The following is a 57671-nucleotide window of genomic DNA, read 5'->3' on the forward strand; positions in this document are numbered from 1 at the left end:
CTCCGACGGGGGAAGGCCGATCGCCCGGCTGCGTCCGGTCGGTGCCGGAGCCCATCTGATCGGTGTTGATGTCGGTGAACACGGCGTGACTGCCGAACTGTTCGACCTTTCGCTGCGGCGGATGGACCGGGTTTTCCACCGACTCCCCACCCGGGTCACCAGCCCCGGTCAGGTCGCTGACACGTTGGGTGCGGCTTTCCATCAGCTCCGTACAGCCAATCCTGAATCGGATGAAACGTTGATTGGGATTGGTCTAGGGCTGCCGGGCATTGTCGGCACAGCCGAGGACGGCACGAATATCATCCATGCCCAGAGTCTCGGGTGGGAGCCGACCGCACTGGGCGAGGTGGTTGGCTCCACCGATGTGCCGATCTTCGCCGACAACGGTGCCAAGACCCTGGCCATGGCCGAGACCTGGTTCGGTGCGGCCGCCGGTCAGAGCCACAGCATTGTCGTGCTCATGGGACGTGGTCTCGGAATCGGGGTCATTGCCGGCGGGCAACTGCTGCGCGGGTCATCGAGTAGTGCTGGTGAATGGGGCCACATCAAGGTCTCGCTCGGCGGCCCGACCTGCCAGTGTGGTGCCCGCGGCTGTCTCGAGGCGTACGTGGGCGGAAGTGCGGTCGTCGGTCGTTGGCGCAGGGCCGGCACCGACGTGACCGGATCAGACGAGGAGGCGTTGGCCGGTCTCCTCGACGCCGCCGACAGCGGAAATGCGACAGCTGCCCGACTGCTCGACGAGACGCTGGAAATTCTGGGGCTGGGGCTGGCAAATCTGGTCAACCTCTTCAATCCCGATCAGTTGGTGATAGGTGGATGGGCCGGCCTGCGCTTGGTGGAGCGTCGGCACGCCCAGCTCGATCAGTACATCGCTGAATTTGCGCTGATGCGACCGGCGGACAACGTGACGACTGTGCTCAGCAAGGTTGGCGACGACGCGGTGGCCCTCGGTGCCGCACTACTGCCGCTGGAGCAGTTTATCGATGGAAACCTGCCGGCGAGGAGCGCGCCGCTGTCGAACGGAACCAGATCACTCCTGGCGCATTCTGTGCGAGCTGCTGGCCAACGTCGCCCCATCCGCCTGCCACTATCGCCGGGACATCATCAACGCCCTGCTGCGCCGGTCACCGCTACGGCTGCCGGCGACCGATTTCTCGTTTCGGGGTCCGGGCCGCTCCTATCGGACCAGTGGAGCCACCCCACTGACCGAGTTCCGCTCCGATGACCAGGTCACCATCGTCCGATCGCCGCAGGCCCGCGGCAGGCCGCTGGACTTCGCGCACACTGATGGTGCCCCCCGCGCCGGCGACGACCAGTTGCTCGTACGGCTTTGTCCCGGCGACTGGGGCAGCTACGACGTTTACCTCGCCACCCCCAGCCGACTACAGATCACCGTACTGGCCACTGGCGACCTGACCCTGCAGCTCGACGATGAGCCCCTGGCGCCAACTGCGGGCACCGTCACCACACCGGATCCCGGTGCCAACGGGCCGGCACACCCTCCAGCTCATCGCCACCACCGCCGTCGTTCTCGACGGGCTGCAGGTCACGCCCGCCGCCTGACCGGTCAACGGAGGTAGCTCCGTTGTCGCGTTCTGTCGGCGGACCGCCACAGCCCGGCCACTCAGGTCGAGCGCACCCCTCGGTGGGGTCACCGGAAGCGCTCGGCGCACCACCGCTGTCCGTCGAAGGACTCACCCCCGGGAGCCCACATGCGTATCCGTCCCGACGCACATACCGTCCGCCCACGACGGTTCCCCCTGCTGCTCACCCTCGTACTCGTGCTGATCGCTCCGGCGGTCGCGGTCGTCCCCGCGGCGCCACCCGCGCAGGCCGACCTGGGCGCCAGCGACTTCCTCAAGGCCGACGGCCCGGTCCTACGTCGTGCCAGCGGTACCGGCGATGTCGTCACCCTGCGCGGCACCAATCTCGGCGGCTGGCTCACCTACGAGGACTGGATGTCACCGCTGGGGGAGTTCGCCCTGGACCGAACCGACTGGGCTGCCTCCGCCTCAGTCAGCAGCACCACCGCCGCCGCTGCACTTGACGGTAGCGGCGCGACTCGCTGGACCCCCGGCACCGGCCAGACCAGCGGAGAGTGGTTCCAGGTCGACCTCGGCACGCCGACCCTGTTCAACCGGGTTTACCTCGACGCTGCCGGGTTCACTGGCACGGCCCCCGTCTCCTACCGCATCCAGGCATCGAGTGACGCCAGTGCCTGGAAAGATGTCGCCAGCGGACTCGGTGGCGAGCAACTGCTGGCCGTCCCGTTCAGCCCTCAGATTGCCCGGTACGTGCGGGTCACCCAGACCAGCGCGGGGGCGGCCCCCTGGTCAATTGCCGAGTTCAACCTCTTCTCCGATTCAGTGCTGCACAACGGTCCGGCCTCCGCCAGCGCCTTCGCCACCGCCGCCGGGCACAGTCCGGCCAAGGCGATCGACGGCGACGTCAACACCAGGTGGACCAGCGGCGTCGCACAGACGCCCGGCCAGAGCTTCACGATCGACCTCGGCGGTAGCAAGCCGGTCAACAAGGTGCTCGTCGACTCCGGTCCCGCCGCCACTGGCGACTACCCCCGCGGCTATGAGCTGCTCTCCTCCGCCGACGGGGTCAGCTGGAGCAAGGTCGCCAGCGACTACGCCCGTACCCGGATTGTGGTCATCGAACTGTTTACCACCACCCACGCCCGCTACCTGCGCCTGGTGCAAACCGGTAGTTCCGCGAACTGGTGGTCGATCGCCGAGGTCGCGATCACCTCGGAGGGTACGTTCGACCGGACCGGATGGAGCGTCACGGCCTCCTCCACCGAACCGGGCGGGTCAACCGCCAACCTCGTGGACGGCAACCCCGGGACCCGGTGGAGTAGCGGTGCCGGGCAGACCGGCGGCGAATGGCTTCAGGTTGACCTCGGTGCTACCCAAACCCTTAACCAGATTGTCCTGAGTACCGCGAAGAATTCCGTGGACGAGTACGACTACCCCCGTGGCTATCGAGTCCAGGTGTCCGCCGACGCCAGCAACTGGACCACCGTCGCCACCGGCGTCGGTAACGAGAAGGCCACACCGATCAACTTTCCGGCGGCCCGCGGCCGGTATTTCCGAATCACCCAGACCGGCAGCTCGGGCAGTTGGTGGTCGGTCGGTGAACTGACCGCGGCACTCAACAACGACGACTACTCGATGAACCTGGCCTACCAGCGGCGGTTCGGCCCGACCACCACGGAGAGCATCATCAGCCGACACCAGCAGACCTGGATCACCGAGTCAGATCTGAACAATCTGCAGGCAATGGGGATGAACCTGATCCGGGTACCGATCGGCTGGACCGAGCTACTCAACCTTGACGGGACGTGGAAGTCGGACCCTTGGTCAATGATTGACTGGTTGGTTGTCGAGGCGGACAAGCGCGACATGTACGTCCTGTTCGACTTACACACTGTCCCCGGTGGTGGCTGTCCGTGGGGTAGCTGCGGGCGGATCGGACCCAACCCCAATGGATTCTGGACCACCCCGACCTATCAGGACTGGGTCGTCAATATCTGGGAGGCCATCGCCAGCCGGTACGTGGGCAACGCGGCCGTCGCCGGCTATGACCTGATCAACGAGCCACTGCTCGACTACGGCGAGGACGCCGACGACATCGGCCAGAAGAGCGCCTACTACGACCGGCTCTACGACGCCATCCGCGCCATCGACCCCGACCACCTCATCGTGATGGCGGCCTTCTTTGGCTGGGACGCCATCGCCCCGCCCGCCCAGTACGGCTGGACGAACGTCATGTACGAGGTGCACCCGTACGACTTCCCGGGCGGCAAGGACCACGGCGCACAGGAGTCCCTGGTCAATACCCAGCTCGCGGAGGTAGCGGCGAGGATCAACGACCCGACCTGGGGGGCGCCGGTCCTCTACGGCGAATACTCGCTTTATCACAATGACGACCTCTGGGCCAAGTTCATGGGCGGCCTCAATGCACTTAATGTGTCCTGGGCCAATTGGAATTACAAGGTTCGCGGCGACCACTACAACGGTGGCGGGGGCTACTGGGGCTTCTACAACAGCAACTCGAATCCAGTGCCGATCATCAATAGTGATACTCCGGCAACCATCATGGCTAAGACTGACAAATTCGCCACTACATATTTCCAGCCCAACACTACCTTCATGGACGTGGTGAGCCGGTTCACCCGCGGCCAGCCGTGGCTGGCCACCATTCCGCTGGACCAGGCTGGCTGGACCGCCACCGCCTCGTCAACCGAGGCCGGCGGCGAGCCGGCGAACGCCCTGGACTGGAATCCCAACACCCGGTGGAGCACCGGTCTCCCGCAGGTCGGTGGCCAGTGGTTCCAGGTCGACCTTGGCGCAAAGCGGGTCTTCGACCAGGTCTCCTTCGAGACCCGCAGCGACCAGCGGTGGGACTATCCGCGCGGCTACCAGATCCAGGTCTCCGACGACGGCATCACCTGGACCACAGTACGTAGCGGGCAGGGCTGGGGCTGGAAACAGGCGCTGCCTTTCGCCCCGCAGTACGCCCAGTTCGTGCGGGTCACCCAGACCGCTGTCGGACCCGACTGGTGGTCCATCGCTGAGTTCCACGTCTACGGCACGCCGGCGTTGGACCGCAGCGGCTGGACCGTCTCGGCATCGGCCGCCGGAATCGGCAGCCCGGCGAGGAACGCTGTCGATTCGAGCCAGATCACCCGGTGGAGCGCGGGGGCAGGACAAGCCCCCGGGCAGTACTTTCAGGTCGACCTGGGCGTGGCACAACCTTTTCACCGGCTGCTGCTCGACAGCAGCGGCTCCCCGGGGGATGGTCCGCGCGGGTACCAGGTCCAGGTATCGCCCAACGGCAGCAGCTGGACCACCGTGCACACCGGCTCCGGAAGCGGGTCCATGGTGCTGGCGGAGTTCCCGGCCCAGTTCGCCCGCTACGTCCGGGTAGTGCTCACGGCCACCTCAAACAGCTGGTGGTCTATCCATGACCTGCAGGTGTACGGCGAGCGGGAACGCGATCGAAGTGGCTGGTCAGTCACCGCGTCGGCGACCGGGGCGGGAGTTTCGGCCGGCCACGCGGTGGACGGCGATCCCGGCACCCGGTGGACCACCGGCGCGGCGCAGGCCGCCGGCGAGTGGTACCGGGTTGACCTCGGCGCGGGTAGCTGGTTCAACCATGTCGTGATCGACGCGGGGGCCGGCAGCCCTGGGGACCAACCACGCCGGTTCAACGTGGAGACCTCGAACGATGGCTCGAACTGGACGACCATCGCGACCGGATTCGGAACGGACCAGGTCACCACCGTCAACGTCCCCATCACCCAAGCCCGGTACCTGCAGCTCCGGCTGACGGGTGGGACGGCAAACTGGTGGTCCATCGCCGACCTGCGGGTCTTCGAGTAGGTCACACTCCTCGGTGCGGACCTGCCGGCGGGAAGCGCCGGCAGGTCCGCACCGAGCCCCTGGTTCAGGTGCGGCAGTCGACCAGGTCGGCTACTCCTCGTCGAGGAGGGCGCGCAGCTCACGCAACGCCTCGCGGAGCCGTTCGGCGAACGTGTGCATCATCTCGGCGACCGGGCGGGGAGTGCTGAGGTACAGCTGGAACCGGTCCGGCAGGAGCACGTACGCGATTCCGATGCAACGGCTGCTGGTGGCCCCGAATCCGAAGTAGCGGATATTGGTGGACGGCGCCGAGCTGGTGCTCAGGTAGTCGTCGCGCATCGTGCGCCACCCCGGCGTGTCGTAGAGCCGGGGCGACTCCGGCACGCCGAGTGCGGCCCCTCGCCGCTGCTGGATGAGTTGTAGCTCCCAGAGGTGCTGCTCCGGTGCGGCACCGGCCTGGCACTGCTTCGCCCGTGCGACATGTTTGTCGGCCGCCGCCCGGAACGCTGCCCGGCGCTCATCCCTAGCAGTGGCGGGATCGTCCATTACCGCGACGAACCGCAGCACTTCCGGCGTGACGACGCGCATCGCCTCAGTTCGTCCCCGCGAGTACTGGCGGGTGGCGATGGACTCGTACGTGGCACCGGTGAACCCCTTGGCGCGCTTGTGCGCGAGCTGGTACCCCAGCTGCACGAAGGCGTCGGGTGACATCCGTAGCCGCTTGACCTCGTCCACCCCGAACTCGTCGAGGGACAGCGTGACAGTGGCGGTGTCCGCGCCGAACTGGGCGAAGGCTTGTGCCGCGGTAGCGATCTCGGCTTGCAGCCCGTCGTCGAGCACGAAGGTAACTGGCTCGATCGCCGGCACGCCCTGTGCCACCGCGCCGGACTGCGCGGCGTGCTCCTCCGGCGTTCCGGCGAGAATTGTGTCGACGAAGCTGAGGATCGTGGTGCCGTCCAGCTCGCAGTGTTCGACGTTGATGCCGGCTGTGCCGTCTGCGAAGACGATGAACGACACCGCCTTGTCGAACCACCGGTTGCCGCTGTCGCCGTGCAGCAGTTGGTCGCAGGCCGCCAGGTCGTCGGCCGGGGTCAAGTCCTCCAGGCAGACGCAGAACAGTGCCGTCTCGATGGTCTCCAGCGCCGCGGCGTTGCTGGGGTCGAGCGCGACCAGTCGCAGTCGGGCAGCCGCCCACTCGGCCCGGGCCATGGTGGTGAGATGGCCGGTCGCGGTGGTCATCGCCGCCGGCACGAGGCCGGCCTTCTGCAGCTCCCGCAAGCCCACGGTCAGGTCATCGAGGGAGTACGGGTGCCCGTCCGGACCGAGTACGTCCATCCGAAAGGCGTTGCCGCGGTAGAACACCACGACGTGCCGTGCGGTTGCGGGGCCCGGCGTCTCGGCGCTGTACGGTGCTCGGACGCTGTCCTGCACCGGCCCCGGGATGCGAGTAGTGGAGAAGAGAAACTTGTGTTGCTCCATCGACAGCGGCTGCCCACGGGTCAGGGCAGGTGGGATGCGCTCCGCGTCGAGCTGGACCTTGTAGTTGACGGTGGCGGCGATGAGCCGCACCGCGCGCTCCACCTGCGGGTCGGCGAACCCGCGTAGCGGCGGGTCGCGGAACAGGAAGAAGAAGTTGGCGTTCAACGCTATGCGGTCGCGCCGGCCGAGGTAGCGGGCCGGCCAGAAGGCATCCAGCCAGCTGTGGGTAGTAGCGTCCTCGTTGTACCGCACCAGGTCGGCGTGGAGCTTTGGCCCCGGACCGTCGGCCCGCCCGAACTCCCGCACCGCGGCCTCGGTGTCGGCGAGTTCCTGCTCCGTCAGCAGCGGGCTGGACCACTCGAGGAACCGGGCGCAGGTCTCCTCCAGCGTGGGTAGTGGTACCGAGGGCAGCTTGTCCTCGTTCTCGAACGTACTCACTCGGCCTCCTGGAATGCGCTGCTCGTCGGGCCTTCTGGGTCAGTGGTTGAGGTCAAAGGGTATGCCGTCGGAAGTCTTCCGAGCGGGTTGAAACGCACTGGGCTACGTTCGCGAACGCTAGTCCAGCAGCTGGTCGACGCGAATGGCGTGACGTTCGGCATCGCGGTGCGTGGGCAGGACCCGGCCGAAGAGCTGCTGTGTACGGGTGACACTGCCCATCACGCCGGGGCGCTGGGAGTAGGCGAAGATCGCTGTATGTCGGGCGGTGTCCCCATGCACGGCGCTCACCCGGTGCAGCGCGTACCGTCCCTTGAACAGTTGGAGGTCACCGGGGCGCAGGGTCTGGGCTCGTACTGGTGCCCGATCGGCGCCGGTGAGCACCGAACGGACGGCGTCGAAGTTCTCCGCACCCGCCGAACGGATGTTCGGGCAGTACTCGAAGATGCCCCCGTCCTCCGGCTCCTGGGTCAGCAGGCTGACGGTGAACTCGTTGAGGTCAAAGTGCCACGGATGGTCCATGCCGGGCTGCACGACGTTGAGTACCAGGCCGGAGAGGGGGTCGGCGAGCTCATGGAGCGCCGGGAGTTCGAAGCAGGCGGCGAGGAAGCGTACGAACGACGGGTCGCGGTAGAGCCGGTGGATGACACTGTCGGCGGGGATCAGATCGCGCGGGACGAACGCGTTGCCACGCCGCATGATGATGCGGCCTGGGTGCTCCACCGGCAGATCCGCATCAATTTTCGTATTGTAGACGTTGGTTTCCGTAACATCGTAGTACGCCGACGGGGCAACGGTAGCGCCTTCCCGTCGTAGCGTCTCCCAGCTCGCCGGCCGAATGAACTCCGGCAGCACACTGCAACCGTGGTCGCGCAGGTCGGCGCGGGTTTGTGTGACGACGCGTTCCCATGCGTCGCTTCCTGGAGCGGCCAGTGGATAACGCACGGTGTCCACGTCATGCATTCAGAAGGTTCCCTTCTTCAATGGCGGCGACATGAAGAATTGCGGAATCCTAACAGGACTTACCGGCGCCCAGCCTCATGTTGGTTACCTTTTTCACAGCCGTACGTGCGGAGTTCGGGTTGGCGGGGCTGGATCAGGTTCACCGCTGCCGCCCCGCCATGGGCCTGGTGGTGTTGTGCTGGCTGCCGAGCTGCCCCACCGGTGTTGACCGACGCACTGGTCCGCCTTCGCGTCAAGTGGTGCCTGGTGCGCGGTGTTGGTGCGCCGGTGTCGCCGGCGGTGTCGGCGGCGGCCTTACCGGATCCCGGCATACCGGTGGTCGAGCCGCCGAGGAGGTGACGTTCGCCGGTCGACTCAGGCCGACCACGCTGACCGTCGCGACGGGACAACGCCTGCTGATCTGCGGGCCGAACGGCGCCGGGAAGAGCACGCTGCTGCGGATCCTCGCCGGTGACCTCACTCCAGACGGTGGTCAGGTGACCCGTTCTGGCCGGATCGGGTACCTTCCGCAGGAGGTCTCCACCGCTACGTCGGAGCGGACCCTCCTGGCCGCCTTCGCGCACGGACGGCCTGGTCAAACTGAGGAACACAGCGCCAGCGGCTGGCCGTGGCCCAGCTGTTCAGCGAGCCCGTTGACCTACTGCTGCTGGACGAGCCCACCAACCATCTTTCGCTCGGCCTGGTTGAGGAGCTGGAGGCCGCACTCGAGGAATACCCGGGAGCTGTGGTGGTGGTCAGTCACGACCGCCGGCTGCGTCGGCGATGGTCCGGGGAGACTCGGGAGGTGGCCTGATGGAATCTGCGGATGGTAGGGCGAACGCCACGATGGCGACGAGGGCCAAGATGAGGGCGGTGAACGCGAACGCCTGCGCGTAGCCGCTGACGAGATCGGCCTTGGTGGACGAATGCCGGCTGGTCAACGCGATAAGCGCGGCCAGGCCAAGGGCGCCACCAAACTGTTTGGCGGCGTTCGCCAGCCCGGAGACCGCCCCGGCGTCGGGGCCAGAGACACCGGAGGTCACCACGGCGGTCAGCGGCACGATGAGCAGCCCACCGCCGATCGACATCACGACGGCCGGGCCGAGTACGCCGGACAGGTAGGTGCTGTGGACGGTGATCTGACCCTGCCACCAGAATCCGGCCGCGGCGATGGCGGTGCCGATGATGACCAGGCTCCGCGCGGCAACGTGTCGCATCAACCATGGGGTCACCCGCATTCCGACCAGCATCATCAGCAGGGTGTGTGGTAGGAATCCGGCCCCGGCCTGCAGCGGGGTGAGTTCGAGGACCTGCTGCAGGTACAGGGTCAGGAAATACCACAGCGGAATCTGGAAGCCCGCCCCGACCAACAGCATCAGCAGGTTGCCCAGCCAGATTGCCCTGGTTCGCAGCAGCCCCAGCGGCAGGAGTCGTGGTTCGGCGCTGCGTGCCTCGACCACGACGAAGGCGGCCAGGCAGATCAGGCTGACGACCAGTGCTGCTGCGGCGGTCGACGCTCGCTGGCTGTGCGGGTGGCTGGCCGTGACGGCGTAGGTCACCGTGATCAGGGTGGCGGTGATCAGGGCAGCACCCCTGACGTCGAGCTGGACCAACTGGTCACGTGGCCGCCCGCCGGCGAGCGTGACCGCTGCCAGGGCGATGCAGAACATGCCGATCGGGACGTTGACCAGCAAGGTTGACCGCCAGGTCAGGTACTCGGTGAGGGCACCGCTGAGGAGGTTGCCGGCCGCGCCGCCAGCCAGGCTGACCGCGGTCCAGACCGCCAATGCGCGGTTGCGCGCGGGCCCAGGTGGAAATGTCGTGGTGAGGAGCGTCAAGGTGGCGGGTGCCAGCGCGGCGGCACCCAGGCCCTGGAACGCGCGGGCGCCGACCAGCGCACCGGCGGTGGTGGCGAGCCCGCCGACGAGACTCGCGGCCGTGAACAGTCCCAGCCCGGAGATCAAGGCCAGCTTGCGGCCATATACATCGGCCAGTCGGCCACCCAGCAGGAGGAAGCCTCCGAACACCAGCGCGTAGACGTTGGCCACCCAGAGTAGGCCGGACGGGGAAAGGGAGAGGGCCTGTTGGATGGACGGAAGTGCGACGTTGACCACGGACACGTCGAGCACCACCAGGAACTGTGCGGTGCAGGCAAGCAGGATCACAGCCTGGCCGGAGGTGCGGCGCCGGACGCGCTGCGTGCCCGGCTCGTCCCCGTCCCACCACCTCACGAAGCCCCCGATCAAATCAGTGTACCCACATTGCTATACTACAGAACGTAGCCATGAAGTAGCGTCTGAGCAACCTGGAAGGGGAAGGGTTGGCGACCGGTCGAACTCGAGGGGTGGGATCCGAGCATGAGCATCGGCGCAACGAGATAGCCGATGCGGTACTGGCTGTTGTTGCCGAGCGTGGCCTGGCGGCCGTGTCCCTGATTACGGTGGCCGCTCAGGCTGGCGTGTCGCCCGGCCGGGTCCAGCACTATTTCCCCACCAAGCGAGAACTGGTCGAGGCCGCCTTCGAGCGGGGCAACGCCCTGTCCAGCGGTCGGATATCCGCCAAGGCCAGGCCCGATGACCAGGACGTCAGCCGACGGCGCCTACTCACCGTGGTGCTCACCGAGCTGATTCCGTACGACGCGGTCACCCGTGCCCACCTGCGGGTGCGCCAGTCATTCACCGCGGTGGCGTTGGCCGATGAGGCTATCGCCGCCCGCCTCCGCGTCGACTATGCCAAACTCCACGGCCAACTCGCCGATCTGCTCCGCTACGACCAAGCCGCTGGCCACATTCGTGCCGGGACCGACCCCGCAGTGGCGGCCGTAACCCTGGTGGCGCTCGCTGAAGGGCTGGCCTACTACGTGCTTATCGGCGTCTGTCCGGCCGAGGCGGCTCGGGATCAGGTGCTCGCTGCGATCTTCGAGGTCTACGCCGTGGCGTGAGGCGCGGGCGCCAGGTCAGTCCGACTCGGGGCGAATAGAACGCGCGACGCGGAAGCCCACGTCGTCTACGCGAAACGTCGGATGACTCCGGCGCCGTACGGAGGCCCGGCAACTCCAGTGCTCGTCGAACCAGCCGCCGCCGCGGAGGACTCGGTAGCTGCCGTAGACCTCCGTGTCGTAGTGATCCCAGCACCAGTCCCAGACGTTGCCCAGCATGTCGTGGAGGCCCCAGGCGTTCGGCTGTCGGCCGCCCACCTCGTGGATTTGTTCCCGCGAGTTGTCGCGGTACCAGGCGATCTCGTCCAACGGTCCGTAGCGGGGGCCGGTCGTACCGGCGCGGCACGCGTGCTCCCACTCGGCTTCGGTCGGCAGCCGATACCCATCGGCGGAGGGGTCCCACTCGATCGCCTCGTCGCCGGAGATTCGATAGGCCGGCACCAACCCCTCCCGTCGCGACCAGGCATTGCAGCATCGGACCGCATCCCACCAGGACACCCCCTCGACCGGCAGCTCTGCTCCGCGTGCCGTGCTTGGGTGCGCGCCGGTGATCGCGGCATACTGGGCCTGGGTGACCGGGAAGCGGGCGAGCTCGTACGGCGTCAACTCGACCGACCATCGGCGCTGTGTCCGACGGTCGGAGAGCGTCACCTGCCCCGGCGGGACAGCGATCATCAAATTCAGCTGGTTCCCGTCCACAAGGAGCCGATCGTACCCGTGCCCAGCGCTTCTGGTCGGCGGCTCCGGTGCTGCCGGCGCCCACCCTGCCGACGTCCGGTCCCCGCTCGGTGGCAGGGTCGCTAGGCTGGCAGCGCGTGGGACTCGTCCGCGGGTTGCCCGCTTCGGGTGTTGTTGGTTGGTATTTGTTGGGGGATTGTGGTGGAAAAAGGAACGATTGTTCGGTTTGATGATGTTCGCGGCTACGGGTTTATCGCACCGTTCGGGGGTGGCGATGACGTCTTTGTGCATGCGAATGACTTCGGTGATCAGCGGCATGCAGTCGCCGCCGGCATGCGGGTGAGCTATGAGGTGGTGCAGTCCGAACGGGGCCTGAAGGTCGCCAGCGTGGTGCTGGAGACGCCCCCGGCTGCACCCCGTAGTCTGCCGAATCGCCCACAGCCGCTGTCCGACGAGGACGGTGAGTGTGATGTGCTGGCGGTTGAGCAGTTTGACAGCGCCGTGACCGAGCTGCTGCTGGCGAACGTACCCACGATGACCGGTGCGCAAATCGTCGAGGCTCGCCGGGCCTTGGTCGCCATGGCGCGCCAGTACGGCTGGGTCGAGGACTGACCGCCGCGGGTAGCGGCCCGCTGCCGGGCCCGCTGGGGCGGCAACGGGCCCCCGCGACTGGCGGGGTAGCACGGGTCGCCGCGCCCGCCGGGGGTAGCAACGGCTCGCCGCGCGCGGCGAGGGTAGTCGTCTGGTCACGGATCGGCTGCGACAATCCGGGGATGGATGACAGCGATCAGGGCATCGATCGTGCCGTTGCGGGCGCTGACTTCGTGGAGTGGAACTTTTCGATCATGGCGAATGGTTCGCCGTGGCGCATTGAGGAGGGGATGACACAGCTCCTTGCCCATCAGGGGGCGGAGGGGTTTGGGCCATCCCTGGCCGTCGCGGCGCGTGAGGATGCCCGGGTCATCCAGGAGTTGGGTCGGCGAGAGACACCGACGGCGGTGGCGGCGCTGCGGGCATTCCAGGCGATGAGTCCGGTCGACACGCAGCGGGAACTGGCCGGGTTGCACGCCGACCGGCTCGTCCGACAGGGCGTTCCAGACGCCTCCTGGGCCTCCACGATCGGCCGGGTGCGGGTGGAGGGCTGCTGGTGGGCGCACGACTCCTTCGACGAGACCGCCTTCGTGTTGTGCGTCTTCTCCTACGACGGCGACGATGAACACGGCATTCTGGCCATGATCGACCTTGCCGTGGACGGTGGCTTGTTTCGGGAGCTGACCCTCGGCCTGGACGTTGAGGTGCTGCAGGATGTCCTGCGCCGCGCCGACGGAGTCGATGGTCTGGTCACTGAGCCGGTTGACCCAGCCTATGCCCGGCGGTTGTTCGAGGATGCGGTCGTCACCTCGGACGAGGTGCTGGAAGATCGGGACTACCAGCCGAATCCGGCGCCAGCTGCGTACCGGAAGATGCGCGCGCTGACCTTGGCTCGGGCCCGGGCGTTGAGTGTCACCGCCGCTCCGCCGGACCCGCTGCCCGACAGCGTGGATGTCGAACTCATGAAGCGGGCGTTCCTCGCCTCCAGCATCGGCTCCAAACTGCCCGGGGACGACGCGACGAGCCAGGCGGTAGACCTCTTCGTCGAGCAGCTCACCGATCGGGCTTGCTGCCATCCAATGCGGCTCGGCCCGCGTCGGGTCATGGCCGCTCTGGGCCTGCCAGGTCTGACTCGAGATGCCATCGGTGATTCGGGCGTGAGTGACATCCTTCCGGACGTTGTCCAGGCATGGGCTTCCTGGACCGCAGCCGAACGTGGTCTGTCCCGAGAGGCCACGGAACGGCTGCAACGGGCGTGTGAGCAGGCGTGTGCGCGCCTGCGCGCTACCGATCTGGGGGGCCCGCCGCGCACCTGACCTGTTCGGGCCGGCCGCGACCTTCGTTCATCGTTGTCGTACGCCGAGGCCGCGCGCTGCCGTCGTGCAGATCGCGAGGGCGAGCAGGACCGAGGAGTACAGCAGTACGGCCGCGACCGCACCGAACCCCTGGACCAATACCCCGGCGAGCGCGGGGGCTATCGGTAGCAGGATGCCGCCGAGGAGGTGTACGGCGGCACTCACCCGTCCGTGAAGGGCGGGCTCGGCATGCGTGAGTATGTAGCCACCAGCCCACCCGTGCTGGTAATCGAGAACAGCAGTCCCGTGGCGGCGGGACCCGCGCCGTGGCGCTCCGCCAGGAGGACGCAGACCAGCCCGATCGACTGAAAGACGAAGGTAACACCGGCGAACCAGAGCACCGCGCCGCGGACGAACTGCTCCTGCCACAGCCACCGCAGACCCGCGCTGACGTAACCGTGGCTTCGGTGCGGCGCGCGATCCCCCCTGCTGTTGTTAAGGGGGCGTCGGATCAGGATCAGGCTTACCGCGGAGACGAGGTAGGAGACGGCATCCACCAGGAACGGCACGATCCGGCCGGCGCTGAGGAGTATGCCGCCGAGGGCGGGCCCGACCAGCGTCGCGAGCTGTGTGCGGGATTCGTTTCGGGCCGTGGCCTGGGTCACCTGCTCGCTCGCCACGACGAACCGTAGGGCTGCTGTCTCCGCGGGTTGAAAGCAACTACTCAGGGCCGCTTCGGTGGCCGCCACAGCAACTATGTGAACGAATGTGACCTGTCCGAAGACGCCAGCGATGACTACGCTGCTCAGGGCCAGCGCGCGCCCCAGATCGGCCACGATCATGACACGTCGCCGGTCGTGTCTGTCCGCCAGGAATCCTGCTGGGAGCCGACACGCCACAGTGGTGATGGCGGCGATTGATGCGACGGCTCCCGCGTGTGCTGCTGATCTGGTGATGGCCAGAGTCAGCAGGACGAAGCTTACGGAGGAGATGGCGCTACCCAGTGCGGAAATTGACTGGCTCACCCAGAGAATGACGAAGTCACGATTCTGGGAGAGTGGGCGCACCGATGGCCCGAAGGTCGATGGTTCTTGATTTTCGATCGTCGGATCAATCACGTCACCCGACGCTAGGCACAGGCCTGATTGGGCGCATGCGTGATCTGCGTCACCGAACCCGCAGTATCGTCCGATGTGGAGCTGCCCTAGACTGCGCGCGATGATCAAGACGAGACGATTGGCGGCAGCTCTCGTCGGGCTGCTGGCGACGAGCGTGATGATTGGTCCGGCACCAGCCCTCGCGGACTGGGAGGATCCGGTTGAGCCGCCGAAGGTCGAGCTGGTCCTCGACGTCAGCGGGTCGATGCGGGCCACCGACATCGATGGGCGGAGCCGGATCTCGGTTGCTCAGCAGGCGTTCAATGAGGTAGTAGACGCGCTGCCGGATGAGACCGAACTGGGCATCCGGGTCCTCGGTGCCACCTACCCGGGGGATGACAAGGAGCGGGGCTGCCAGGACACCCAGCAGATCGTGCCGGTCGGGCCGGTCGACCGAGTGCAGGCGAAGGCAGCAGTGGCGACGCTTCGTCCGACTGGGTACACCCCGGTCGGGCTGGCGCTGCGCTCGGCCGCCGAGGATCTCGGTACCGGTAGCACCGCCCGGCGGATCGTGCTGATTACCGACGGCGAGGACACCTGCGCCCCACCGGACCCCTGCGAGGTGGCCCGAGAGCTGGCTGCGCAGGGGACGAAGCTGGTGGTGGACACCCTCGGCCTGGCCCCGGACGAGAAGGTACGCCAGCAGCTGCTCTGTATCGCCGCGGCCACTGGTGGCACGTACACCGCGGCGCAGAGCGCGGACGAGCTGACTGGCCGGATCAAGCAATTGGTCGACCGGGCCGGGGATACACACACGGTTACGCCGGCCGTGGTCGCCGGCACCTCGGTCTGCGACGACGCCCCGCTACTCGGCGCTGGCGTCTACAGCGACCGGGAGAAGTTCTCGGAGCACCGGTGGTACCGGGTGCCGGTGTACCCCGGGCAGGAGCTGCGTGCCTCTGTCAGCGTGGCGTTGGACCGGCCGGTCAACCCCGACCATGCGGTGCTGCTGCGGGCGGTGGCCACCGACGGTCGGGAGTTGGTGCGGGGCGTGGACGCCGGTAGCGGCCGGACTGATGTCGTCTCCGCCGGTCTGCGTTGGTCGGCGGGGGAGGAGCCGGATGATGGGCCCTCCCCAACCCCGTCCACCACGACCGACGCCGAGGCCACCATCGTTTGTCTCGTGGTGAGTAACGCCTTCGCGCCTCAGCCGGGAACTCAGACGTCACCGGGGATGCCGGTTGAGCTGACCGTGGATATGGTCGCGTCCTCGCCTGCCCCGGCTGCGCCGGATCTCGGTCGTGGCTGGGTGCTGCTCGTCCTGCTGACGGTGGTTGGTCTGCTGGCCGGACTGGCGTCCGGGGTGCTCACCCGGTGGTGGGTAGCGACCTGGAGGGAGAAGTGATGCGGGTCCGGTCATTGCAGGGTGGAGCCGTCCTGGCCGCTGTCGGCCTGGCTCTGCTGGTCTCGCCCGGAGCGGCCTGGGCCACCCCGACACCCTCACCGGGGGCGACCCCGGTCACCCGGGCGGGGACCTCCTTTTTGACTGCCACCGATATCACCGCCGGGCAGCCGGTGCAGGTGGACGCCGCTACTGGCGACTACCTGTACTGGTCGTTCCCGGCCGTGGCCGGCGAGCGCCACGAGATCACCGCGACCGTGTCGTTCCCCAAGCAGCGTAGTGGCGAGTCGACGTGGACCGTGGAGGTCTTTGACGGGCTGCGGCGGCGTCAGGCCTGCACCGCCGGTGCCCAGACGCCGACGGCTACGGCCGAGGCCGAGAGCGTTTCGCTCGGGTGCACCCTGCGGCAGGTGCGTTCCTGGGCGGAGCCGTGGTCGGCCGATCCGCTGCCGGGGACGTACTACCTCCGGCTCTCGGTGGCCGAGCTGCCGGAGGAGGATCTTGGCCTGCCGATCGAGGTGGAGCTGCTGGTCGGCGCGGTGGGCGAGGGTTCCCGCGACGACGGCGTGCTGGCAGAGCCGTTGGTGCTGCCCACCGCGGCCGGCACCCTACTCGATGCCGCTCCAACGGAGCCGGCTGAGGGCGACGACGGCGGCTTCTTCGGTTGGCTGCCCGAGCTCGGCTCGCGCTGGGCCTGGAGCACGATCGGCGGCATCCTCGCTGCGGTGGCGGGAGTCGTCGGCTTCGGTCTGACCCGGCGTCCCCGTCGTCGATGACGATGACGGTACGGGTGTAGGCCGGGAGGGCGCCCGCGGATGCGGGCGCCCTCCCGGCCGGTTGGTCACGATGTCCCGGAGGAACGGGTGGACCAGGACCCGTACGGACGCGGGTGGCGGGCGAGTTGGTAGCGGGACTCGGTGCCGGTCAGTCCTGCGACAGCAGCTCGTTGACCGGCCCGCGGGGTGGGAAGGCCAGGGCCAGGGTCAGGTCAAGCACGGTGGCGGGGTCGGTGAGCCGGTCCCCGTACAGCTCGCGCAGCTGGCCCATCCGATAGCGCACGGTCTGCGGATGTACGAAGAGGTCGCCGGCGACGTCGTCGCGTCGGCCGTGGTGCAGCAGCCAGGAGCGCAGCGTCTCGGTCAATCGATCGGCCGTGGTGGGTGGCAGCGCCGCCAGCGGCGCCAGCACCCGTGCGCGCAGGTCCGCCAGACCTTCCGGGTCGTGGCTGAGTAGTAGCTCGGCCAGGTGCGCCTCGGTGTCCAGGGGTGTCCCGGCATCGTCCGGACGCAGCCCCAGGGCGAGCGCCCGCATGCTCCGCTGCCAGGAGTAGGCGACCTGGGTCCACGGCCGGGCTGGGCCGAGCACCGCCCGCCGGCCGCGCAGCAGCCGGGCAAGCTGCCGCCGCCGGTCGCCGTGGGCATCCGGGACGAGGAGTCCGGCGGTCTCGTCGCCGGGCCCGCCACCGGGCAAGTCGTCGGCGCTCTCCAGCGTCTGGGTGGGCAGCAGCTTGAGTACCGGGCGCAGGTTGGACCGGGGTAGCAGCACGGCGGTGAGGGTCTGCGGCGGTGGCCAGTCGGCCCGTTCCGCACTGCGCAGCAGGATGTCCTCGGCAGCTCCGGTGACCAGCTGCTGGGTGAGCCGTTCCAGGTTTCGGCGGCGGATGAGGCCGGTACTGGCCAATTCGTCGGCGTGCCCGGCGACGCTGGCGGCGGAGAGCTCGTCGATGTAGGCGAACATCAGCTCGGCGAACTCGGCCACCGTGGCGGCCGGCAGCTGTCCGCGGACGGCGATGGCGGACATCTCCCGCCAGGAAACCCGGGCACCCACCCGGTACGCGGCGAGTAGCGCGTCCACGCTGCGGCCGGAGCGGGCCTCTCCGCTGCCGAGCGCGTACGCGGCCTCGACGGCGGGGACGAGTGGGGTGCTGGGGTCGGCCCCGTGGGAGCGTTCAACGAGTTGAAGGAAGGTGCCGAGGGCGATCCGTACAGCATTTTCGATCTTGTCCCGCATCTGCCCGGTCAGGGTGCCGGAGTAGCTGGGTACCTCGGCGGTGATTGCGGTGACGGTGTGCTCGGCGAGCAGGGCAAGCCGGTTGCGGAGCTCCGCGGCAACCCGATCATCGAGGTCTAGCCGGGCCGCACGCCGGGTTGCCTCGGACCGTTCGGCCACAATCTTGTTCCTTTCATATAAATCCGCGCATTGGGTTCACCTTCCCAGGTCAAGATTTTATGCCAGTGTGCCGCGACGATCGGGGTATGACCACCACCGCCCAGCCCCCGTCCGCGCCGGCGTCCCTGCGTCGCGGGCTGCTGCGGCTCGCCGCGGCGGTCACCACCCCGCTGCTACCCGACGACTACCTTGACCTGGTCGCCCCGCTGCGTTCCGGCGCCGACCTACGGGGCCGGATCGTCGAGGTACGCCCGGAGACCCCGGACGCCGCTACCATCGTGATCCAGCCGGGGCGGGACTGGCAGGGGCACCGCCCAGGGCAGTACGTCCGGCTCGGTGTGGATGTCGACGGCGTGCGGCAGTGGCGGTCCTACTCGGTGACCTCGGCTCCGGCGGGCCGCCACGGCCCGATCACGATCACCGTCAAGGCGATCCCGGACGGCCTGGTCAGCAACCATCTGGTGCGGCACGCTCAGCCCGGCACGATTGTGCAGCTTGACCAGGCGCAGGGCGACTTCGTGCTACCGGCCACCCCGCCGGCGCGGGTGCTGCTGGTGACCGCGGGCAGCGGAATCACTCCCGTCATGGGGATGCTGCGCAGTGGGGCCCTCGCCGGGGTGGACGTCACGCTGGTGCACTCGGCGCCCACCGCAGCGGACGTGATCTTCGGTGCGGCGCTGCGGGACCTGGCCGCCGCCGGCGCGCTCCGGCTGGTGGAGCGGCATACCAAGGATGACGGCCAGCTCAGCCTCGTCGACCTGGCCGCGCTGGTGCCGGACCATCTCGAGCGGGAGACGTGGGCGTGCGGCCCGGCCGGGCTCCTCGACGTCCTGACCGCGCACTGGGACGCTGCCGGCCACCGGGAGCGACTGCACACCGAGCAGTTCCGCCCGACCATCATCTCACCGGGCGAGGGCGGCACCGTCACCTTTGGCCGCAGCGGGGTGACCGTCGCCGCCGACGGCAGCACCCCGCTGCTGGAGGCGGGGGAGGGGGCCGGTGTGCTGATGCCATCCGGTTGCCGTATGGGCATCTGCTACGGCTGCGTCCTGCCGCTACGCCAGGGTGCCGTCCGTGATCTGCGCAACGGGTCGCTCACCACGGCGGTTCCCGGTGACGGTGTCCTCGTCCAGACCTGCGTGTCGGCCGCCGCCGGCCCCTGCGACCTCGACCACTGATTCCGGAGTACCGACGTGACCGTTCTGCAACGCAAGCCCGTCAACCCGATCGCTCACCTCACCGCTGAAGACATTGAGGTGATCGGAAAGGAACTGGACGCGATCCGGGATCGGGTGATGGCCGACCTGGGGGAACGGGACGCCCGCTACATTCGTCGCCTCATCCGGACGCAGCGGAGCTTGGAACTGGGAAGTCGGGCGGTGCTGCTCTTCTCGCTCTTCCCACCGGCGTGGATTGTGGGGACGGCCGGCCTGTCGATCGCCAAGATCCTGGAGAACATGGAGATCGGGCACAACATCCTGCACGGTCAGTGGGACTGGATGCGGGACCCGAAGATCCATTCCACCACCTGGGAGTGGGACCACGTCTCTCCGGCCGAGCAGTGGAAGCACTCACACAACGAGCTGCACCACCGCTACACCAACGTGATCGGCAAGGACAACGACCTCGGGTACGGCATCATGCGGGTCGATGAGGACCAGCGGTGGCACCCGCTCCACCTGGGACAGCCGTTGTGGAACCTGATCAACGCCTGCTTCTTCGAGTACGGCATCGCCGCGTACGACCTGGAACTGGGGCGCAACCTGAAGAAGGGCCGGCACCGGGATCCGGCGTTCCGTGCCCGGGCCCGCGCGGTCGGCCGTAAGATCCGTCGCCAGGTCCTGAAGGACTACGTGCTGCACCCGCTGCTGTCCGGGCCGTCGTTTTTGAGCACGCTCGCCGCGACCTTCACCGCGAACCTGGTCCGTAACCTGTGGAGCCACTCCGTGATCATGTGCGGGCACTTCCCGGAGGGCGTGGAGACCTTCGAGAAGACCTCAATCGAGGGGGAGACCCGCGGCGAGTGGTACCTGCGGCAGATGCTCGGCTCGGCGAACATCAGCGGTAGTCGGTTGCTGCACATCATGTCTGGCAATCTCTCTCACCAGATCGAGCACCACCTCTTCCCGGACCTGCCGAGCAACCGCTACCGGGAGGTCGTTCCGGAGGTTCGGGCGCTGTTCGACCGGTACGGCCTGAAGTACACCACCGGATCGTTGCCCCGGCAGGTCTTCTCCGCTTGGAAGAAGGTGATCCGGTTCTCGCTGCCCAACCGCCGGCCGCGCGACCGGGCCAACAACCGTTCGGCACCGGCGCTGCGCACGTCTGGTGCCTGAGTTGGGGTAGGTGGTCAGCCCGGGCCGGCTCAGCGGCCCGGGCTGACCCGTTCCCAGCGTGCCCAGGTCTCCCTCCGGCTGCGATCACGGGGCCCGATGAGCTCCTGTGACCTGGGCGTAGCGCGGCCCCGCCCTCCGATCAGGCGGCGAGTAGCCGGTCGCGGACCTCCCGGCGCAGCACCTTGCCGATCTGGGAGCGGGGCAGGTCTTCAACCACCACCACCCGGCGCGGCACCTTGTACGCGGTCAGCTGCTCCCGGCACTTGACCCGGATGCCGGCCTCGTCGGTGGTGCAGTCGGGGTGCAGGATGACCGCGGCGACGACTTCCTCGCCGCCAGTGGTGCCGGGTAGACCAACCACTGCGGCGTCGCGGACCCCGGGGACCTGCCGCAGCGCCTCCTCCACCTCGGAGGGGTAGACATTGAACCCACCAGTAATGATCAATTCTTTGATCCGGTCAACGACCCGTACGAAGCCGTCCGAGTTCATCTCCACGATGTCCCCGGTTCGGAGCCAACCGCCGGGCAGCAGCACTGCCGCTGTCTCCTCCGGCCGGCACCAGTAGCCGGCGAAGACCTGTGGCCCGCTGATCAGCAGTTCGCCTGCCTCGCCGAGCGCGCGGTCCTGGGTCGGGTCCTCCGGGTCAACGATGCGGATGTTGGTGGCGGGGAACGGAATGCCTACCGTGCCGGGTTGCCGGGCGGTGGACACCGGGTTCCCCAACGCCACCGGGGAGGTCTCGGTCATCCCGTACCCCTCGACCAGCAGCCCGCCGGTCACCGACTCCCACAGCTCCACGATGGCCGGGGGCAGCGACATCGCCCCGGAGATGGCGTACCGAATGGAGGTCAGGTCGACTCCACGTTCCCGGGCGGCGATGGCGAGCTTCTCATAGATCGGCGGCACGGCGGGCAGGAACGTCGGCGGGCGGCGACGTATCGCCTGGAGGGTCTCGTTCACATCGAAGCGGGGCAGCAGCACCAGGGTCGCGCCGATGTGCACCGAGAAGGTCAGGCAGAGCGTCAGTCCGTACGCGTGGAACAGAGGTAGCACGCCGTACACGGTCTCGGCGCCGTCGCGGAGGCCCGGCACCCACGCGCGGCCCTGCGCGGCATTGACGCGCAGGTTGTGGTGGGTGAGGATCGCTCCCTTCGGGGTGCCGGTGGTGCCGCCGGTGTACTGCAACAGTGCGGTGTCGCCCGGCGCTGGCGCGGGGTGGTCGGCGGCTAGCGGCCCGCTGTCGGCCAGCAGGCGTTCCCAGGCCAGGGTGCCCGGTGCAGGAGCAGTGATCGCGGCGCGGGCCGTGCGGGCTCGGGGTAGCGGCAGCCGCAGCGCCCAGCGCTTGAGCCAGGGTAGGGCCGCACTAAGATCGACTGAGATTACTGTTTCGACCTTGGTGGTGCTGGCGGTGCGTTGCACCAGCGGGGCGACCTTGTTCCAGACCACGGCGACCCGGGCGCCGTGGTCGGCGAGCTGGTGGGCGAGTTCCTGCTCGGTGTATAGCGGGTTGTGCTCGACTACGACGGCACCGAGTCTGAGCACCGCGTAGAAGGCCACCACGTGTTGCGGGCAGTTCGGCAGGACCAGTGCGACCCGATCGCCCTGGCCGACGCCGAGGCGGCGTAGCGCCTCGGCCGCCCGGTCGACCTGTGCCGCCAGCTCACGGTAGCTGGTGGTGGCACCGAAGAAGTCCAGTGCGGTCCGGTCGCCGAACCGGTGAACGGCCTCCCGCAGCAGGTCGACCAGGGACTCATCGGTCGGGGTGATGGTCGTCGGCACCCCCGGTGCATAGCTATGCAGCCACGGTCGCTCGGCGCTCAGGTTCATGGCGTCCATCCTCCCCACGTTCGTCTACGGGACCGTAACCTACGGTCCCGTAGCGACCCGGCGAGGTACCTGCACCGCACCGCCGATCGGGGGTGCGGCGTGGTCAGTGCCGCCGTTGCCCTTGCCGGGTCATCTGGCGCACCTTGGCCACCGCCATGATGACCACCACCACCAGCGCGATCGCACCGATGACCATCAGCCATTGGGCTGCCTCCCAGAGCAGTCCCAGCAGGATGAGTGCGGCAGCGACGATGCCGATGACCCACAGTACTACCCGCATGTCGACCTCCGTCCCGCCCCCGTCGTCTGGGGGTGCCCCGTCGCCTTCCCGGCCTGGCCGACAACATGCCGGGCGGGAAGCAGCGAGTTCCTGCCCCGTGGTCAGCCATCCGCCTGGTGATTCGGCGAAGCGCGGCGTACCGGCTCTGTTGTCCCGGCGGGTCCGCGGCGGCGCCCGGCGACCAGCAGCGCTCCCGCCGCGAGGGCGCCGGCGAGGGCGGCTACCAAGATCTTGACCCGGCCGTCGCCGGGCACCTGCTGGACCAGCATGAACACGCCCGCGACCACCACGAATCCGCCGAACGTCCGGCGGAGCACGACTTCTGGTACGCGGCCGGCCAGCCGGGCGCCAGCGAGGCTGCCGGCGACCGCGGCGGTGGTGACCGCGGCGGCTAGGCCCCAGTCGATGCTGACGCTGGACAGGAATCCGGCCAGACCCGCGAACGACTTCATCGCTATGACGACCAGTGAGGTGCCAGCGGCGACCGACATCGGCAGACCACCGAGTAGTGCGAGTGCGGGTACCACCAGGAAGCCGCCTCCCGCGCCGACGATGCCGGTGACCAGGCCGACCACGACGCCGTACAGCAGGACCCGCCGCACCGGGAGCTCTCGTGGCACCGTCGGGCCACTGGCACCACGGCGACCACGGATCATCGCGGTCGCGGTGGCGAGCATCATCACCGCGAAGCCGGTGAGCAAGACCGCCTCCGGGACGAACGCGGCCAGCCGGCCGCCGACGTAGGCCCCTACCATGCCGGCGGCGCCGAAGAGCAGGCCGGTACGCCAGCGGATCCGTCCGGCGCGGGCGTGCGGTAGCACACCGATCACGCTGGTCACGCCGACCACCAGCAGCGAGGTGGCGATCGCCTCCTTCGCCGGCAGGCTGGCGACGTAGACCAACAGGGGTACGGCGAAGATTGAGCCGCCCCCGCCGAGTAGGCCGAGGCTGAGCCCGATCAGGACGGCCAGCCCGACGGTCAGGGTGAGGCTGACAGTCACGATCGCCGGCCAGCCGACGAGGCGGCGCTCAGGTGCCCGACGATGGTGTCCAGGTCACAACTGGCGTTTCGGTTGTACGGAAGCTTGCTGAGCAGCATGCCCAGCGCGCAGGTGTTGGTCAGCGCGGCGGCGGTGAGGCCTGCGCCGATGAGTCCGGCTATCCACTCGGCACCGGGTACGAACAGCGAGGCCACGACGCTGGCCAGCACGATGACGCCGGCGACCAGCCGGACCTGCCGCTCCAGATCCCACCGAGGGGTGCCTTCGGTGACGGGTCCGACGGAGCGCCGCCACGCCACCATGCCGCCGGTCAGGACCTTGACGTTCGGTAGGCCGATCCCGGCGAGCGTCCGCCTGGCCTGGGTGGCCCGGGTCCCCGAGTGGCAGATCAGCACCACATCCTCGTCGAGGTGGCTGCGGAGCTCCGCGCGATGTTCCTTGAGTTGGTCGAGGGGCACGTTGTAGGCACCGGGGATGTGTGCGGTATCGAACTCGGCCGGAGTGCGTACGTCGAGCAGGCGCGGGGCGCGGCCCGAGTCGATGAGTTCCCGCAGCTGGGCGGCGTCGAGGGTGGTGCGGGTGGAGGTGGTCATGGTCTCCTCGTTCACGGGGTGCTCCGGATGGGGCGAAGGGGCGCTGCTTGTCGTAGGGCGGCCCGCGCCGGTTCAGCCGCGGGTGGCGTCCAGCCCGACCAGGGTGACTCCGGCCCCCGCCGCCGCCGTGAAGTGGTCATCGATGACGACCACATCGCGTCCTGCGTTCGCCAGCAGCGAACCGGCGACGGCGGCACGGTAGCCGGAACCACAGTGCACCCAGACCGCGCCAGTGGGCAGGTCGGTGAGCCGCTGGGGTAGCTCGGGTAGGGGAAGGTGCACGGCTCCGGCGATGTGGCCTGCGGTCCACTCGGTGGTCATTCGCACGTCGAGTACCACGTCGGGGGCGGGTAGCCCGGTGGGGAGCCGTCCGGCGCGGGCGGCGGCCAGTGCGGCGAAGTCGGCCAGTGGTAGCGCGCGTAGCTGGTCGCGGGCGGCGGCCCACCGCTCGGCCGCGCCGGTGGCCTGGGCGGCAGGTCGGTCGATGCCGATGCGTGCCAGTTCGCGCTGGGCCTCGGTGATCTGCGCGGAGGTCTCGGCGAGCAGGGTGATGGGTGTGCCCCAGCTGATCAGCCAGCCGAGCCAGGTGGACATCGCCCCGTCCAGTCCGAGACTGACCGTACCGGCCAGGTGAGAGGTGGCGTACGCCTTGCGGTGTCGGAGGTCAACCACCCACTGGCCAGCATTGATTCGCCGACGCAGTTCGGCTGCGTCGGCGCGGGCGACGGGGGTGAGGTCCACCGGTGTCGGACCGTTGGTGTTGGTAACTCCCATGTGTGCGTAGTAGGCGGGGTAGGCGTCCAACCCGGCGAGGGTCTCGGTGATGAAGTCGTCGGCGGCCAGCCGGAGCACCGGGTTGGCCTCCTTCTCCCGGCCGATGGTGGATTCCGGGGCATCGGTCTGGCTGGCGGAGCAGAAGCTGCCGAACCCGTGTGTTGGCCACACCTCGGCGCCGTCGGGCAACAGGTCAGCCAGCCGGCGGGCCGAGGCGTGCTGGTGGTGGGCCAGTTCGTGGGCGTGTTGCTGGCCGAGCAGGTCGGTGCGGCCGGTGGTGCCGAAGAGGAGGGAGCCACCGGTGAAGACCCCCGCCGGTTGCCAGGCGCCATCGTTCGCGTAGTCCAGGACGTAGGACAGGTGGTGGAAGGTGTGGCCGGGGGTGGCGATCACCCGTAGGCGCATCGCGTCAGAGACTGGCAGGGTGTCACCGTCGGCGATCGGCAGTCGTCCGAACTCGACCGGCTCGGCCGCGGCGACCAGGTAGTGGGCGCCGGTGACCCGGGCCAGTTCGAGTCCGCCCGAGACGTAGTCGTTGTGGATGTGGGTTTCGACCACGTGAGTAATTCGAACCCCCTTCTCCCCTGCGAGGTACAGGATTCGGTCGATGTCGCGCTGTGGGTCGACGACGACCGCTACCCGGCCGTCGGAGGCCAGGTAGCTGCGGTCGCCCAGCGATGAGGTCGCGAGGACCGACACGGTGAACTTCACGGTCATGCTCCTTCCAGGAGAAGATTTATACCCCGGGGGGTATCAAGCGGGCAGGTGGGTGCCTTTCGGCTGGCGTGCCGGTTACCCCCTCCGGTCGCCGGGATGCGGCCGGAGGGCTGGTTCTTCGGTTGACTCAGGCCAGGGCCAGGAAGAGCTTCTCCAGCTCCTCCTCGGTCATCTCGGGTGCCTCGCCCTGTTCCCGGGCCGTGTTGCAGTGCCGCATGCCCGACGCGATGATTTTGTAGCCAGCCCGGTCGACGGCCTTCGACACCGCGGCGAGCTGGGTCAGCACCTCCCGGCAGTCCTGACCGTCTTCCATCATGTCGATCACAGCGTTGAGTTGGCCTCGGGCGCGCTTGAGTCGGGTCAGCGCATCACCGGTCATCTCGGGTCGAAGCTTCACGTCGCACCTCCGGCTGCCACTATACCCCCGGGGGTATTCATGGCCACTTCTCACCTCATCAACGGGCGGTAGGCGATACAAGATCACTGCTATATCCCCAGATTTCGGGTGGGGTGGTGCTGCTCGTCGCATGATGGCTCCATGCCCACCGTGCCCGGCTGGACCGTGATCACCGCCCTCCTGGCCCCGCTGCTGTTGATCGGCGGCGCGGGGGTCGCGGTCACCTTCCAGCCGCGCGGGTTCGACCAGGTCAGCTACTCGATCAGTGAACTGGCCGCGCACGGCGCCAGCCACCGCTGGGTGATGACCCTCTTTATTCTCGGCTCTGGCCTCTGTCTCGTGCTGTCCGCCATTGGCCTGCGTACGGTGCGGATGGCGGGGCGTCTGATGCTTGCCCTCTCGGGCGTCGCCACGATCGCCGTGGCCACCTTTCCCGACCGGTGGGTGGATGGGCGTCCGGCCGCCGTGGCGGTGGTCAACGCCCACACGGTCTCCAGTTGGCTGGTGTTTTTCGCGGCGGCGCTCTGGCCGACCTTCGCCGCCAACCGCACCGGACCACTGCGTCTCCGGTGGGGCCTGCTGCTCAGCGCGGTGCAGCTGGCGCCGGCGGGATGGCGGATGATGTACGACATCTCCGGAGGTGAACTCGGTCAGGCCGACTACCAGGGGTTGGCCCAGCGGCTGCTGATCGGATTCGAGGGGCTCGTCTTGTTGGTCGTCGTGTTGCTGGCCCGTCGACAGGTCGCCCGACGACGTGTTCGGTGACGACCGTAGGGCGGGCGGCCCGCCGGTCAGCGGTCGCCGCTGCTCGCGCTGTCGAGGAGCTGGCGGAGGTGGGGCGAGTCGATGCTCTTCGCCCGGTACATCGCAGCGTCGGCGCGGTCCAACGCCTCGGAGAGCTGGGTGGGGCAGGTGACTGGCGCCAACCCGACGGAGGCTGTCACTCGCACGCTTGCCGAGTGCAGCCGGATCGGTGCGGCGAGGAGATCGTGCAGCCGGCGGGTGGCGTGCTCAAGCCACCGCCGCTCGACCTCGGGGGCGGTGAGCAGCCCGGCGAATTCATCTCCGCCGAGCCGGGCGACCGGGTCGTCCCCCGCGAAGGCGGCGAGCCGCTGGCCGACGTTGACCAGTACCTGGTCGCCGGCGGCGTGCCCGTACCGATCGTTGATTTGTTTGAAGTCGTCGAGATCGAGGACGACGGCGATCAGCGGTCGCCCATCCGCTCGAGTCAGCAGGGCGGCGGCCAGCCGATGAAAGGCCCGTCGGTTGGGCAGACCGGTGAGGGGGTCGTGGCTGGCCGCATGGCGTTCGGCGGCGAGTTCGGCCTGGAGGACGGCGATCTCCGCCTCGGCCTGTACCGCCCGGCGGTGCAGCTGCCAGGACGAGATGAGGGCGCCCGCGGCACAGACGCCGGACGCGATCGTCAGCGGATCCGGCATGAGTCCTCCCGTCATGCCGATGCCCCGGCATTGCCGACGGTCACCGACCCCGTGTCTGCCCTGGTCGTCGCCCAGTAAAGGTGACTTACGGTAAGCGGATCGACACCACTCCCGTCGGCTATCATGCTCTCTGTCCGATGCAGATGCAATAGCAGATGCACGTGCAGGAGCTTCCCGGTCCACACGTGCCCACTGGGGCTGCGGTGTGGACGGATGCATGACGAGAAGGGCGCACATGCAGCCGCTACCGAATGGCGTTCCCATCCCCGAGCTACCGCCGTTGCGGTGGCAGAAGAGTCGCCGTAGCAACCCCAGCGGCAACTGCGTTGAGCTGGCCGAACTTCCCGATGGTGCGGGCATCGCCGTGCGCAACTCTCGGCATCCTGACGGCCCCGCCTTGATCTACACGGTGGATGAGATCGCGGCCTTCGTGCTCGGTGCCAGGGATGGTGACTTCGATCACTTGATCCACTGATTCACGCCGTGCCGTCGGGACTGATTCCCCTCACCGATGGTCCATGGCATGCTGACCCGGCGACCGGGTCAGGTCCGGCCCGGTGCGGTCCAGCAAATGGAGGGGCGGCAGTGGCGACGATACCCGCTGAGGGAGGCTCAGTGGCTGGCCCGACCGTCCTGCGGATGATGCTCGGCGCGCAGCTGCGCCGGTTACGGGAGTCCTGCGGGGTGACCCGGGAGGGCGCGGGTTGGGAGATTCGGGCCTCGGAGTCGAAGATCAGCAGGATGGAGTTGGGGCGGGTCGGTTTCAAGGAACGCGACGTCGCCGACCTGCTGACCCTCTATGGCATCACCGACCCGCAGGAGCGGGACGCCCTGCTCCACCTCGCCCGGGACGCGAACAGTCCCGGTTGGTGGCACCGGTACGGTGACGTGCTGCCGTCCTGGTTCCAGGCGTACCTCGGCCTGGAGGCAGCAGCTGCCCTGATCCGCACGTATGAGCTCCAGTTCGTCCCCGGCCTGCTCCAGACCGAGGAGTACGCCCGGGCGGTCGTGCTTCTCGGTCACAGCCGTGCCGCGTCGGCGGAGATTGACCGTCGGGTCACCCTGCGGATGCGGCGGCAGCAGGTGCTGCACGGGGAGGATCCGCCGCAGCTGTGGGCCGTGGTGGACGAGGCGGCTCTGCGCCGACCGATCGGCGGCGCGGCGGTCATGCGACAGCAGGTTTCGGCGTTGATCGAGGCGACCAGGCTGCCGAACGTGCGGCTCCAGGTCGTGCCGTTCGCCGCCGGCGGGCACGCCGCCGCGGGCGGCGCCTTCTCCATCCTGCGCTTCGATGACAAGGAACTGCCCGACGTGGTCTACATTGAGCAGCTCACCAGCGCCCTCTACCTCGACAAGCGGGAAGATCTGGACTATTACGCGTTGGCGATGGAGCGGCTCTGCGTGGAGGCGGAGCCGCCGGAGCGGACGCCGGAACTCCTCGGCCGGATCCTGGCCGACCTGCCCTCGGGCTGACTCGGCGGGGCCCGCCTGATCTCGTCACCGGGTGAGCGCCGACCGCCTGGGTGCGCCCTCAGGCTGAGTTCGTACCGTATAGCCCATGCCTCGAACCGTGCACGCCCTCCTCTCCGTCAGTACCACCGCCAGCCAGGCTGAACCCCCACAGGATGGCCTGGTCGGGCACGTGATCGGTCTGGTGGAGCGGCTGGGCGGGCCCGGTGCTGGCCTCGCCGTGGCGCTGGAGAACCTCTTCCCGCCGATTCCCAGCGAGGTGATCCTCCCCCTGGCCGGGTTCGTCGCCGGCCAGGGGCGGATGAGCGTCATCAGTGCGATCTTCTGGACCACGCTAGGTTCGCTGGTGGGTGCGCTCGCGTTGTACTACATCGGTGCGGCATTGGGCCGGGACCGGATGCGAGCCATCGCCGCCCGACTTCCGCTGGTGAAGCTGAGCGACGTTGACAAGACCGAAGAGTGGTTTCTCCGGCACGGCGTCAAGGCGGTGTTCTTCGGTCGGATGATCCCGATCTTCCGAAGCATGATTTCGATACCGGCCGGGGTGGAGCGGATGCCGGTGTGGACCTTCGTGGTCTACACCACCTTGGGCAGTCTGATCTGGAACACCACCTTCGTCTTGGCCGGTTACCTGCTCGGTGACAACTGGCATCTGGTCGAGGAGTACGCCGGTGTGCTGCAGAACATCGTCATCCTGGCCTGTGTGGCGGGGCTCGCCTGGTTCGTCGTCACCCGGCTCCGCCGGTCCCGGACGACCGGGGGAGTGCTGCCCAACGGGCCGGAGGACGAGTTCCCAGCGCCGCTGCCGCCCGTCGATGGTGTCCCCGACCCGCAGGGCCGGGGAACCCTGTACCGGAGTAGCTGGTCTGAGGACACCACCGTGGGCTGACGGTTGCGATCGAGGCGCCGGCGGGCTAGCCGAGGTCGATGGCGGGGTAGAGGGGGAAGCCGGTGAGCAGGTCGCTGGCCTGCTTGCCGACCCGCTCGGCGACGGCCGGGTCCAGCACGTACTTCGCCTTCGAGGCGGTGCCGTCGGCGTTCGCCCCGGGCGAGGTCCGGCTCAGCACGGTGTGGATCAGCTCGGCGGTGGCGTCCAGCTCGGTGGTGCCGAAGCCCCGGGTCGTCAACGCCGGCGTACCGACCCGGATCCCGGAGGTGTACCAGGCGCCGTTCGGGTCCTGCGGGATCGCGTTGCGGTTGGTGACGATGCCCGAGTCGAGGAGCGCCTGCTCGGCCTGCCGGCCGGTGAGCCCGTACCCGGTCACGTCGATCAGCGCCAGGTGGTTGTCGGTTCCGCCGGTGACCAGCTTCGCGCCCCGACGCCGCAACCCGTCCGCGAGGGCCTGCGCGTTGGCGACGATCCGCCCGGCGTAGTCGACAAAGTCGGGCCGCCGGGCCTCGGCGAGCGCGACCGCCTTGGCGGCCATCACGTGCGGCAGCGGGCCGCCGAGAACCATCGGGCAGCCCCGGTCGACCTGCTCGGCGAGCTCCGTACCGCAGAGCACCAGGCCGCCGCGGGGCCCGCGCAACGACTTGTGCGTGGTGGAGGTCACGATGTGGGCGTGCGGAACCGGGTCGAAGTCGCCGGTGAAGACCTTGCCGGCGACCAACCCGGCGAAGTGGGCCATGTCCACCATGAAGGTGGCCCCGACCGAGTCGGCGATCTCCCGCAGGATCCGGAAATTGACCTTCCGGGGGTACGCCGAGTAGCCGCCGACGAGGATCAGCGGCTTGAACTCGCGGGCCGCCTCGGCGACCCGGTCGTAGTCGATCAGCCCGGTCTCCGGGTCGGTGCCGTAGCTGCGCTGGTCGAACATCTTGCCGGAGATGTTCGGCCGGAAGCCGTGGGTGAGGTGCCCGCCGGCGTCCAGTGACATGCCCAGCATCCGCTGGTTGCCCAACTCGCGGCGCAGGGCGAACCAGTCGGCCTCGGTGAGGTCGTTGACGTGCCGGGCCTGGGCGCGCTTGAGCGCGGGCGACTCGATCCGATCGGCGAGGACCGCCCAGAAGGCGACCAGGTTGGCGTCGATCCCGGAGTGCGGCTGCACATAGGCGTACGGCGCTCCGAACAACTCCCGGGCGTGCTCGGCGGCGAGCGCCTCGACGGTGTCGACGTTCTGGCAGCCGGCGTAGAAGCGACGGCCGACCGTACCTTCGGCGTACTTGTCGCTGAACCAGTTCCCCATGGCCAGCAGCGTCGCCGGGGAGGCGTAGTTCTCGCTGGCGATCAGCTTGAGTGACTCACGCTGGTCGGCCAGCTCGGCGCGAATGGCGTTGGCGACCCGCGGCTCGACGGCACCGATCACCTCGAGTGCGCTGCGATAGGCGGTGGACTCGGCGTTGCCCGACATGTGACCTCCTGGTGAACGTTCCCGGTGGACGTGTGGAGGCCCAGGCGCTCGGCATGCGTCCTCGTGATGGGCCGTTCCCCGATGGTGCTCCATCCCAAATCGCGCCAGTCCCGACCCGAGGGGATCCTACCGGTTTCGCATATGCAGCGCCGGCACCCGTTCGTACGCCCTGCAAGCCTGGCTGGGAGCCGAAGCGAAGATCGACGGCGGCGGAGAGCGCGGCTAGGATCGGGGACATGGCGGGGCCGGGCGATCGGGCGGGCAGTCGGGGCAGTCTGCTCGCAATCAGCGATCTGCACGTGCGGCACGCGGAGAACCGGACCGTTGTCGAGCAGCTCCACCCGGAGTCGCCGGAGGACTGGCTGCTGGTCGCCGGCGACGTGGGGGACACGGTCGCACAGGTCGAATGGGTACTGCGGCTGCTGGCTGCCCGGTTCGCGAAGGTGCTCTGGTCGCCCGGCAACCACGAGCTGTGGAGCCTGCCGGCTGACCCGGTGCCGCTACGCGGCGCCGCCCGCTACGCGCACCTGGTCGAACTCTGCCGCAAGCTCGGCGTGGTCACGCCGGAGGACCCGTACCCGGTGTGGGAGGGGCCCGGCGGCCCGGTCACCGTGGCGCCGCTGTTCCTGCTCTACGACTACAGCTGGCGCCCTGAGGGCCTAGACACATCGCAGGCGGCGCTCGCCGAGGCGTACCGGACCGGGATTGTCTGCACCGATGAGTACCTGCTGCACCCTGACCCGTACGAGAGCCGGTCGGCGTGGTGTGCCGCCCGGGTCGCCGAGACGGCCCGGCGACTGGCGGAGCGGGATCCGGCGCTGCCGACGGTGCTGATGAACCACTGGCCGCTGCGTCGCGAGCCTACCCGTATTCTCCGCTATCCGATCTTCGCGCAGTGGTGTGGCACTGAGGCGACGGCCGACTGGCATCGACGCTTCGACGCCGTTGCGGTGGTCTATGGCCACCTACATATCCCGCGCACCACCTGGTACGACGGGGTGCGCTTCGAGGAGGTGTCGGTGGGCTATCCCCGGGAGTGGCGGCGACGGGGCGGGCCGCCGGGGCAGCCGCGCCGGATCCTGCCGGCGCCGGTGGGGTCGCCGCCGACTGCCTGGTGACCCGTTCCGGCCCCGGATAGTCGGGTCCGTGCGGCGGGTGCTGCGCGTCCGACCCGACGCGCGCCCGGATCACGGCTACGGTGTGGGCGTGGCGACGCCGGCCGAGCAGATCCGGGTGGGACGGCGGTTGGTCCGCGTCTCTAACCCGGACAAGCCCTACTTTTCGGACTTAGGGCTGACCAAGCTCGATGTGGTGCGCTACTTCCTGGCCGTCGGCGAGGGCATCCTGCGCGCCCTGCGGGATCGGCCGACGATGCTCGAGCGGTGGCCGCGTGGGGTCTTCGCCGGTGCCAAGATCGCGACGCGGGCGGACAACCGCGGTGACGCCTTCTACCAGAAGCGGCTGCCGGCGGGCGCCCCCGACTGGGTTCGCACCGCGCACCTGACGTTCCCGAGCGGTCGGAGCGCGGACGAGCTCGCGCCGAGTGAGCTGGCCGTGGTGGCCTGGGCGGTCAACCTCGGCACGCTCCGGTTCCACCCGTGGCCGGTGTCCCGGCGTGATGTCGAGCGACCAGACCAGTTACGTATCGACTTGGATCCGCTACCCGGGGTCGGGTTCGACCAGGTGGTCCCGGTGGCGCACGAGGTCCGCGCGTTCCTCGATGAGCTCGGGCTGGTTGGTTTCCCGAAGACCACCGGGGGACGAGGGCTGCACGTCTATCTCACCATCGAGCCACGGTGGGGCTTCGGAGACTGCCGCCGGGCGGTGCTGGCGCTGGGCCGGGAGATCCAGCGCCGCCGGCCCGACCTGGTCACCACCACGTGGTGGCGGGAGCAGCGGGATCGGCCGGTCTTTGTCGACTACAACCAGATGGCCCGGGACCACACGATGGCCTCGGCGTACTCGATTCGGCCCACCCCGGCGGCGCTGGTCTCCGCGCCGGTGGCATGGACCGAACTGGATGCTGTCCAGCCGGAGGACTTCGACGTCACCACGATGCCGGCCCGCTTCGCCGAGCACGGCGACCCACATGCGGGCCTGGACGAGCGGGCGTATTCGTTGGAGCCGTTGCTGGAGTTGGCCGACCGGGAGAAGCTGGTGGCGCCGCCGGAGCGTTCAGGGCCCCGGGCGCCTGGGCCCGGGAGGCGGAAGGGGCGTGGCCGGGCCCCAGGGTGATGTCTCGCCGTCGAACTCGTGAAAGACCAGCCAGGTGCGGGTGGAGAGCACTCCGGGGATGCTCTGCACCCGGGTCAGCACCACGTCTCGCAGCGTGGCGTTGTCCGGGGCCCGGACCAGAGCGAGTACGTCGTGATCGCCGCCGACCAGCGCGGCGTGCTCCAGGTAGCGCACCTGGGCCAGCTCCGCGGAGACGTCACGCCAGGTGTTCTGCTCGATGGTGATCGCGATGTACGCCGAGGTGCCCAATCCGGCGGCCTCCGGCGCCACCCGGGCCTGAAAGCCGGTGACCACACCGTCGCGCAACAACCGCTCCACCCGGGCGTACGCGTTGGTTCGGGAAATGTGTAGGCGGGCGGCGAGCGTCCGGACCGACGTGCGTCCGTCGCGGACCAACTCGGCCAGGATACGGCGGTCCACATGGTCGAGCGGCCGGGCCGATCGTCCCGCCCCGGTCGTCGAGGCCCCACCTGGGCCGGACTCTTGGCTCATCGCGGCACCTCCCATCGACCAACCATCCTGCGTTTACGACGGATCTTGAGTCAACCATCCGACCGCAGGAGCATGGGCGAACCAGATGTCCAGGAGGTATCCGCCGTGACGACCACACCCCGGGCGGTCCGCAGAAAGGCCCGGCCGGCCGCACCGCCGGACCCGGCCCGCCCACTGCTGCCCAGCAGCGAGCAGATTCGGCTGCTCGACCCCGCCGGTACCCCGCTACCGGCGCACCCCGACTACCCGGCGCCCCCGGTTGAGGTGCTGGTCGAGCTGTACCGCCGGATGGTGCTCGGCCGCCGCTTTGACCTGCAGGCCACCGCCCTGACCAAACAGGGTCGACTCGCCGTCTACCCGTCGGCTCGGGGCCAGGAGGCGTGTCAGGTCGGCGCGATCCTCGCGCTGCGCGACGACGACTGGGTGTTCCCGACCTATCGCGAGTCGATGGCGTTGACCGCCCGGGGGATCGACCCGGTGGAGGTGCTGACGCTGCTCCGCGGGGACTGGCACTGTGGCTACGATCCGGCCGTCCGGCGCACCGCCCCGCAGTGCACCCCGTTGGCCACCCAGTGTGTGCACGCCGCCGGCCTCGCCTACGGCGAGGCGTACCAGGGCCGGGACACGGTGGCACTGGCCTTCCTCGGCGACGGCGCTACCAGTGAGGGCGACTTCCACGAGGGGGTCAACTTCGCCGCCGTCTTCAAGGCGCCGGTCGTCTACTTCGTACAGAACAACCAGTACGCGATCAGCGTGCCGCTGTCCCGGCAGACCGCCGCACCGAGTCTCGCGTACAAGGGCGTCGGCTACGGCGTGCGCAGCGAGCAGGTCGACGGCAACGACCCGGTCGCCGTCCTCGCGGTGCTCACCCGGGCCGTGGCGCACGCCCGTGCCGGCCACGGCCCCTTCCTGGTGGAGGCGCACACCTACCGGATGGAGCCGCACACCAACGCCGACGACGCCGGCCGTTACCGGGACGCCGATGAGGTGGCGCGGTGGCAGGACCGGGACCCGGTCGTTCGGCTGGAGACCTACCTGCGGGACCGGGGGGCGTTGGACGACACCACGGTGGCGCGAGTGGCCGCGCAGGCCGAGGAGTACGCGGCCGACCTGCGCGAGCGGATGCACGACAAGCCGAACGTTGATCCGTTGACGCTCTTCGACCACGTCTATGCCGAACCAACGCCGCAGCTGGTCGAACAGCGGGCGCAGGTTCGTGCCGAGCTGGCCGCCGACCAGGAGGGAGCTGGGTGATGGCAAGCATGACCATGGCGAAGGCGCTCAACACCGCGCTCGCCGACGCGATGCTCGACGACGACCGGGTGGTCGTCTTCGGTGAGGATGTCGGCCAACTCGGCGGGGTCTTCCGGATCACTGACGGGCTGGCAGCCCGTTTCGGCGACAAGCGCTGCTTCGACACTCCGCTCGCCGAGGCCGGCATCGTCGGCTTCGCCGTTGGCCTCGCCATGTCCGGGCTGCGGCCGGTGGTGGAGATGCAGTTCGACGCGTTTGGGTACCCAGCCTTCGAGCAGATCGCCTCGCACGTGGCGAAGCTGCGCAACCGTACCCGGAGCGCGCTGACCGCGCCCATCGTCATCCGGATCCCGTACGCCGGTGGCATCGGCGGGGTGGAGCATCACTGCGACTCCTCCGAGGCGTACTACGCACACACCCCCGGGCTGAAGGTCGTCACCCCGGCCACCGTGGCTGATGCCTACTCGCTGCTGCGTTCGGCGATTGACGATCCGGACCCGGTCATTTTCCTGGAGCCGAAGAAGCTCTACTTCGCCAGCGACGAGACGCAGTTGCCAGCTCGGACCGAGCCGTTCGGCCGCGCCGTCGTGCGTCGTCCGGGCACCGATGCCACCCTGGTCGCGTACGGGCCGGCGGTGCCGGTGGCCCTGGCAGCTGCCGAGGCGGCCCAGGAGGAGGGCTGGAACGTCGAAGTCGTTGACGTGCGGACGATTGTGCCGTTCGACGACGGCACCATCGCGGCCTCGGTGCGGAAGACGGGCCGGTGCGTGGTGGTCCACGAGGCCCAGGGCTTCGCCGGGGTCGGCGCGGAGATCGCTGCGCGGGTGCAGGAGCGTTGCTTCCACTCCCTGCACGCACCGGTGCTGCGGGTTGCCGGGCTGGATATTCCGTACCCGGCGCCGATGCTGGAGCACACCCACCTGCCGTCGGTGGATCGGGTGCTCGACACGGTGGCCCGCCTTCAGTGGGACGACCAGCCCGACGAGCGGTGGGTGACGGTCTGATGAACGAGCGAGTCTTCCTCCTGCCAGATCTCGGGGAAGGGCTGAGCGAGGCGGAGATCGTCGAGTGGCGGGTCGCCGTAGGCGACACGGTGACGGTGGACCAGGCTGTCGTGGAGGTGGAAACCGCCAAGGCGGTCGTGGACGTGCCCTGCCCGTACGCCGGACGGGTGGTGGCCCTGCACGGTACGGCGGGCGAGGTGCGGCCGGTCGGCCAACCCTTGATCACCATCGCGTCGCTGGACGCGGTCGAGGCGGATAGCGCACCTGGTGCCTCCGGTGGACCCGTGGTCAACCGCGAGCCGGAGCGCACTGGCTCCGGGAACGTCTTGATCGGGTATGGCACCGGCCACGGCGGAGCGGCTCGCCGCCGCCGGATTGCCCGGGCCGCCCCGATTGGCTCCGTGCCGACCAGCGCTGCCCCGAGTGACGCTGCGCTGACCAGCGCTGCCCCGAGCGGCGGCCTCGGTCCGGCCGGCGAGAGCGTTCGAGTCATCTCACCGATCGTGCGGCGGCTGGCGAAGGAGCGCGGCGTCGACCTGGCCGCCCTGCGTGGCACCGGTCGCGGCGGGGTGATTCGCCGGGCTGATGTGGAGGCCGCCGCCACCCCGGCTCCGGTCGCCGTGCCCGCCGAGAACGCCGTGCCCACCGACGACGACGTGATCGTGCCGTTGGTCGGCATCCGCAAGGTCATCGCCGACAAGCTCTCCCGCAGCCGGCGGGAGATTCCCGAGGTGACGATTTGGGTGGATGTCGATGCGACCGCCCTGCTGGAGACCCGCGCGGCGATCAACGCGGCTACCCCGGCCGAACCGGTGAGCATCCTGGCGCTGCTTGCTCGGATCTGCCTCTCTGGGCTGCGGAGGTTCCCCCAGCTCAATGCCCGGGTAGACAGTGGGGCGCAGCGGATCGTCCAGTCCGCCGGGGTGCACCTGGGTATCGCTGCCCAGACCGACCGGGGGCTCGTGGTTCCGGTGCTGCGCGACGCGCAGCGACTCACCACCGCCGGGCTGGCCGTCGCGCTGGCCGAGACCACGGCGGCGGCGCGGGCTGGCACGCTGCCACCGACCCGGCTCACCGGCGGGACGTTTACGCTGAACAACTACGGCGTGTTCGGGGTGGACGGGTCTACTCCGATCATCAACCATCCGGAGGCGGCGCTGCTCGGCGTCGGGCGGATTGTGGACAAGCCGTGGGTGGTGGACGGGCAGCTTGCGGTACGCAAGGTGACGCAGCTTAGCCTCACTTTCGATCATCGGGTCTGCGACGGCGGGGTGGCCGGTGGCTTCCTGCGGCACGTCGCGGACTGTGTCGAGCGGCCAGCGGTGCTGATCGCGAACCTCTGACCGGAACGCGGGGCCTGCCCCCGGCCCCGCGTTCCGGGCTCTGCCGCACGTTGGAGTGAATTTCGGACGAACGGCCCCGGATGGTTCGGATGTGAGCGGTGACCCATGATCGGGCAGGCTCGGAACAGATAGCGCAAAGCTAGAAAATGTGGGAGATAATCACGCCGCCGAATTTGTCGAAAATGCATGCCCCGGGCAGTGCGGCGGAGAGAATGTGGCGGAGGAGGCGACAAACGGGGGGCGCACATGAAATTCAGGCGGCGAATGACGCTGCTCACGGTAACTGTTGCGGCCGTATCGGTAGCGCTCGGAGGGTGCACCGCCAGCAAACGCGAGGAGGCCCGGCCGGTTCCGCCGGAACTGACCGTGACGCCGACTGACCGAGCGACGGACGTTCCGATCAGCGCCGAGGTCGGCACCGCGGTCAAGGGCGGGACGATCACCGCGGTCCGCGTCACCGATGACACGGGGGCTGAGGTCAAGGGAGAGCCTCGGGAGGATGGCTCGACCTGGGTGCCGAGTACGCCGCTGAAGTCGAAACGGACATACACGGCCGAGGTTACTGCTACCGGTAGCTCCGGTAAAACCACTACTACCCAGAAGACCACCTTCACTACCAGGCCGAAGTCCACGAAACCGGCAATTACCAGTACGTTGTATTTCACGGGTGACCGGACGTACGGAACCGCTATGCCGGTGACCGTCGCATTCGATCCGCCGATTCCGGAGGAGGCCCGGGCCGCCGTTCAGCGGCGATTGTTTGTGCGGACCAACCCGTCCCAGCCGGGGGTGTGGTCCTGGGTGTCCGACGGCAGCCAGGTTTACTACCGGGCGCCGGACTTCTGGCGACCGGGTACGACGATCAGTTTCCGCTCCGGCTTGGAAGGCCTGCCGATCGGTGAGGAGTACGTAGGCGACGCCGACCGGCGGGCTACCTCGAAGATTGGTCGCCAGGTGGCCTTGGAGATCGACAACGAGACCAAGCAGATGTCGGTGTTTCAGGACGGAAAGCTGCTGCGGGAGCTACCGGTGAGCCTCGGCAAGCCGAGCACGCCAACCTCCAGCGGCAAGATGGTGATCATGGAGAAGCATGAGTTCACCACCTTCGACACCCGTGGCTCCGCGGACCCCTACGTGGTGGATGTCGAGGATGCGCAGCGGCTGACCTGGCGGGGTGAGTTTCTCCACGGCGCGCCCTGGTCGGAGGGAGTTCAGGGGTACCAAAACGTCTCCCACGGCTGTACCAACCTCTCGGCCGCCAGTGCCGACTGGCTCATGGGTGTCACCCAGGTCGGCGACCTGGTGACCATCAAGGGCACCGAGGTGACGTTGAACGAGGGCAACGGCTGGACCGCCTGGAACGTGAGCTGGGAGGAGTACGTCAAGGGCAGCGCCCTGCCGGTGCCGGCCGGCCTGAAGCCGAGTCCGGCCGCCCCGAACCCGGGCGCGGTGGCCGGTGGCTCTCCCGCACCGGTGCCATCCGAGGGCAGCGGCTCCCCGGTCCCGGAGCCCTCCGTGAGCGGTGGCTGACCGTCAGCGCTGAGATGACGGGTGGATCCCGGGCGTTCCCTCCGGCGGGCTGGAGGAACGCCCGGGCCTGGTTGGTTAGACCCGGTCAGCGGAGGCCAACCAGGTCAACGACGAAGACCAGCGTCTCGCCCGGCCGAATGACCCCGCCGGCACCGCGGTCGCCGTAGGCGAGGTGCGGCGGAATGGTCAGTCGCCGTCGGCCGCCGACCCGCATGCCGACCACACCCTGGTCCCAGCCGGCGATGACCCGCCCGCCGCCGAGGGGGAACTCGAGCGGCTCACCGCGGTTCCACGATGCGTCGAACTCACGGCCCGTGGAGTGGGCGACACCGACGTAGTGGACGCGGGCGACCTGCCCGGCCTGCGCCTCCGCTCCCTCGCCAACGGTGATCTCCTCGACGAGGAGGTCGCTCGGCGGCGCGCCCTCGATCGGTCCCACCTCGGGCTTCGTTGCCTGGTTCACCAGCGTCTCCTGTCCTTTGTCGTCCTGCCTGACCTGCCCGATCCTGCCGGATCGCCGCTGGTGGCCGAACTCCTGGGTGGGGCAACACGCTGGGCGGGCATCACCAGTGGTGACGCCCGCCCAGCGTGGCTACTGAGATCGTCAACGGAGCCAGGGCATCCGCCGTACGATCGGTAGTCCGGCCCAGGCCCGACCGAAGCCCCAGGTGTCACCGACGTTGAGCAGGGCGATGACCGCCAGCACCGCGGCGTAGATCAGGTGGTCGTCCATGAACGGGTTGTTCGCCGGGGGCAGGGCGGCCGTCCACATCAGGACCATGAGAAGTCCGCCGGTCGCGGCGGCGACCCGGATGCCGATCCCGAGCAGCAGGGCGGTGCCGATGGCCGCCAGTCCGATCATGAACAACCAGTCGGCCCAGGCCGCGCCCGCGATGCTGTTGTAGAAGCCCTTGAACGGGCCGGTCGCACCGAAGCTCAGGAAGCCGTTCGTCGGGCTGCCACCGTTGATCCAGGCGCTGTCGGTCTCGGTGGCCCGCCCCAGCCCGAACAGCTTGTCGAGAAAAGCCCAGAGGAAGATCCAGCCCAGCGCCAGGCGGATGCCGGCCAGTACGTAGCGGGCGGTACGCCCCTGCCCGGTTTCGACCTGGTTCAGGTTGCTGGTTGTCTCGGTGGCGTACCGCTTGGTTGTTGCGGTCATCGTCTCCACGCCCCTTCCTGCCTGTGCTCGAATGGCACTGTCCGTGGCTCTTCCATTCGACCGCAGCGGCAATGCAGGCGGGCAGGGTCAATCGGGCCCTGCCGGCCGGGACCTTGGGCCTATTGGGGTCCCGCCGGGTGGGTGACCGGTGCCGCCAGCTGGGCGGCCAGGACGGCGGGCGCCTCCACCAGGGACGGGCCGTACCACGTCAGATGGCGACCGGAGACGAGGGCACACGGTAGTTCGGGGAACGCGTCCGGCCCATCATCCACAGTGAAACGGTAGGGCTCATCGGGCAGTACGACCAGCGCAGGAGCCCGGTTGCGGAGCTCGGTCAGGGATGGCCGGGGATACCGCTCGGCGTGGTCGGCGTACAGATTGGTCAGCCCCAGCCGGCGGAGTACGTCCCCGGCGAAGGTGTCCCGGCCCAGCGCCACCCACGGGCGCCGCCAAACCGGCACCACGGCTTGCCGCGGCGGTCCATCCTCGGGCAGTTCCGCCCAGGCGCGGCGGGCGGCCACCAACCACTCGGGTTCACCCGGCGAACCCAACTCGGTGAGGAGCGTGGCCAACTCGGTGAGTGCCCCATCGACGGTACGAGGGTAGGTGACCCGGACCGGCACCCCCGCCGCCACCAGGGCGTCCGCGTCCTCGCGCCGGTTCTCCTCGACGTTGAGCAGGACCACATCCGGCCGGAGCGCGCGTACCCGGTCCAGGTCCGGGTACTTGCTGCCGCCGACCCGGGGCACCTCCAGCCCCACCGGGTGGGTACACCAGTCGGTGGCGCCGACCAGCGCCCCGGGCAGCGTCAACGCCACCGCCTCGGTCAGCGACGGCACCAGTGATACCACCCGCATCCGTTCCACCTCCGGTCGGCCCGTTGCGTCGATCATGCCGGTGCGGGAGTGGCCATGGCCACACGGGAGGCCGACAATGGCCGGATGTCGCCGAACCGTGCTGAGCAACCGCCCGCCGTCCGACCGCTATCCGACTACGGTGTGCCGCCTGCGGCGGCGCTGGCTCGCGTACGTGGGTTCGCCGATGCGATGGTCCAGCGCCGTACGGTGCGGGACTTCAGCGAGAAGCCGGTCCCGGAGGGGGTGCTCGAGTATGCCCTTCGGGCGGCGGCCTCGGCGCCGAGTGGCGCGAATCGGCAGCCGTGGCGGTTCGTGGTGGTTACCGAGCCGGAGCTCAAGCGGCGGCTGCGTGTCGCCGCTGAGGCCGAGGAGCGGGTGTTCTACGAGCAGCGCGCGCCGCAGGAGTGGCTGTCGGCGCTGGCACCGCTGGGAACGGATGCGAGTAAGCCGTTCCTGGAGATCGCCCCAGCGGTGATCGTCGTTTTCGAGCTGCACCGTGGCCCGCAGAGTCCGCGTCCCTACTACGTCAAGGAGTCGGTGGGGATCGCGGTCGGGCTACTGCTCGCCGCGCTGCACCAGGCCGGCCTCGCCACCCTGACCCATACCCCGAGTCCGATGCGCTTCCTCAACGAGTTGTTGGACCGGCCTGCTGAGGAGCGGGGGAACCTGATTATTCCGGTCGGCTACCCGGCGGAGGGGGCGACCGTGCCGGACATCTGCCGCAAGCCGCTGGACGAGGTGGTCGTCTGGCGCTGACCTGGGGCGCGGTCTTCATCGTCGACCGCCCGAGCTGTAGGGGACCCGCACGTACCCAGATCATGGGACGAAGGCCGACTACGGAAGCAAGGACGAGGAAGAGCAGAAGCATTGGTCGGTGGCTCGGTATCGACCGTTCGGGACGGGACTGGCGGTGCTCTGCCGTGTCGTGTCGCCAGTTGCTCCTGATGCGGCCGGCGTCGGAGCTATCGACCGCATCGTGATGACTAGTCGCACTGCCTTCCGAAAACCGCTAGCCCGCGTGGTCCAGCAGTGACTTGGTAAACCCGCCGGGGCGATGTGGAGGGCGGCGACGAAGGAGGGATTTCGGCCGAGATCTGGCGGGGATCGGTTGCCCGGACAGCGATCCGGCAGTCGACATCTTTGCTCTCGGGGGCTGATTGCTGCTTGTGCAGAATTTGGAGCATATCACCCATCATCGATCGAGTTGGACGGGTGAAGCCGCTGCCGTTCATCAACAGGGATCACGCTATCGCCGATGCGGGCCGTCGGCTTGCTGTGCCCATCGTGGGACCCTTAACTGACTTGCCTGAACCGACTGCAGCTAAGTCCGGTGGCGGACTGGTGTGACCCCGAGCCTCGGTCACGGTTGAATGTCGGCAAGCCCGGATCAATTCAGCTACCGGGCGCCCGTCGGTGGTCCGGCGATTTCGGTTCCTCGCGGTCGATTGCGCAACCGTGTCCGTGCCGGGTGGAGCTGCGCCCGGCCGGGCGACCGCCCGCAGGCATGGTGGTGCGTGTGGGGCGCGTACCTGGCGGCGGGCCGTTGGCCGGCGCAATAGACGACGGGGCCGTGCCGGAATCGGCACGGCCCCGCTCGGGTGGGTACCCAGGCGCTCAGCGCTTCTTGTACGCCTCGACGACCTCCACCGGGATGCGACCGCGCTCAGAAATCTTGTAGCCGTTCTGCACGGCCCATTCCCGGATCGCGCGGTTCTGCTCCCGGTCTATTCCGGTGCTGGTGCCCCGTCGCAGTGCCCGCGACGTGTCCACGCCGCCACGGCCGATCCTGCGGCCGGCGCTCAGATACGGATCCAGCGTCTTCCGGAGGATGCCCGCATTCTCATCGGACACGTCGATGGTGTACGCCACGCCGTCCAGGCTGAACTCGACGGTCCGATCGGCTTTTCCGCCGTCGAGGTCGTCGGTCAGAACCGTGATTACTTTTCTTGCCATGGCCGATTACTCCCTGTGTGGGGGCGGGGTGTGGTCAAAGTTTGACCTATCCCTGGCCATTTTCGCAACAAAACGCGTCGACTTCATTTCGGGTGTGACGAAATCTGGTGCCCAATCGGCATGGCCGCAACCGAAAACGCCTCGGGCGCACCAGTGCCGACCGTCGTTGGCCGGCAGGTGCGCCCGGAGTTTGGCAGCACTGGTAGCGAGGCGCCCTTCGCCATCACCGAGGGCCAGAAAATGTGCCCTCGTTAATGTCAGGACGTCGGCGAGGGCCCCGCCCCGCTCAACGGTGCTGCCGGCGGCGGTCACCCCCGTCGGTGTCCCGGTCGCGGCGAACGGTTGCCCGGCGTCCCTTGATGGTGCTGCCGCGCAGCCCGGAGATCACCTCGTCGGCCAGCCCCGCCGGCACCTCGACCAGCGAGAAGCGGTCTGCGATTTCGATCGAGCCAATGTCCCGTCCGTTCATGCCGGTCTCGCCGGTGATCGCGCCGACCAGATCCTGCGGTCGGACCCCGGCCCGCCGACCCAGCCCGACGAAGACCTGGGTGGTGCCGGCGCTCCGCGGCCGCCCCGGCCGGCGCTCACCCCGGCCCTCGTGCCCCGGTCGGCCGCTGCGGGCTGAGCGAACCGCGATCTGCGGGATCTCTTCTTCCTCCTCCAGCGCTCCCGGCAGGGTGGCCTCGTGGGCCAGGCGTACCGCGGCGAGAGCAACCTCCATCAGGTCGAACTCGTCGCTCAGCGACTCGACGATTACCCGGAACGGCTCCAGGTCGTCCTCCAACAGGCTCTCTCGCAGCGCGGCCTGGGTGAGTTCCAGGCGACGGTTACGCAGGTCCGCCACGGTGGGGATCTTGTCGATGGTGATCCGTTGGCCAGTGACCCGTTCGATGGTCTTGAGCATCCGGTGTGCCCGCGGCTCGGCGAGAGTGATCGCCACGCCCTCCCGGCCGGCTCGCCCCACCCGGCCGATCCGGTGCACGTACGACTCGGGTGCCGAGGGAACGTCGTAGTTGACGACATGGCTGAGCTGCTCAACATCCAGGCCCCGCGCCGCCACGTCGGTGGCCACCAGCAAGTCGGCGGTGCCAGCGCGCAGCCGACCCATCACCCGGTCCCGCTGCTCCTGACTCATCCCGCCATGCAGCGCCTCGGCCCGGTAGCCGCGACCGTTCATCGTCTCGGTGAGCCGGTCAACCTCTTCCCGGCTGCGACAGAAGACGATCGCCGCGGTGGGGGACTCGACGTCCAGCACCCGGCCCAGCGCGGCGGGTTTGTGCGCCCGGGCCACCAGGTACGCGCTCTGCCGTACCCGGGGTGCCTCGCCGGCTACCGGCTTCTCCCGCGCGATGAGGATGCGGATCGGGTCGGTCAGGTGGGCCCGGGCCATGCCGTCGATCCGGGCCGGCATGGTCGCCGAGAACAGCACGGTCTGCCGTTGTTCTGGCGCGTGTTCCAGGATCGCCTCAATGTCCTCGGCGAAGCCCATGTCCAGCATTTCGTCCGCCTCGTCCAGCACGACGGTGCCGACGTTACCTAGGCGGAGGGTGCCACGAGCGATGTGGTCGAGCGCTCGGCCGGGGGTGGCCACCACGATGTCCACCCCGGCGTCCAGGGCCCGCAGTTGCCGGCCGATCGGCTGGCCGCCGTAGATCGGCAGCACCCGGGCGCCGAGTTCCTTGCCGTATCGATGGAACGCCTCCGAGACCTGCACCGCCAGCTCTCGGGTGGGCACCAGCACCAGTGCCACCGGATCGGCGGTCGCCCGGTCGGGAGGCATCCGCTGCAGCAGTGGTAGGGCGAACGCGGCCGTCTTGCCGGTGCCCGTGGCGGCCTGGCCGAGTAGATCCCGTCCGGCGAGCAGGGGAGGGATGGCCTCCCGCTGGATCGGCGTCGGCTCCTCGTAGCCGAGCGCGGCGAGCGCGGCGAGGAGCTCGTCGCGCAGGCCCAGGTCGACGAAGGCGATCGCCTCGTCGTCAGTGGACGGTTCGGCGGTTGGATCTGGCCTAACGGGTGCGGAACTCATGCGTCAAGCCTTTCATCACGACTCGGGGCCCGCTTCGCCGACCGGCACATCATGGCCGCGCGCCGGTGCTACCACGTACGGCGGCGGGTTGCTAACTCAGGTGGCGTGGCCGCGGCGCCGCCGGGTTCCTGGCTAGCTGTCCAGATGATGATGGTTCACGACCCACGACACTCTTTGACTTCTTAACGGGGATATAGGAGGAACATTCGAACTACTACCCGTAAAACGTGATTACGATTTCACGCAGAGTGACGTTCCCCGTGGTGTGGTGACGAGAGAGGGGGCCGACGATGCGTATGCCCAGTCGAAGCCAGGGCCAGCCGCCCGGCCCGTCCATCCCGGCTGCTTCGGCCCGGCGTGCGGCGGCGGATCTGCCCCGGCGGCTTCCGGCTAGCGAGCCGGACCTGGACGCGTACCGAGCCGCCGTCGCCGACCTGCTGATCGAGGTGGGTGCGCTCGCCGGGGTCGCCAGCACCGTAGCCCGGCAGGTGCTGATCGACCAGCGGCTGCGCGAGCCGGCCATCGCCGCGGTGCTGGATGCCACTCCATCGGGCCTGGTCGGCGCGCGCGAGACGCTGCTGTTGGAGATGGCTCGCTACCAGCCAAGCGAACGCAGTTCCGCAGCCGACCTTACCGCCCTGGTTCGGATCTACCTGCTTTCGCGCATCGATGTTATGTGGTGGCGCGACGCTACCAACTACCGCACCGACGAGCAGGTCAACCAGAGCACCGACCTGGTTGACCTGGAGTGGCTGCGTCGCCGGGATTTGCTGCGCTTCCGCTACCAGGGACAGCCGGCCACGCTCTTTGATCGTGGGTTGCGGGCGCTGCGGCGCCGAATTCGCCCTTGCGCCGCTCCTCAGACAGCCGGGCTGCTGTTCCGTCGAACCCGCCGGGAGATGGTGGCCCTGCTCAATGACGTCGCCCGCGAGTTCACGGCCCATGCCCCCGCCGGTACCCCGCCGCTCTGGGTGACCAGCCTGGTCCGCAGCGCGGAGCACCAACATCGGCTGCGACGGCTCGGGTACGCCGCGATGCTGCCCAGCGGGCACTGCCTCGGCTGGGCCGCAGACGTGGAAATGACCTGGTTCGAGCGTTTCGGAGCTCGGGAGGTCCTTGCCGAACTGCTTCTCGCCCGGCAGCGGGCAGGCGAGGTCAACGTGGTTGACGAGGGGCAGGCCTGGCACCTGTGCCTCGCACCCGGGGCGCGCGGTCGGCTACGTCGGGTGTACGAAGCTGAGCTGGGGGTCTGAACGGATGTGCGGGATCGCGGTGAGCCTCGGTCCGGCGGCCGATCCGGCCGTCTTCCGACGGATGCTCGCCACCCTGGAGCCACGAGGTGAGGTGACCGAGACCTGGTCCGAAAATGGCCTGCTCACCGGGGTGCGCCGGCTGCCGGTAGTGGACCGGAAACGGGCGGTGCAACCCTGGGTCTCCGCCGACGAGCGGTGGGTGCTCTGCTACAACGGCGAGGTCTTCAACCACCACGAGCTGCGCGCGGAGCTGACCGCGTTGGGATACCGCTTCCGTGGGGTGAGCGACACCGAGGTGGTACTCGCCGGGTACTTGCACTGGGGTGAGGCGATCGTCTCCCGGCTGCGCGGTGAGTACGCCTTTGTGATCGTCGAACGGGCCAACGGACGTGCGTACCTGGTGCGTGACCCGCTCGGCGTGAAGCCACTGTACTGGGCCCAGACTCCGGGCTGTCTGCACGTGGCGAGCGAGGTCAAGGCCCTGGTCGGCCTCGGCGCACCGGTCACCGAGGTACCGCCCGGACACCACGGTTGGGTGCAGGCCGACGCCACAGCCCGCCTGCGTCCGTACGTCAACCTGCTCGCCCTCGGTGCGGGGTTGCCGGCGGTGGAGGACCCGGACGAGGCCGCCCTGCTCGTCCGGGCCGCCCTCACCGACAGCATCCGGGCGCGGCTGGACACCGATCTCACCGTCGGCGTGGTCCTCTCCGGTGGCCTGGACAGTTCACTCGCGCTGCTACACGCCCGCGAACTGCACTCGGACTGCGTCGCGGTCACCGTCGGTGTGCCGGAGAGCCCCGACCTGCGCTACGCGCGTCGGCTGGCGAAAGACCTTGGAGTCCCGCACGAGGTGGTGGAGCTACAGCCGCGGGACATCCGCCTGGCCCAGATCCGGGAGGCGATCCGAATTTCGGAACTCACCGAGTACGGCGACATCATCAACGCCGTGGTCTCGGTGCCGCTCTTCCGGCGGCTGCGCGAGTTGGGCGTCAAGGTGGCGCTCACTGGCGACGGCTCGGACGAGTTGTTCGGCGGATATCCGATGTACCACCGGGTCGGCCCGCAGGCCGCCCGCCGGCTATTTCTTCACAAGATCAGCAACCTCTGCCGTACGGAGCTGCAACGCGTCGATCGCACCAGCATGGCGTACGGAGTGGAGGCCCGGGTGCCGTTCCTCGACCCGAGCGTGGTCGAGCTAGCGATGCGGCTGCCGATCGGGCTGAAGCTGCGCGCGGGGCAGGAGAAATGGATCGTCCGGCAGGCCTTCGCCGATCTGCTGCCGGACTACATTCGGCAGCGACCGAAGAACCCGATGTCGTACTCCTCCGGTCTGCACGAGCGGGCCCGGCTCTACAAGCCGGTCTTCGCCCGGTTGCACCGTTCCTTCCGCTACGACTTGGCCGAGCCAGTGCGCCGGGACTTCGACCGCGTGCTGACCAGCTGCGGCAACGACCTGGACCGGGCCATCGCCGCTGGCCAAGCCCGCCCGGACTACACGGTGCTGGAGCACGCCCGAGATCTCGTCGGCGCGGCGAGGTGGAACGCGGCGCCGGTCGTGCGCCGACTGGTCGGGCCGCGGCGCAGCCGGGGGGACGACGTGTCGGCGCCCGGCTAAGGATGGCTGCGTCGGGCCCAGCTGGAGGCGCAGCTTGCGGCGGATGCCGCGCGGTTGACCCGGATCGAGGCGAGGCTCCGGGCGATCGAAAGAGAGGGCCGGATGACCACACAGGATGTCGTGCTCAAGGAGCTACCGACGCTCCGCGTCGCGGAGTTGACAGCAACGGCGGCCAGCTACGAGCCCGGCGACATCGGTCCGGCGATCCAGCCGCTCTACCCGGAGTTGTTCCGGCGGCTGGCCGTGGCGCAGACGGCACCGACCGGGCCGAGCCTGGCCTATTACGAGCCGGCCGGGGACGGTGAGCAGGTTGTGGTGCACGCCGCCATCGAGGTCGCGGTCAGCCCGGAACGGGCGTGGGACTTCGCGGTCGTTGACCTGCCGGCGGTGCCGGCAGCGGCCACGGTGATTCACCGCGGGCCGATGGATGAGGTCGCGGGAACCCTACAGCTGCTGGCTCAGTGGATTGAGGAGAACGGTTGGCGGGCCGAGGGCTACGCCCGTGAGCTGTACGTGGAGTACTGTGCCGATGATCCCGTGACCGGGGTGACGGAGCTACAGCAACCAGTGACCCGGGTCTGACCTACCGCCGGGCCAGAGGGGGACGGGGGTCGACTTCCGAGTGGAAGCCGCCCCCCGTTGCCGTAGGTCGTGATCGGCTCTGCGGGTACCCGTCGGCTACCGGCCGAAGCGACCGGTCTGGGTCTGTACGTTCAACTCTGAGTAGCGGACGAAGTTGGCTGTCCAGGTGCGCCAGTCGGTGAGCCGGAGAACGTCGAGGCCCTTGGCGATGTCGTTGGAGTAGATGTAGCCGTTGTACCAGTACGCGGACCAGGAGCCGCCGGTGATGAGGTTCTCCTCGTCCAGCGGACCCCGCTCCCAGTACGCGATCTCGCGGGGATTGGCTGAGTTGGTGAAGTCCCAGACCGAGATGCCACCCTGGTACCACGCCTGGACCATGATGTCCCGCCCGAATACCGGGATCAGCGAGCCGTTGTGCGCCACACAGTTCTCGGTGTTGGTGTTCTCCCGCGGGATCTTGAAATAGCTGCCGAAGACCATGGTGCGGTCGTCGCCGCGACCGGTGATGTCGTAGACCGCGTCGGCCCCCCGGTTGGGGCCGATGACCTCGTTGCAGGTGGGGGCGCCGCCACCGCCCAGCTCATCCGTGAAGATCACCTTTGTGCCGGCGTTGTTGAACGTCGCGGAGTGCCAGAAGGCGAAGTTTTCGGTGTCCCGGACTCGATTGATGACTCGGGGTGCCTCCCGGTCCGAGATGTCCATCAGGATTCCGTCACCCATGCAGGCGCCGGCGGCCAGATTCTTCGACGGGTAGGCAGTGATGTCGTGGCAACCACTGGTCGCCGACTTCTGCCCCGGCACGCCCTCGTAGCCGCCGTCGGGGAAGAGGTTCGGCACGGCCACGACCGCCGCCTCGGTGGGTCGGTGTACCGGCACCTTCACGATGGAGATCGAGTCGTGCGGGGGCGGGCAGCCGACGTACGTGTCCGACGGGCCGTACGACGAGACGTAGATGTACATCGTCGCCCTGTTTCGGCCGGGCACCAGCGTGTGGGTGTGCGAACCACAGGCGGTCTGCACGCTCTTCAGGTAGCGGGGGTTGGCCTTGTCGCTGATGTCGAAGATCTTGATGCCCTCCCACTGGGTCTCGCTCGACGGCACTCTGGTGCTGTCGCACGAGTCGTCGCTGCGGGGCGAGTCGGTGGAGAGGAAGAGCAGGTCACCGTGGACGGAGATGTCATTCTGTGAGCCCGGGCAGAGCACGCGGGAGACGACCGTCGGTGCGGCCGGACGCGAGATGTCGTAGATGACGAAGCCGTTGTAGTTGCCGGCGAAGGCGTACCGGCCCTGGAAGGCGAGGTCGCTGTTCGTCGCGTCGAGCGGTGTCTCTTTTGGCAGGTTGACGACCAGCTTCAGGTTGGGGCTGCTGCGGATCTCGTCAACCCCGGGGATATCCGTGGTAGTGACGGCGCTGGACTCGGTGGTGGCCGCCCTGGCGTCGTGGGGCGCTGCGGCGACCACACTTGTCAGGAGAAGGCCGGCCGCGGCCAGGCTCAGCGTGCCGAGCCAGCGGGACCGCGGCGTGCAGGATCTGCTCATCGGCGGGGCCCTTCGCGAGGTGTGACGACTGGCCACACCCTACCGCTGTAATGGCGAGTGTCGATAGATATTGCGGTTGATCAGCGTTGGTTCGCGCCCGGTCTGCCGCTGGCTGATCCCGACGGCGTTGAAGCCCTGGGCCTGCCGGTCGCCTCTTCGCTGAGCGAAGGGAGGTGACTCCCGTCACATATACTCTCGGTTGTCGATGGCTACGATCCTCGTGACCTTGACCTCCAGGGGGTGTCGGATGACCGTGCGGGGTAGGTGGGTGTTGGCGGCTGTCGCCACGATGGCTCTGTTGCTCGGCGTGGTGGTGTGGTCGGGGGTCGCCCAGGACCGGTCGCGATCCGTCGTGCCGATGGCAACCGGGGGTAGCGACGATCCCGGCCCGCCGGTCATCGTGCCCGGCCGCCCCGGAGAGCCGGCTCGGGTCCGCCCCGCCGACGAGGTGCGGGCAATCGCCACTGGAGCGCACAACTCGCTGGATACCTGGTACGTCCAGATGATGATCCCGCATCATGAGCAGGCTCTGGAGATGTCGGAGCTGGTCCCGGGGCGGGCCGCTGATCCGCAGGTGGTGGCGTTGGCTGAGCGGATCCGGGCCAGTCAGGCGCCGGAGATCGAGCTGCTGCGGGCCTGGCTCAAGGCCCGCAACCTACCGGTGGAGGTTCCCGGGCACGACCACGACGCGATGCGTGGCATGCAGTCGCCGGAGGCGATGCGCCGTCTCGCCGAGTCTCGGGGGGCCGAGTTCGACCGACTCTTTGTGGAGATGATGAGCGATCACCATGCCGGGGCCGTCGAGATGTCCATCGACCTGTTGAAGGTCGGGGCGGAGCCGATCCTGCTGGAGTTCGCGAACTCGGTCGCCGTCGAACAGAACGTTGAGATCGGCCGGATGCGGGAACTACTCGGCAGTTGATCGGCTGACACGGCTTCGACGCTACGGATCAGGGGTGGCGGTCGGGCCCGGTGGCGTCGTCGTCGAGTCGTCGCTCGGTGGGGGCTCGGGCTCTGACGTTGAGGGCTCGGGCGTTGGGGAGGTCGGCTGCTCGCTCGGGCTCGGCGATGCGTCCGCCGATGTCGATGCTGATGCCGAAACTGACATCGATGCCGTCGCCGATGCCGTCGGTGTCGGCATCGGCGGTGGCTTGCTGGCGGGCCTGTTCGGTCGGTCGGGACGCTGTGGCACCGAGCTGGTAGTCGCGGCGGGCGGCGGCGCCGCCCCGCCGTCACCCGTGGCCGTCGGCGCTGACGACGGCGTCCCGCCCGGCGGCCCGTCCGCGGCAGCGCTGATAGCCGCCACAGCGGCCAGGCCAGCGACCGCTACCACCGCGGTGGCCACCGCCCCGACCAGCGGTCCGCGTCGAGTCGGGCGGTCCGGTTCAATGATCGGGTTGTCGGTCAGGGTCGTCGGCTCGGCGGTGCGCAGTGTCGCTGATCCGGTCGGGGTCAACGTCGTGGTCGCCGCAGTGGGGTCCGACACGGCGGCACGGGCGGCCGCTGCCATCGCAGACCCATTGCTGAATCGGCTCTCGGGGTTCTTCGCCAAGGCTCGGCGGACCAGTGCCCGCACCGCCTCCGGGATGTCGTGGGGCAGTTCGGGCGGGTCTTCGTCGAGGTGCGCGACGGCGACCTGCAGCGGACTCTCCCCGGTGAATGGTGGACTGCCGCTGAGGCAGCAGTAGGCCACCGCGCCGAGCGCGTAGATGTCCGTGGCGCCGGAGACCGGCCGCCCGGCGGCCTGCTCCGGCGCCATGTAGAGCGCGGTTCCCGGTACGGCGTTGGTGTTGGTGATGCTTGTCACGTTCGTCGAACGGGCTACCCCGAAGTCGACCAGCACGACGGTGCCGTCTTCCTGCACCACCAGGTTGCTTGGTTTGATATCCCGGTGCACGACGCCGCGGCGGTGCACGGTCTCCAGTGCCTGTGCGGCCTGCTCGACGATTGACATGGTCTCGGCCACGTCGAGGCGACCGGCGGCCTCGATTCGCCGTGACAGGGGCTCGCCGGTGACAAATTCCATGATCAGGTAGTTGGCCTGGTCGCCGGTGGGCAGTTCGTCCGCGCCGCAGTCGAAGACCTGCACCACTCCCGGGTGCCGCAGGGCGGCCATGATGCGCGCCTCGGACCGGAACCGGGTGATGAAGTCGGGGTCACAGACGAGCGCTGGCAGCAGCACCTTCACCGCCACGGGTCGGTCCAGCACCAGATCGACGCCCCGCCAGACGTCCCCCATGCCGCCGGTGGCGATCCGTTCGTCCAAGCGGTATCGACCACTGAGCACGACACCCGATGTCAACACGCCAACACCGTACCTACAACGAGTGGAGGCGATGCCGGGCGGCGTCTCACGCCACGTGGTGCCCCGAATTCCACCCGGATTCACGGAGTTCGTCTGCTAGACAGAGGGAGACCGGCCCGCGGGCACCCACCTTCGTCGGTGATCCGCGTTACGGTGTCACGGGTCGGACGTCGGCGCGGCGAAGGGGGCCGAACCATGGTGACGTCGCCGGAGGTGGACCACGGAACGGTCCTGACCTCCTCGGCTGCGGTTGCGAGCCACCTGTCCCGGATCTGCTTCAAGACCGGCCCACCCCGATGGCTCGGCGTCGAGCTTGAATGGACCGTGCACGACGCCGTTGACCCCGCCCGCCCGGTCGGGGCCAACCGCCTGCGGGCTGCCCTGGGGCCGCACAGCCCCCGCACCTTGGACACCACGAGCCCCGCCCAACCGCTGCGGCACGGCGGCTCCGTCACCGTCGAGCCCGGCGGGCAGGTGGAGATCTCCACCGCAACACATGCCTCCGTCGTGGCCCTCATTACCGCTACCGAAGCCGAGATCGCCGAGCTCACCGCGCTTCTCGGGCGGGCCGGGCTGGTCCTCGGCGCCGGCGGCATCGACGCCCACCGGTCACCCCGTCCCGTGTTCGAGACCCCGCGGTACCGGGCGATGCGCCAGGTCTTCGACCGTCGTGGCCCGGCCGGTCGCAGAATGATGTACAGCACCGCCAGCCTCCAGATCTGCCTGGACGTTGGCGAGGAGGACCAGCTCGCCGACCGGTGGGCTACGGCGCACGCGATTGGTCCACCTTTGATCGCCGCCTTTGCCACCGCCGGGCAGCACGCCGGGCGACCGACCGGCTGGGTCTCCGCCCGGATGGCCGCGTGGCTCGCCATCGACCCGGCGCGGACCCGGGCAGTGTGGACTCCCGAGCAGGACGCCGCGGATCCGATCGCCAGTTGGACGGCGTACGTCCTCGCCGCCCCGTTGCTATGCGTGCGGGACGGGCCGGACTGGACGGCTCCGGTCGGCGTCACCTTCGCCGACTGGCTGGCTGGCGCGCTGCCCCGACCTCCCACAGTCGACGATCTCGACTACCACGTGAGCACGCTCTTTCCGCCGGTGCGCCCCCGCGGCTACCTGGAGTTGCGCTACCTCGATGCCCAACCGGAAGGCAGTTGGTCCGTGCCGGTGGCGGTGGTCGCCGCGTTGCTCTCCGAGCCGGCTGTTACCCGGGCCGCCCGATCGCTCGTCGGGGCGCAGGCACAGCGATGGATCGCCGCCGCCCGGCACGGCCTGCACGATGACGCTCTCGCGGCGACGGCCGCCGATCTGCTTGATTTGGCGCTGACCGTGTTGCCCCGGCTGGGGCTGCCGCCCGCGCTGCACGACGACATTGACCGAGGCGTACGACGGCGGCGGGAGGCCGCGGGAAGGAGGCGGCGGTGACCGGAACGACCGACCGGCCCGACGGGGTACGACTGCGGGAGCATATCGCGACAGAGCTGGGCCGTGCCCGGGCCCGTACCGAGGTGTTGACCGACGCGGTTGACGACGCCGACCTGGTGCGACAGCACTCCCCGCTGATGTCGCCCCTGGTGTGGGACCTCGCCCATGTCGGCAACCAGGAAGAGCTCTGGCTGGTGCGGGACGTTGGCGGCCGGGAGCCGGTCCGCCAGGACATCGATGAGCTCTACGACGCCTTCAAGCAGCCCCGCCGGGACCGGCCAGCGCTGCCGTTGCTGCCGCCGCCGCAGGCACGGGCATACGTGGCGACGGTCCGGGACAAGGTCTTTGACCTCCTCGACGGGGTGACCTTCACCGATCGGCGGCTGGTCGCCGATGGCTTTGCCTTCGGCATGATCGTCCAACACGAGCAGCAGCACGACGAGACAATGCTCGCGACCCACCAGCTGCGCGCCGGTCCGGCCGTTTTCGACGCGCCACCTCCGCCAGAGCCCCGAGTCCGGGTGGGTGGGGAGGTACTGGTCCCGGCGGGTGAGTTCACCATGGGTACCGACACCGACCCTTGGGCGCTCGACAACGAGCGTCCCGCCCACCGGGTCTACCTGCCGGCGTACGCCATCGACGCGGTGCCGGTTACCAATGGCGCGTACGCGGCCTTCGTCGCCGAGGGTGGGTATCGCGACCCACGTTGGTGGAGCGCCGCGGGGTGGGCGCACCGGCAGGAGGAGGGCCTGACTGCACCGTTGCACTGGCGCCCGGATGGCCACGGCTGGGCCTACCGCCGCTTCGGCCGGTGGGCGCCGGTACGCGACGACGAGCCGGTGGTGCACGTCAGCTGGTACGAGGCGCAGGCCTACGCCAACTGGGCGGGAAAGCGGTTGCCGACCGAGGCGGAGTGGGAGAAGGCAGCCCGCTGGGACCCGGCGACCGGCCGGTCTCGCCGCTACCCGTGGGGCGACGAGGAGCCGACGACCAACCACGCCAACCTCGGCCAGCGGCACCTTTGGCCGGCGCCGGTCGGGGCCTATCCGGCGGGTGCGTCGCCGCTCGGTGTCCACCAGCTGATGGGCGACGTGTGGGAGTGGACCTCGACTACCTTCCGTGGCCATCCCGGCTTTACCGCTTTTCCCTACCGGGAGTATTCCGAGGTCTTTTTCGGCGACGACTACCGGGTGTTGCGTGGCGGATCATTCGGCACCGACCGGGCGGCCTGCCGGGGCACCTTCCGTAACTGGGACTACCCCATTCGCCGGCAGATCTTCAGTGGCTTCCGCTGCGCCCGGAACGCTGCTCCCGAAGAGGCACCCGAGTGAGGGCTGGCTGATGTGTCGTCACCTGGTCTATCTCGGTCCGCCGATCACCCTGCGGGAGTTGCTCTTCGATCCGCCGGCGTCACTGGTTCGTCAGTCCTGGGCGCCGAAGGACATGCGTCGCGGTGGGGTGATCAATGCCGACGGCTTTGGTGTCGGCTGGTACTCGGACGACGGCGATCCGGTCCGTTACCGGCGGTCCCAGCCGATCTGGACTGACCCGACGATCGCCCAGCTTGCCGACGTCACCCGTGCGGGCGCGATCCTCGCGGCGGTCCGGTCCGCAACCGTCGGCATGCCGGTGCTCGAGACGGCCGCCGCGCCGTTTATGGAAGGGCGGTGGCTGTTCAGCCACAACGGGGCGGTGCGCGGCTGGCCGGACAGCGTTGCCCCGCTCGCTGGTGCGCTGCCGGTGCGTGACCTGCTCACCCTCGACGCGCCCACCGATGCGGCGCTGCTCTGGGCGTTGGTCCGGCACCGGCTGCGTGCCGGGGTCGAGCCGGCCCGCGCGGTGGCGGAGACGGTTGTGGCGGTGGGTCGGGCCGCCCCCGGGTCCCGAATCAACCTGCTGCTGACCGATGGGCAGACGGCGGTGGCGAGTGTCGCCGGGCACAGCCTGTCAATCCTTCAGACGCCGAACTCGGTGCTGCTGGCGTCCGAGCCGCACGATGACGACCCCGACTGGCAGGCGGTGCCAGAGGGGCAGCTGGTGGTGGCGACCGCTACTGGGGCGCGGACTTCTGCCCTGCCGGCGGAGTGACCGCCAGGAGATTTCGAGACCCCGAGATTCGATGAGGAAGGGACAGACATGAGCGCAGAGCCGCTGGAGATCCACCTCGAAGAGCAGGACCTGGGACGCAGCCTGCGGCAAGATGTCCGTGCCGGGTTGACCGCCGAGGAGAAGTGGCTGTCCCCGAAGTGGTTCTACGATGCTCGGGGCAGCCAGCTCTTCGAGGAGATCACCCGGCTGGCGGAGTACTACCAGACCGGGGCCGAACGCGCGGTGCTGCTGGATCGGGCTGCTGAGATCGCGACGGTGAGCGGTGCCAAGACGCTGATCGAGCTGGGCTCTGGTTCCTCGGAGAAGACCCGGCTACTGCTGGACGCGTTCACTCGACACGGCGACCTGGGCACCTTTGTGCCACTGGACGTGTCGGTGAGCGCCCTGCGCGAGTCCACCGCCCGGATCGCCGCGGACTATCCGGGCCTGCGCGTCCGTGGAATCGTCGGCGACTTCACCCGGCATCTTGACCGGCTGCCGGCGGGCGGGCGGCGGCTCGTGGTGTTTCTCGGTGGGACGATCGGCAACCTGCTGCCGGCAGAGCGCGCCGAGTTCCTGGCGGCGATGCGCGCCGCGCTGGAGCCGGGGGACTGGCTGCTGGTCGGCACCGACCTGGTCAAGGATCCGGCGGTCATTGTTCCCGCATACGACGACGCGGCGGGGGTGACCGCCGAGTTCAATCGCAACGTGCTGCAGGTGATCAACCGGGAGCTGGGTGCCGATTTCGACCCAGCGGCCTTCGACCACGTCGCGCTCTGGAATCCGAAGCGGGAGTGGATCGAGATGCGGCTGCGAGCCCGGCACCCGATGCGGGTGCAGGTGCTCGACATCGAGGTGGCGTTCGCCGCCGGGGAGGAGCTGCGGACCGAGGTCTCGGCGAAGTTCCGACCCGAGGGGATCGCGGCGGAGCTGCGCGCGGCGGGCTTCGTCACCAGTGAGTTCTGGACGGATCCGGCCGGCCTGTTCGGCGTCACGCTCGCCCGCGCCGAGTAGGCGGAAGTCGCCGTCCCTTCCTCGACTCACCAGCCCGGGCCGGACCACCGACGTCAGCGCCGTCGGTGGTCGGCTAGGGTGGTCGGCGCGAAGGGGAGTAGCCCCCAACGTCGTGGTCGACACACTGGTGTTTCCGCACCCGGCCACACGGCCCCGCTCGGCGGGGCGGGCGAGACCTTCGACCCAGGTTGGTAGCCGGGTCGAGGTCGCTCCGTGCCTCTTTCCGGCCGGATCGGAAGGTTGTCATGGAGGGTTTCCTCGTCGCGCTGGGGGTGAGCTTCGGCGTCGTCTTCGTCGCCGAGTTGGGAGACAAGTCCCAGCTGATGGCTCTGACCTTTGCCACCCGATTTCGACCGTTGCCGGTGTTGATCGGCATCACCGTGGCCACGGCCGTCGTGCACCTGGCCTCG

Annotated in this window: 50 protein-coding genes, 3 pseudogenes and 1 riboswitch (2 of these 54 cut by a window edge); of the genes and pseudogenes, 31 read left to right on the forward strand and 22 right to left on the reverse strand. The window is 68.9% G+C overall.

From position 1 onward, the window contains the following. From B116_RS25685 to B116_RS25690, 3 genes are all read left to right on the forward strand, one after another. Positions 1–1225: the 3' portion of an ROK family transcriptional regulator gene (locus tag B116_RS25685; RefSeq protein WP_050591908.1), read on the forward strand. 191 nt of this gene lie to the left of the window's left edge; the window shows 1225 of its 1416 coding nt (coding positions 192–1416); the start codon falls outside the window, past its left edge; the stop codon is at positions 1223–1225. A 206-nt stretch (positions 1226–1431) separates the two neighbouring features. Beyond that, positions 1432–1563, forward strand: coding sequence for a hypothetical protein (locus B116_RS28700; protein ID WP_263404933.1), 132 nt, complete (start codon positions 1432–1434; stop codon positions 1561–1563). Positions 1564–1712: 149 nt separating this feature from the next. Next, the gene (locus B116_RS25690; RefSeq protein WP_027661280.1) at positions 1713–5393 is read left to right on the forward strand and encodes a discoidin domain-containing protein; all 3681 of its coding nucleotides are present in this window, start codon (positions 1713–1715) and stop codon (positions 5391–5393) included. A 90-nt stretch (positions 5394–5483) separates the two neighbouring features. On the opposite strand, the gene B116_RS0121535 is transcribed toward B116_RS25690, so the two are convergent. Together B116_RS0121535 and B116_RS0121540 are read right to left on the reverse strand one after the other, a co-directional pair. Continuing rightward, a complete protein-coding gene (locus B116_RS0121535) occupies positions 5484–7289 on the reverse strand; it encodes a choline/carnitine O-acyltransferase (protein ID WP_027661281.1) in 1806 nt (601 codons plus the stop codon). Positions 7290–7406: 117 nt separating this feature from the next. Next, positions 7407–8249 (reverse strand): HalD/BesD family halogenase, encoded by an 843-nt coding sequence (locus tag B116_RS0121540; protein WP_018723399.1) that lies wholly within the window; start codon positions 8247–8249, stop codon positions 7407–7409. Between the two features lie 347 nt (positions 8250–8596). On the opposite strand from B116_RS0121540, the pseudogene B116_RS28855 reads away from it, so the two are divergent. Beyond that, positions 8597–9042, forward strand: a pseudogene (locus B116_RS28855) (ATP-binding cassette domain-containing protein); the annotation flags it as partial. Here the strand turns inward: B116_RS28855 and B116_RS0121550 are convergent. Then, positions 8984–10459 (reverse strand): MFS transporter, encoded by a 1476-nt coding sequence (locus B116_RS0121550; RefSeq protein ID WP_027661282.1) that lies wholly within the window; start codon positions 10457–10459, stop codon positions 8984–8986. The pseudogene B116_RS28855 and the gene B116_RS0121550 overlap by 59 nt on opposite strands. Before the next feature lie 113 nt (positions 10460–10572). Here B116_RS0121550 and B116_RS0121555 point away from each other — a divergent pair, with 113 nt between their 5' ends. Further along, positions 10573–11169 (forward strand): TetR/AcrR family transcriptional regulator, encoded by a 597-nt coding sequence (locus tag B116_RS0121555; RefSeq protein ID WP_027661283.1) that lies wholly within the window; start codon positions 10573–10575, stop codon positions 11167–11169. A 15-nt stretch (positions 11170–11184) separates the two neighbouring features. Here the strand turns inward: B116_RS0121555 and B116_RS0121560 are convergent, their stop codons facing one another. Beyond that, complete coding sequence (locus B116_RS0121560; RefSeq protein ID WP_027661284.1) at positions 11185–11865, reverse strand: formylglycine-generating enzyme family protein; 681 nt, start codon at positions 11863–11865, stop codon at positions 11185–11187. Between the two features lie 177 nt (positions 11866–12042). On the opposite strand from B116_RS0121560, the gene B116_RS0121565 reads away from it, so the two are divergent. Both B116_RS0121565 and B116_RS0121570 read left to right on the forward strand, forming a co-directional pair. Beyond that, positions 12043–12456: a cold-shock protein gene (locus tag B116_RS0121565; RefSeq protein ID WP_026321927.1), complete on the forward strand. Its 414-nt coding sequence runs from the start codon at positions 12043–12045 to the stop codon at positions 12454–12456. A 161-nt stretch (positions 12457–12617) separates the two neighbouring features. After that, entirely contained in the window at positions 12618–13751 is a 1134-nt protein-coding gene (locus B116_RS0121570) for a beta clamp domain-containing protein (protein ID WP_027661285.1), read from the forward strand. 27 nt (positions 13752–13778) lie between these two features. Here the strand turns inward: B116_RS0121570 and B116_RS25700 are convergent. Continuing rightward, positions 13779–14848 (reverse strand): annotated as a pseudogene (locus tag B116_RS25700) (MFS transporter). 100 nt (positions 14849–14948) lie between these two features. On the opposite strand from B116_RS25700, the gene B116_RS0121580 reads away from it, so the two are divergent. Further along, entirely contained in the window at positions 14949–16232 is a 1284-nt protein-coding gene (locus B116_RS0121580; RefSeq protein WP_027661286.1) for a VWA domain-containing protein, read from the forward strand. After that, positions 16232–17005, forward strand: a complete 774-nt coding sequence (locus tag B116_RS0121585; RefSeq protein WP_033667777.1) for a hypothetical protein — start codon at positions 16232–16234, stop codon at positions 17003–17005. The genes B116_RS0121580 and B116_RS0121585 overlap by 1 nt, the downstream gene beginning before the upstream one ends. A gap of 148 nt (positions 17006–17153) precedes the next feature. Here the strand turns inward: B116_RS0121585 and B116_RS0121590 are convergent, their stop codons facing one another. Beyond that, positions 17154–18398, reverse strand: a complete 1245-nt coding sequence (locus tag B116_RS0121590; protein ID WP_027661288.1) for a PucR family transcriptional regulator — start codon at positions 18396–18398, stop codon at positions 17154–17156. A gap of 86 nt (positions 18399–18484) precedes the next feature. Between B116_RS0121590 and B116_RS0121595 the strand changes: the two genes are divergently transcribed. Both B116_RS0121595 and B116_RS0121600 read left to right on the forward strand, forming a co-directional pair. Further along, positions 18485–19576, forward strand: coding sequence for a ferredoxin reductase (locus B116_RS0121595; RefSeq protein ID WP_027661289.1), 1092 nt, complete (start codon positions 18485–18487; stop codon positions 19574–19576). A gap of 15 nt (positions 19577–19591) precedes the next feature. Next, positions 19592–20734 carry a fatty acid desaturase family protein gene (locus B116_RS0121600; RefSeq protein WP_027661290.1) on the forward strand — a complete coding sequence of 381 codons (1143 nt, stop codon included), beginning with the start codon at positions 19592–19594 and terminating at the stop codon, positions 20732–20734. Between the two features lie 139 nt (positions 20735–20873). On the opposite strand, the gene B116_RS0121605 is transcribed toward B116_RS0121600, so the two are convergent. The 6 genes from B116_RS0121605 to B116_RS0121630 all read right to left on the reverse strand — a co-directional run bounded on the left by B116_RS0121605 (position 20874) and on the right by B116_RS0121630 (position 26324). Further along, the gene (locus B116_RS0121605; protein ID WP_027661291.1) at positions 20874–22562 is read right to left on the reverse strand and encodes a long-chain-fatty-acid--CoA ligase; all 1689 of its coding nucleotides are present in this window, start codon (positions 22560–22562) and stop codon (positions 20874–20876) included. 103 nt (positions 22563–22665) lie between these two features. Next, entirely contained in the window at positions 22666–22842 is a 177-nt protein-coding gene (locus B116_RS27950) for a hypothetical protein (RefSeq protein ID WP_018723413.1), read from the reverse strand. 101 nt (positions 22843–22943) lie between these two features. Further along, positions 22944–23843: a sulfite exporter TauE/SafE family protein gene (locus B116_RS0121615; protein WP_027661292.1), complete on the reverse strand. Its 900-nt coding sequence runs from the start codon at positions 23841–23843 to the stop codon at positions 22944–22946. Beyond that, entirely contained in the window at positions 23840–24436 is a 597-nt protein-coding gene (locus tag B116_RS0121620) for a rhodanese-like domain-containing protein (RefSeq protein WP_027661293.1), read from the reverse strand. Before B116_RS0121620 ends, B116_RS0121615 begins: the two co-directional genes overlap by 4 nt. 72 nt (positions 24437–24508) lie before the next feature. Continuing rightward, complete coding sequence (locus B116_RS0121625; RefSeq protein ID WP_027661294.1) at positions 24509–25921, reverse strand: MBL fold metallo-hydrolase; 1413 nt, start codon at positions 25919–25921, stop codon at positions 24509–24511. A gap of 133 nt (positions 25922–26054) precedes the next feature. After that, the gene (locus tag B116_RS0121630) at positions 26055–26324 is read right to left on the reverse strand and encodes a metal-sensitive transcriptional regulator (protein WP_018723417.1); all 270 of its coding nucleotides are present in this window, start codon (positions 26322–26324) and stop codon (positions 26055–26057) included. A gap of 141 nt (positions 26325–26465) precedes the next feature. Here B116_RS0121630 and B116_RS0121635 point away from each other — a divergent pair, with 141 nt between their 5' ends. Beyond that, positions 26466–27089: a DUF998 domain-containing protein gene (locus B116_RS0121635; protein ID WP_027661295.1), complete on the forward strand. Its 624-nt coding sequence runs from the start codon at positions 26466–26468 to the stop codon at positions 27087–27089. Between the two features lie 26 nt (positions 27090–27115). Here the strand turns inward: B116_RS0121635 and B116_RS0121640 are convergent, their stop codons facing one another. Next, a complete protein-coding gene (locus tag B116_RS0121640; RefSeq protein ID WP_018723419.1) occupies positions 27116–27763 on the reverse strand; it encodes a GGDEF domain-containing protein in 648 nt (215 codons plus the stop codon). A gap of 235 nt (positions 27764–27998) precedes the next feature. On the opposite strand from B116_RS0121640, the gene B116_RS0121645 reads away from it, so the two are divergent. From B116_RS0121645 to B116_RS0121655, 3 genes are all read left to right on the forward strand, one after another. Further along, entirely contained in the window at positions 27999–28238 is a 240-nt protein-coding gene (locus B116_RS0121645; RefSeq protein ID WP_018252881.1) for a DUF397 domain-containing protein, read from the forward strand. Positions 28239–28402: 164 nt separating this feature from the next. After that, on the forward strand, positions 28403–29236 hold the full coding sequence (locus tag B116_RS0121650) for a helix-turn-helix domain-containing protein (RefSeq protein WP_188116067.1): 834 nt from the start codon (positions 28403–28405) through the stop codon (positions 29234–29236). 85 nt (positions 29237–29321) lie between these two features. Then, entirely contained in the window at positions 29322–30122 is an 801-nt protein-coding gene (locus B116_RS0121655) for a DedA family protein (protein ID WP_018723421.1), read from the forward strand. 25 nt (positions 30123–30147) lie between these two features. On the opposite strand, the gene B116_RS0121660 is transcribed toward B116_RS0121655, so the two are convergent. Next, positions 30148–31584: a glycine hydroxymethyltransferase gene (locus B116_RS0121660; RefSeq protein ID WP_027661297.1), complete on the reverse strand. Its 1437-nt coding sequence runs from the start codon at positions 31582–31584 to the stop codon at positions 30148–30150. Positions 31585–31615: 31 nt separating this feature from the next. Then, a riboswitch (ZMP/ZTP riboswitch) is annotated at positions 31616–31706 on the reverse strand. Between the two features lie 114 nt (positions 31707–31820). On the opposite strand from B116_RS0121660, the gene B116_RS0121665 reads away from it, so the two are divergent. Next, entirely contained in the window at positions 31821–32702 is an 882-nt protein-coding gene (locus B116_RS0121665; protein WP_027661298.1) for a metallophosphoesterase family protein, read from the forward strand. 88 nt (positions 32703–32790) lie between these two features. Beyond that, positions 32791–33819 carry a DNA polymerase domain-containing protein gene (locus B116_RS0121670; RefSeq protein WP_033667801.1) on the forward strand — a complete coding sequence of 343 codons (1029 nt, stop codon included), beginning with the start codon at positions 32791–32793 and terminating at the stop codon, positions 33817–33819. Here B116_RS0121670 and B116_RS0121675 read toward each other — a convergent pair. Beyond that, the gene (locus B116_RS0121675; RefSeq protein WP_018723425.1) at positions 33760–34311 is read right to left on the reverse strand and encodes an Lrp/AsnC family transcriptional regulator; all 552 of its coding nucleotides are present in this window, start codon (positions 34309–34311) and stop codon (positions 33760–33762) included. The two genes, B116_RS0121670 and B116_RS0121675, sit on opposite strands and share 60 nt — an antisense overlap. A 72-nt stretch (positions 34312–34383) precedes the next feature. Here B116_RS0121675 and pdhA point away from each other — a divergent pair, with 72 nt between their 5' ends. The 4 genes from pdhA to B116_RS0121695 all read left to right on the forward strand — a co-directional run bounded on the left by pdhA (position 34384) and on the right by B116_RS0121695 (position 39442). Beyond that, a complete protein-coding gene (pdhA, locus tag B116_RS0121680) occupies positions 34384–35565 on the forward strand; it encodes a pyruvate dehydrogenase (acetyl-transferring) E1 component subunit alpha (protein WP_027661300.1) in 1182 nt (393 codons plus the stop codon). Further along, entirely contained in the window at positions 35565–36569 is a 1005-nt protein-coding gene (locus B116_RS0121685; protein ID WP_026321936.1) for an alpha-ketoacid dehydrogenase subunit beta, read from the forward strand. The genes pdhA and B116_RS0121685 overlap by 1 nt, the downstream gene beginning before the upstream one ends. Then, on the forward strand, positions 36569–37912 hold the full coding sequence (locus B116_RS0121690; protein ID WP_223874648.1) for a dihydrolipoamide acetyltransferase family protein: 1344 nt from the start codon (positions 36569–36571) through the stop codon (positions 37910–37912). The genes B116_RS0121685 and B116_RS0121690 overlap by 1 nt, the downstream gene beginning before the upstream one ends. Positions 37913–38176: 264 nt before the next feature. Then, positions 38177–39442, forward strand: a complete 1266-nt coding sequence (locus B116_RS0121695; RefSeq protein WP_027661302.1) for a L,D-transpeptidase — start codon at positions 38177–38179, stop codon at positions 39440–39442. Positions 39443–39527: 85 nt separating this feature from the next. On the opposite strand, the gene B116_RS0121700 is transcribed toward B116_RS0121695, so the two are convergent. From B116_RS0121700 to B116_RS0121710, 3 genes are all read right to left on the reverse strand, one after another. Then, the gene (locus B116_RS0121700; RefSeq protein ID WP_018723430.1) at positions 39528–39905 is read right to left on the reverse strand and encodes an FKBP-type peptidyl-prolyl cis-trans isomerase; all 378 of its coding nucleotides are present in this window, start codon (positions 39903–39905) and stop codon (positions 39528–39530) included. Between the two features lie 141 nt (positions 39906–40046). Then, positions 40047–40610: a DoxX family membrane protein gene (locus tag B116_RS0121705; protein WP_027661303.1), complete on the reverse strand. Its 564-nt coding sequence runs from the start codon at positions 40608–40610 to the stop codon at positions 40047–40049. Positions 40611–40720: 110 nt separating this feature from the next. Then, positions 40721–41458 (reverse strand): helical backbone metal receptor, encoded by a 738-nt coding sequence (locus B116_RS0121710; protein ID WP_027661304.1) that lies wholly within the window; start codon positions 41456–41458, stop codon positions 40721–40723. A 48-nt stretch (positions 41459–41506) separates the two neighbouring features. On the opposite strand from B116_RS0121710, the gene B116_RS0121715 reads away from it, so the two are divergent. After that, positions 41507–42214: a nitroreductase family protein gene (locus tag B116_RS0121715; protein ID WP_027661305.1), complete on the forward strand. Its 708-nt coding sequence runs from the start codon at positions 41507–41509 to the stop codon at positions 42212–42214. An 858-nt stretch (positions 42215–43072) separates the two neighbouring features. On the opposite strand, the gene B116_RS0121720 is transcribed toward B116_RS0121715, so the two are convergent. After that, positions 43073–43411, reverse strand: a complete 339-nt coding sequence (locus tag B116_RS0121720) for a histone-like nucleoid-structuring protein Lsr2 (RefSeq protein WP_011905986.1) — start codon at positions 43409–43411, stop codon at positions 43073–43075. A 286-nt stretch (positions 43412–43697) separates the two neighbouring features. Continuing rightward, positions 43698–45437 carry a DEAD/DEAH box helicase gene (locus B116_RS0121725; protein WP_018723434.1) on the reverse strand — a complete coding sequence of 580 codons (1740 nt, stop codon included), beginning with the start codon at positions 45435–45437 and terminating at the stop codon, positions 43698–43700. A gap of 290 nt (positions 45438–45727) precedes the next feature. Between B116_RS0121725 and B116_RS0121730 the strand changes: the two genes are divergently transcribed. The 3 genes and pseudogenes from B116_RS0121730 to B116_RS25705 all read left to right on the forward strand — a co-directional run. Next, positions 45728–46690 carry a DUF5715 family protein gene (locus B116_RS0121730; protein WP_027661306.1) on the forward strand — a complete coding sequence of 321 codons (963 nt, stop codon included), beginning with the start codon at positions 45728–45730 and terminating at the stop codon, positions 46688–46690. Positions 46691–46694: 4 nt separating this feature from the next. Beyond that, positions 46695–48305, forward strand: coding sequence for an asparagine synthetase B family protein (locus tag B116_RS0121735; RefSeq protein WP_027661307.1), 1611 nt, complete (start codon positions 46695–46697; stop codon positions 48303–48305). A gap of 6 nt (positions 48306–48311) precedes the next feature. Continuing rightward, a pseudogene (locus tag B116_RS25705) lies at positions 48312–48887 on the forward strand (GyrI-like domain-containing protein); the annotation flags it as partial. A gap of 96 nt (positions 48888–48983) precedes the next feature. Here B116_RS25705 and B116_RS0121745 read toward each other — a convergent pair. Next, positions 48984–50426 (reverse strand): LVIVD repeat-containing protein, encoded by a 1443-nt coding sequence (locus tag B116_RS0121745; RefSeq protein ID WP_026321940.1) that lies wholly within the window; start codon positions 50424–50426, stop codon positions 48984–48986. A 247-nt stretch (positions 50427–50673) separates the two neighbouring features. Here B116_RS0121745 and B116_RS0121750 point away from each other — a divergent pair, with 247 nt between their 5' ends. After that, entirely contained in the window at positions 50674–51348 is a 675-nt protein-coding gene (locus tag B116_RS0121750) for a DUF305 domain-containing protein (protein WP_027661308.1), read from the forward strand. Positions 51349–51369: 21 nt separating this feature from the next. Here B116_RS0121750 and B116_RS0121755 read toward each other — a convergent pair whose 3' ends face one another. Further along, a complete protein-coding gene (locus B116_RS0121755) occupies positions 51370–52713 on the reverse strand; it encodes a serine/threonine-protein kinase (RefSeq protein ID WP_027661309.1) in 1344 nt (447 codons plus the stop codon). A 213-nt stretch (positions 52714–52926) separates the two neighbouring features. Here B116_RS0121755 and B116_RS0121760 point away from each other — a divergent pair, with 213 nt between their 5' ends. The 5 genes from B116_RS0121760 to B116_RS0121780 form a co-directional block, all read left to right on the forward strand. After that, complete coding sequence (locus tag B116_RS0121760; RefSeq protein WP_027661310.1) at positions 52927–54159, forward strand: glutamate-cysteine ligase family protein; 1233 nt, start codon at positions 52927–52929, stop codon at positions 54157–54159. Beyond that, entirely contained in the window at positions 54156–55490 is a 1335-nt protein-coding gene (gene egtB, locus B116_RS0121765) for an ergothioneine biosynthesis protein EgtB (protein ID WP_027661311.1), read from the forward strand. The genes B116_RS0121760 and egtB overlap by 4 nt, the downstream gene beginning before the upstream one ends. A 10-nt stretch (positions 55491–55500) precedes the next feature. Further along, a complete protein-coding gene (gene egtC / locus B116_RS0121770; RefSeq protein WP_018723444.1) occupies positions 55501–56247 on the forward strand; it encodes an ergothioneine biosynthesis protein EgtC in 747 nt (248 codons plus the stop codon). 48 nt (positions 56248–56295) lie between these two features. Next, entirely contained in the window at positions 56296–57261 is a 966-nt protein-coding gene (gene egtD / locus B116_RS0121775) for an L-histidine N(alpha)-methyltransferase (protein WP_027661312.1), read from the forward strand. A gap of 245 nt (positions 57262–57506) precedes the next feature. Further along, positions 57507–57671, forward strand: the 5' end (the start) of a protein-coding gene (locus tag B116_RS0121780) for a TMEM165/GDT1 family protein (RefSeq protein ID WP_027661313.1). 420 nt of this gene lie beyond the right edge of the window; the window shows 165 of its 585 coding nt (coding positions 1–165); it begins with the start codon at positions 57507–57509; its stop codon lies off the right edge, out of view.

Source organism: Salinispora fenicalii, from assembly GCF_000514815.1.
Lineage (GTDB): Bacteria > Actinomycetota > Actinomycetes > Mycobacteriales > Micromonosporaceae > Micromonospora > Micromonospora fenicalii.

Excerpts from the sequence above, each read along its gene's own strand:
- B116_RS0121710 (WP_027661304.1), bottom strand. The coding sequence starts at position 41,458 with ATGCGGGTGGTATCACTGGTGCCGTCGCTGACCGAGGCGGTGGCGTTG.
- B116_RS0121620 (WP_027661293.1), bottom strand. The coding sequence starts at position 24,436 with ATGACCACCTCCACCCGCACCACCCTCGACGCCGCCCAGCTGCGGGAA.
- B116_RS0121585 (WP_033667777.1), top strand. The coding sequence starts at position 16,232 with ATGCGGGTCCGGTCATTGCAGGGTGGAGCCGTCCTGGCCGCTGTCGGC.
- B116_RS0121690 (WP_223874648.1), top strand. The coding sequence starts at position 36,569 with ATGAACGAGCGAGTCTTCCTCCTGCCAGATCTCGGGGAAGGGCTGAGC.
- B116_RS0121650 (WP_188116067.1), top strand. The coding sequence starts at position 28,403 with ATGATGCTCGGCGCGCAGCTGCGCCGGTTACGGGAGTCCTGCGGGGTG.
- pdhA (WP_027661300.1), top strand. The coding sequence starts at position 34,384 with ATGGGCGAACCAGATGTCCAGGAGGTATCCGCCGTGACGACCACACCC.
- B116_RS0121725 (WP_018723434.1), bottom strand. The coding sequence starts at position 45,437 with ATGAGTTCCGCACCCGTTAGGCCAGATCCAACCGCCGAACCGTCCACT.
- B116_RS0121605 (WP_027661291.1), bottom strand. The coding sequence starts at position 22,562 with ATGAACCTGAGCGCCGAGCGACCGTGGCTGCATAGCTATGCACCGGGG.
- B116_RS28700 (WP_263404933.1), top strand. The coding sequence starts at position 1,432 with ATGAGCCCCTGGCGCCAACTGCGGGCACCGTCACCACACCGGATCCCG.
- B116_RS0121730 (WP_027661306.1), top strand. The coding sequence starts at position 45,728 with ATGCGTATGCCCAGTCGAAGCCAGGGCCAGCCGCCCGGCCCGTCCATC.
- egtC (WP_018723444.1), top strand. The coding sequence starts at position 55,501 with ATGTGTCGTCACCTGGTCTATCTCGGTCCGCCGATCACCCTGCGGGAG.
- B116_RS27950 (WP_018723413.1), bottom strand. The coding sequence starts at position 22,842 with ATGCGGGTAGTACTGTGGGTCATCGGCATCGTCGCTGCCGCACTCATC.
- B116_RS0121570 (WP_027661285.1), top strand. The coding sequence starts at position 12,618 with ATGGATGACAGCGATCAGGGCATCGATCGTGCCGTTGCGGGCGCTGAC.
- B116_RS0121675 (WP_018723425.1), bottom strand. The coding sequence starts at position 34,311 with ATGAGCCAAGAGTCCGGCCCAGGTGGGGCCTCGACGACCGGGGCGGGA.
- B116_RS0121745 (WP_026321940.1), bottom strand. The coding sequence starts at position 50,426 with ATGAGCAGATCCTGCACGCCGCGGTCCCGCTGGCTCGGCACGCTGAGC.
- B116_RS0121750 (WP_027661308.1), top strand. The coding sequence starts at position 50,674 with ATGACCGTGCGGGGTAGGTGGGTGTTGGCGGCTGTCGCCACGATGGCT.
- B116_RS0121760 (WP_027661310.1), top strand. The coding sequence starts at position 52,927 with ATGGTGACGTCGCCGGAGGTGGACCACGGAACGGTCCTGACCTCCTCG.
- B116_RS0121645 (WP_018252881.1), top strand. The coding sequence starts at position 27,999 with ATGCAGCCGCTACCGAATGGCGTTCCCATCCCCGAGCTACCGCCGTTG.
- B116_RS0121695 (WP_027661302.1), top strand. The coding sequence starts at position 38,177 with ATGACGCTGCTCACGGTAACTGTTGCGGCCGTATCGGTAGCGCTCGGA.
- B116_RS25690 (WP_027661280.1), top strand. The coding sequence starts at position 1,713 with ATGCGTATCCGTCCCGACGCACATACCGTCCGCCCACGACGGTTCCCC.
- B116_RS0121655 (WP_018723421.1), top strand. The coding sequence starts at position 29,322 with ATGCCTCGAACCGTGCACGCCCTCCTCTCCGTCAGTACCACCGCCAGC.
- B116_RS0121540 (WP_018723399.1), bottom strand. The coding sequence starts at position 8,249 with ATGCATGACGTGGACACCGTGCGTTATCCACTGGCCGCTCCAGGAAGC.
- B116_RS0121640 (WP_018723419.1), bottom strand. The coding sequence starts at position 27,763 with ATGCCGGATCCGCTGACGATCGCGTCCGGCGTCTGTGCCGCGGGCGCC.
- B116_RS0121720 (WP_011905986.1), bottom strand. The coding sequence starts at position 43,411 with ATGGCAAGAAAAGTAATCACGGTTCTGACCGACGACCTCGACGGCGGA.
- B116_RS0121580 (WP_027661286.1), top strand. The coding sequence starts at position 14,949 with ATGATCAAGACGAGACGATTGGCGGCAGCTCTCGTCGGGCTGCTGGCG.
- egtD (WP_027661312.1), top strand. The coding sequence starts at position 56,296 with ATGAGCGCAGAGCCGCTGGAGATCCACCTCGAAGAGCAGGACCTGGGA.
- B116_RS0121735 (WP_027661307.1), top strand. The coding sequence starts at position 46,695 with ATGTGCGGGATCGCGGTGAGCCTCGGTCCGGCGGCCGATCCGGCCGTC.
- B116_RS0121595 (WP_027661289.1), top strand. The coding sequence starts at position 18,485 with ATGACCACCACCGCCCAGCCCCCGTCCGCGCCGGCGTCCCTGCGTCGC.
- B116_RS0121665 (WP_027661298.1), top strand. The coding sequence starts at position 31,821 with ATGGCGGGGCCGGGCGATCGGGCGGGCAGTCGGGGCAGTCTGCTCGCA.
- B116_RS0121660 (WP_027661297.1), bottom strand. The coding sequence starts at position 31,584 with ATGTCGGGCAACGCCGAGTCCACCGCCTATCGCAGCGCACTCGAGGTG.
- B116_RS0121635 (WP_027661295.1), top strand. The coding sequence starts at position 26,466 with ATGCCCACCGTGCCCGGCTGGACCGTGATCACCGCCCTCCTGGCCCCG.
- B116_RS0121685 (WP_026321936.1), top strand. The coding sequence starts at position 35,565 with ATGGCAAGCATGACCATGGCGAAGGCGCTCAACACCGCGCTCGCCGAC.